The 55,337-nt window shown below is 70.8% G+C and carries 51 protein-coding genes, 1 tRNA gene and 1 riboswitch (2 of these 53 cut by a window edge); of the genes, 21 read left to right on the top strand and 31 right to left on the bottom strand.

Features of this window, described 5'->3' with window-relative positions; all coding sequences use genetic code 11:
* Nucleotides 1-308, bottom strand: the 5' portion of a protein-coding gene (locus ACWCO8_RS25600; protein WP_362014888.1) for a MurR/RpiR family transcriptional regulator. 535 nt of this gene lie to the left of the window's left edge; only the first 308 of its 843 coding nucleotides appear in the window; its start codon is at nucleotides 306-308; its stop codon lies off the left edge, out of view.
* A gap of 133 nt (nucleotides 309-441) precedes the next feature.
* On the opposite strand from ACWCO8_RS25600, the gene ACWCO8_RS25595 reads away from it, so the two are divergent.
* On the top strand, nucleotides 442-843 hold the full coding sequence (locus tag ACWCO8_RS25595; RefSeq protein WP_362014885.1) for a hypothetical protein: 402 nt from the start codon (nucleotides 442-444) through the stop codon (nucleotides 841-843).
* Between the two features lie 339 nt (nucleotides 844-1,182).
* Here the strand turns inward: ACWCO8_RS25595 and ACWCO8_RS25590 are convergent, their stop codons facing one another.
* On the bottom strand, nucleotides 1,183-2,583 hold the full coding sequence (locus ACWCO8_RS25590) for a cystathionine beta-synthase (protein ID WP_451034214.1): 1,401 nt from the start codon (nucleotides 2,581-2,583) through the stop codon (nucleotides 1,183-1,185).
* Nucleotides 2,584-2,702: 119 nt separating this feature from the next.
* Here ACWCO8_RS25590 and ACWCO8_RS25585 point away from each other — a divergent pair, with 119 nt between their 5' ends.
* From ACWCO8_RS25585 to ACWCO8_RS25575, 3 genes are all read left to right on the top strand, one after another.
* Complete coding sequence (locus ACWCO8_RS25585) at nucleotides 2,703-3,704, top strand: SGNH/GDSL hydrolase family protein (RefSeq protein ID WP_362015053.1); 1,002 nt, start codon at nucleotides 2,703-2,705, stop codon at nucleotides 3,702-3,704.
* A gap of 170 nt (nucleotides 3,705-3,874) precedes the next feature.
* Complete coding sequence (locus ACWCO8_RS25580) at nucleotides 3,875-5,095, top strand: acetyl-CoA C-acetyltransferase (RefSeq protein ID WP_451034213.1); 1,221 nt, start codon at nucleotides 3,875-3,877, stop codon at nucleotides 5,093-5,095.
* A gap of 258 nt (nucleotides 5,096-5,353) precedes the next feature.
* Nucleotides 5,354-6,205 (top strand): hypothetical protein, encoded by an 852-nt coding sequence (locus ACWCO8_RS25575; RefSeq protein WP_362015050.1) that lies wholly within the window; start codon nucleotides 5,354-5,356, stop codon nucleotides 6,203-6,205.
* Between the two features lie 13 nt (nucleotides 6,206-6,218).
* On the opposite strand, the gene ACWCO8_RS25570 is transcribed toward ACWCO8_RS25575, so the two are convergent.
* A complete protein-coding gene (locus ACWCO8_RS25570) occupies nucleotides 6,219-6,548 on the bottom strand; it encodes a hypothetical protein (RefSeq protein WP_451034212.1) in 330 nt (109 codons plus the stop codon).
* A 100-nt stretch (nucleotides 6,549-6,648) separates the two neighbouring features.
* On the opposite strand from ACWCO8_RS25570, the gene ACWCO8_RS25565 reads away from it, so the two are divergent.
* Nucleotides 6,649-6,879 carry a DUF4287 domain-containing protein gene (locus ACWCO8_RS25565; protein WP_355114563.1) on the top strand — a complete coding sequence of 77 codons (231 nt, stop codon included), beginning with the start codon at nucleotides 6,649-6,651 and terminating at the stop codon, nucleotides 6,877-6,879.
* Between the two features lie 62 nt (nucleotides 6,880-6,941).
* Entirely contained in the window at nucleotides 6,942-7,517 is a 576-nt protein-coding gene (locus ACWCO8_RS25560) for a TetR/AcrR family transcriptional regulator (RefSeq protein ID WP_362014874.1), read from the top strand.
* Between the two features lie 78 nt (nucleotides 7,518-7,595).
* On the opposite strand, the gene ACWCO8_RS25555 is transcribed toward ACWCO8_RS25560, so the two are convergent.
* Both ACWCO8_RS25555 and ACWCO8_RS25550 read right to left on the bottom strand, forming a co-directional pair.
* Nucleotides 7,596-8,459 (bottom strand): Bax inhibitor-1/YccA family protein, encoded by an 864-nt coding sequence (locus ACWCO8_RS25555; protein WP_362014871.1) that lies wholly within the window; start codon nucleotides 8,457-8,459, stop codon nucleotides 7,596-7,598.
* Nucleotides 8,460-8,794: 335 nt separating this feature from the next.
* Nucleotides 8,795-8,879 (bottom strand) — tRNA-Leu (locus ACWCO8_RS25550).
* Nucleotides 8,880-9,291: 412 nt separating this feature from the next.
* Between ACWCO8_RS25550 and ACWCO8_RS25545 the strand changes: the two genes are divergently transcribed.
* A complete protein-coding gene (locus ACWCO8_RS25545; protein WP_362014868.1) occupies nucleotides 9,292-10,062 on the top strand; it encodes an ABC transporter ATP-binding protein in 771 nt (256 codons plus the stop codon).
* A gap of 96 nt (nucleotides 10,063-10,158) precedes the next feature.
* Nucleotides 10,159-12,690 carry an ABC transporter permease gene (locus ACWCO8_RS25540; RefSeq protein ID WP_451034211.1) on the top strand — a complete coding sequence of 844 codons (2,532 nt, stop codon included), beginning with the start codon at nucleotides 10,159-10,161 and terminating at the stop codon, nucleotides 12,688-12,690.
* Between the two features lie 87 nt (nucleotides 12,691-12,777).
* Here the strand turns inward: ACWCO8_RS25540 and ACWCO8_RS25535 are convergent, their stop codons facing one another.
* The 9 genes from ACWCO8_RS25535 to ACWCO8_RS25495 form a co-directional block, all read right to left on the bottom strand.
* A complete protein-coding gene (locus ACWCO8_RS25535) occupies nucleotides 12,778-14,076 on the bottom strand; it encodes a class I SAM-dependent methyltransferase (RefSeq protein ID WP_451034210.1) in 1,299 nt (432 codons plus the stop codon).
* Between the two features lie 206 nt (nucleotides 14,077-14,282).
* Nucleotides 14,283-15,671 carry an NAD(P)/FAD-dependent oxidoreductase gene (locus ACWCO8_RS25530; RefSeq protein WP_362014861.1) on the bottom strand — a complete coding sequence of 463 codons (1,389 nt, stop codon included), beginning with the start codon at nucleotides 15,669-15,671 and terminating at the stop codon, nucleotides 14,283-14,285.
* Between the two features lie 369 nt (nucleotides 15,672-16,040).
* The gene (locus tag ACWCO8_RS25525; RefSeq protein WP_451034209.1) at nucleotides 16,041-16,955 is read right to left on the bottom strand and encodes a Ppx/GppA phosphatase family protein; all 915 of its coding nucleotides are present in this window, start codon (nucleotides 16,953-16,955) and stop codon (nucleotides 16,041-16,043) included.
* Nucleotides 16,952-17,491 carry a DUF501 domain-containing protein gene (locus tag ACWCO8_RS25520; RefSeq protein WP_362014857.1) on the bottom strand — a complete coding sequence of 180 codons (540 nt, stop codon included), beginning with the start codon at nucleotides 17,489-17,491 and terminating at the stop codon, nucleotides 16,952-16,954. The genes ACWCO8_RS25525 and ACWCO8_RS25520 overlap by 4 nt, the downstream gene beginning before the upstream one ends.
* A gap of 107 nt (nucleotides 17,492-17,598) precedes the next feature.
* Nucleotides 17,599-18,063 (bottom strand): FtsB family cell division protein, encoded by a 465-nt coding sequence (locus tag ACWCO8_RS25515; RefSeq protein WP_362014855.1) that lies wholly within the window; start codon nucleotides 18,061-18,063, stop codon nucleotides 17,599-17,601.
* Nucleotides 18,064-18,161: 98 nt separating this feature from the next.
* A complete protein-coding gene (gene eno / locus ACWCO8_RS25510) occupies nucleotides 18,162-19,448 on the bottom strand; it encodes a phosphopyruvate hydratase (RefSeq protein ID WP_362014853.1) in 1,287 nt (428 codons plus the stop codon).
* A gap of 324 nt (nucleotides 19,449-19,772) precedes the next feature.
* On the bottom strand, nucleotides 19,773-20,462 hold the full coding sequence (locus ACWCO8_RS25505; RefSeq protein ID WP_362014851.1) for a transglycosylase family protein: 690 nt from the start codon (nucleotides 20,460-20,462) through the stop codon (nucleotides 19,773-19,775).
* A gap of 3 nt (nucleotides 20,463-20,465) precedes the next feature.
* Nucleotides 20,466-20,642, bottom strand: a riboswitch (cyclic di-AMP (ydaO/yuaA leader).
* A 265-nt stretch (nucleotides 20,643-20,907) separates the two neighbouring features.
* Nucleotides 20,908-21,924 carry a LysM peptidoglycan-binding domain-containing protein gene (locus ACWCO8_RS25500; RefSeq protein ID WP_451034208.1) on the bottom strand — a complete coding sequence of 339 codons (1,017 nt, stop codon included), beginning with the start codon at nucleotides 21,922-21,924 and terminating at the stop codon, nucleotides 20,908-20,910.
* 114 nt (nucleotides 21,925-22,038) lie between these two features.
* Nucleotides 22,039-23,328, bottom strand: a complete 1,290-nt coding sequence (locus ACWCO8_RS25495; protein WP_451034207.1) for a cytochrome P450 family protein — start codon at nucleotides 23,326-23,328, stop codon at nucleotides 22,039-22,041.
* A gap of 98 nt (nucleotides 23,329-23,426) precedes the next feature.
* On the opposite strand from ACWCO8_RS25495, the gene ACWCO8_RS25490 reads away from it, so the two are divergent.
* Nucleotides 23,427-24,626, top strand: coding sequence for a globin domain-containing protein (locus ACWCO8_RS25490; protein WP_451034206.1), 1,200 nt, complete (start codon nucleotides 23,427-23,429; stop codon nucleotides 24,624-24,626).
* A gap of 162 nt (nucleotides 24,627-24,788) precedes the next feature.
* Here the strand turns inward: ACWCO8_RS25490 and ACWCO8_RS25485 are convergent, their stop codons facing one another.
* From ACWCO8_RS25485 to ACWCO8_RS25475, 3 genes are all read right to left on the bottom strand, one after another.
* On the bottom strand, nucleotides 24,789-25,772 hold the full coding sequence (locus tag ACWCO8_RS25485; RefSeq protein WP_451034205.1) for a nucleoside triphosphate pyrophosphohydrolase: 984 nt from the start codon (nucleotides 25,770-25,772) through the stop codon (nucleotides 24,789-24,791).
* A gap of 20 nt (nucleotides 25,773-25,792) precedes the next feature.
* Nucleotides 25,793-26,437 carry a SurA N-terminal domain-containing protein gene (locus tag ACWCO8_RS25480; protein ID WP_362015047.1) on the bottom strand — a complete coding sequence of 215 codons (645 nt, stop codon included), beginning with the start codon at nucleotides 26,435-26,437 and terminating at the stop codon, nucleotides 25,793-25,795.
* A 104-nt stretch (nucleotides 26,438-26,541) separates the two neighbouring features.
* Nucleotides 26,542-27,552 (bottom strand): glycosyltransferase family 2 protein, encoded by a 1,011-nt coding sequence (locus ACWCO8_RS25475; RefSeq protein WP_451034204.1) that lies wholly within the window; start codon nucleotides 27,550-27,552, stop codon nucleotides 26,542-26,544.
* A 125-nt stretch (nucleotides 27,553-27,677) separates the two neighbouring features.
* On the opposite strand from ACWCO8_RS25475, the gene ACWCO8_RS25470 reads away from it, so the two are divergent.
* Complete coding sequence (locus ACWCO8_RS25470; RefSeq protein ID WP_451034203.1) at nucleotides 27,678-30,161, top strand: YfhO family protein; 2,484 nt, start codon at nucleotides 27,678-27,680, stop codon at nucleotides 30,159-30,161.
* An 85-nt stretch (nucleotides 30,162-30,246) separates the two neighbouring features.
* On the opposite strand, the gene ACWCO8_RS25465 is transcribed toward ACWCO8_RS25470, so the two are convergent.
* From ACWCO8_RS25465 to ACWCO8_RS25445, 5 genes are all read right to left on the bottom strand, one after another.
* Nucleotides 30,247-31,239 (bottom strand): DMT family transporter, encoded by a 993-nt coding sequence (locus ACWCO8_RS25465; protein WP_362014837.1) that lies wholly within the window; start codon nucleotides 31,237-31,239, stop codon nucleotides 30,247-30,249.
* Nucleotides 31,217-32,242 carry a TauD/TfdA family dioxygenase gene (locus tag ACWCO8_RS25460; RefSeq protein WP_451034202.1) on the bottom strand — a complete coding sequence of 342 codons (1,026 nt, stop codon included), beginning with the start codon at nucleotides 32,240-32,242 and terminating at the stop codon, nucleotides 31,217-31,219. Before ACWCO8_RS25460 ends, ACWCO8_RS25465 begins: the two co-directional genes overlap by 23 nt.
* A complete protein-coding gene (locus ACWCO8_RS25455) occupies nucleotides 32,239-32,979 on the bottom strand; it encodes an SDR family NAD(P)-dependent oxidoreductase (RefSeq protein ID WP_451034201.1) in 741 nt (246 codons plus the stop codon). Before ACWCO8_RS25455 ends, ACWCO8_RS25460 begins: the two co-directional genes overlap by 4 nt.
* Before the next feature lie 23 nt (nucleotides 32,980-33,002).
* Complete coding sequence (locus ACWCO8_RS25450) at nucleotides 33,003-34,004, bottom strand: isopenicillin N synthase family dioxygenase (protein ID WP_451034200.1); 1,002 nt, start codon at nucleotides 34,002-34,004, stop codon at nucleotides 33,003-33,005.
* Between the two features lie 249 nt (nucleotides 34,005-34,253).
* On the bottom strand, nucleotides 34,254-34,760 hold the full coding sequence (locus ACWCO8_RS25445) for a GNAT family N-acetyltransferase (protein WP_451034272.1): 507 nt from the start codon (nucleotides 34,758-34,760) through the stop codon (nucleotides 34,254-34,256).
* Between the two features lie 118 nt (nucleotides 34,761-34,878).
* On the opposite strand from ACWCO8_RS25445, the gene ACWCO8_RS25440 reads away from it, so the two are divergent.
* The gene (locus ACWCO8_RS25440; RefSeq protein WP_451034199.1) at nucleotides 34,879-36,078 is read left to right on the top strand and encodes an acyltransferase family protein; all 1,200 of its coding nucleotides are present in this window, start codon (nucleotides 34,879-34,881) and stop codon (nucleotides 36,076-36,078) included.
* 20 nt (nucleotides 36,079-36,098) lie between these two features.
* On the opposite strand, the gene ACWCO8_RS25435 is transcribed toward ACWCO8_RS25440, so the two are convergent.
* On the bottom strand, nucleotides 36,099-36,470 hold the full coding sequence (locus ACWCO8_RS25435; protein ID WP_451034198.1) for a hypothetical protein: 372 nt from the start codon (nucleotides 36,468-36,470) through the stop codon (nucleotides 36,099-36,101).
* 143 nt (nucleotides 36,471-36,613) lie between these two features.
* Between ACWCO8_RS25435 and ACWCO8_RS25430 the strand changes: the two genes are divergently transcribed.
* The 4 genes from ACWCO8_RS25430 to ACWCO8_RS25415 all read left to right on the top strand — a co-directional run bounded on the left by ACWCO8_RS25430 (nucleotide 36,614) and on the right by ACWCO8_RS25415 (nucleotide 39,343).
* Nucleotides 36,614-37,456 carry a helix-turn-helix domain-containing protein gene (locus tag ACWCO8_RS25430; RefSeq protein ID WP_451034197.1) on the top strand — a complete coding sequence of 281 codons (843 nt, stop codon included), beginning with the start codon at nucleotides 36,614-36,616 and terminating at the stop codon, nucleotides 37,454-37,456.
* Entirely contained in the window at nucleotides 37,438-37,638 is a 201-nt protein-coding gene (locus ACWCO8_RS25425; RefSeq protein WP_451034196.1) for a DUF397 domain-containing protein, read from the top strand. Before ACWCO8_RS25430 ends, ACWCO8_RS25425 begins: the two co-directional genes overlap by 19 nt.
* Nucleotides 37,639-37,731: 93 nt before the next feature.
* A complete protein-coding gene (locus tag ACWCO8_RS25420) occupies nucleotides 37,732-38,382 on the top strand; it encodes a hypothetical protein (RefSeq protein ID WP_451034195.1) in 651 nt (216 codons plus the stop codon).
* Between the two features lie 82 nt (nucleotides 38,383-38,464).
* Nucleotides 38,465-39,343 carry an NAD(P)-dependent oxidoreductase gene (locus ACWCO8_RS25415; RefSeq protein WP_451034194.1) on the top strand — a complete coding sequence of 293 codons (879 nt, stop codon included), beginning with the start codon at nucleotides 38,465-38,467 and terminating at the stop codon, nucleotides 39,341-39,343.
* Between the two features lie 54 nt (nucleotides 39,344-39,397).
* Here the strand turns inward: ACWCO8_RS25415 and ACWCO8_RS25410 are convergent, their stop codons facing one another.
* From ACWCO8_RS25410 to ACWCO8_RS25395, 4 genes are all read right to left on the bottom strand, one after another.
* Nucleotides 39,398-39,805: an LppU/SCO3897 family protein gene (locus ACWCO8_RS25410; RefSeq protein WP_362014814.1), complete on the bottom strand. Its 408-nt coding sequence runs from the start codon at nucleotides 39,803-39,805 to the stop codon at nucleotides 39,398-39,400.
* Nucleotides 39,806-39,944: 139 nt separating this feature from the next.
* Nucleotides 39,945-41,468 carry a protein kinase domain-containing protein gene (locus ACWCO8_RS25405; protein WP_451034193.1) on the bottom strand — a complete coding sequence of 508 codons (1,524 nt, stop codon included), beginning with the start codon at nucleotides 41,466-41,468 and terminating at the stop codon, nucleotides 39,945-39,947.
* On the bottom strand, nucleotides 41,469-41,984 hold the full coding sequence (locus ACWCO8_RS25400) for a hypothetical protein (RefSeq protein WP_451034192.1): 516 nt from the start codon (nucleotides 41,982-41,984) through the stop codon (nucleotides 41,469-41,471).
* Between the two features lie 201 nt (nucleotides 41,985-42,185).
* Nucleotides 42,186-44,273 carry an N-6 DNA methylase gene (locus tag ACWCO8_RS25395; RefSeq protein ID WP_451034191.1) on the bottom strand — a complete coding sequence of 696 codons (2,088 nt, stop codon included), beginning with the start codon at nucleotides 44,271-44,273 and terminating at the stop codon, nucleotides 42,186-42,188.
* Between the two features lie 247 nt (nucleotides 44,274-44,520).
* Between ACWCO8_RS25395 and ACWCO8_RS25390 the strand changes: the two genes are divergently transcribed.
* Both ACWCO8_RS25390 and ACWCO8_RS25385 read left to right on the top strand, forming a co-directional pair.
* Nucleotides 44,521-45,291 (top strand): DUF4190 domain-containing protein, encoded by a 771-nt coding sequence (locus tag ACWCO8_RS25390; protein WP_451034190.1) that lies wholly within the window; start codon nucleotides 44,521-44,523, stop codon nucleotides 45,289-45,291.
* Nucleotides 45,292-45,418: 127 nt separating this feature from the next.
* Nucleotides 45,419-46,183: a hypothetical protein gene (locus ACWCO8_RS25385; RefSeq protein ID WP_451034189.1), complete on the top strand. Its 765-nt coding sequence runs from the start codon at nucleotides 45,419-45,421 to the stop codon at nucleotides 46,181-46,183.
* Between the two features lie 100 nt (nucleotides 46,184-46,283).
* On the opposite strand, the gene ACWCO8_RS25380 is transcribed toward ACWCO8_RS25385, so the two are convergent.
* Together ACWCO8_RS25380 and ACWCO8_RS25375 are read right to left on the bottom strand one after the other, a co-directional pair.
* Nucleotides 46,284-47,030, bottom strand: a complete 747-nt coding sequence (locus ACWCO8_RS25380; protein ID WP_451034188.1) for an N-acetyltransferase — start codon at nucleotides 47,028-47,030, stop codon at nucleotides 46,284-46,286.
* Nucleotides 47,031-47,159: 129 nt separating this feature from the next.
* On the bottom strand, nucleotides 47,160-47,846 hold the full coding sequence (locus ACWCO8_RS25375) for an HNH endonuclease family protein (protein ID WP_451034187.1): 687 nt from the start codon (nucleotides 47,844-47,846) through the stop codon (nucleotides 47,160-47,162).
* A gap of 120 nt (nucleotides 47,847-47,966) precedes the next feature.
* On the opposite strand from ACWCO8_RS25375, the gene ACWCO8_RS25370 reads away from it, so the two are divergent.
* Nucleotides 47,967-48,170, top strand: a complete 204-nt coding sequence (locus tag ACWCO8_RS25370) for an antitoxin (protein ID WP_362013304.1) — start codon at nucleotides 47,967-47,969, stop codon at nucleotides 48,168-48,170.
* Nucleotides 48,171-48,297: 127 nt separating this feature from the next.
* Nucleotides 48,298-49,593, top strand: a complete 1,296-nt coding sequence (locus ACWCO8_RS25365) for an SGNH/GDSL hydrolase family protein (RefSeq protein WP_451034186.1) — start codon at nucleotides 48,298-48,300, stop codon at nucleotides 49,591-49,593.
* Between the two features lie 42 nt (nucleotides 49,594-49,635).
* Here ACWCO8_RS25365 and mfd read toward each other — a convergent pair whose 3' ends face one another.
* Nucleotides 49,636-53,166, bottom strand: coding sequence for a transcription-repair coupling factor (mfd, locus tag ACWCO8_RS25360; RefSeq protein WP_451034185.1), 3,531 nt, complete (start codon nucleotides 53,164-53,166; stop codon nucleotides 49,636-49,638).
* A 181-nt stretch (nucleotides 53,167-53,347) separates the two neighbouring features.
* Here mfd and ACWCO8_RS25355 point away from each other — a divergent pair, with 181 nt between their 5' ends.
* Nucleotides 53,348-53,623 (top strand): type II toxin-antitoxin system Phd/YefM family antitoxin, encoded by a 276-nt coding sequence (locus tag ACWCO8_RS25355; RefSeq protein WP_451034184.1) that lies wholly within the window; start codon nucleotides 53,348-53,350, stop codon nucleotides 53,621-53,623.
* Nucleotides 53,620-53,871: a type II toxin-antitoxin system RelE family toxin gene (locus tag ACWCO8_RS25350; RefSeq protein ID WP_362428924.1), complete on the top strand. Its 252-nt coding sequence runs from the start codon at nucleotides 53,620-53,622 to the stop codon at nucleotides 53,869-53,871. Before ACWCO8_RS25355 ends, ACWCO8_RS25350 begins: the two co-directional genes overlap by 4 nt.
* A 260-nt stretch (nucleotides 53,872-54,131) precedes the next feature.
* Here the strand turns inward: ACWCO8_RS25350 and ACWCO8_RS25345 are convergent, their stop codons facing one another.
* Nucleotides 54,132-55,337 carry the 3' end of an ABC transporter permease gene (locus ACWCO8_RS25345; RefSeq protein ID WP_451034183.1) on the bottom strand. The gene runs 1,368 nt beyond the window's last position, so only the last 1,206 of its 2,574 coding nucleotides appear in the window; its start codon lies beyond the right edge, outside the window — the gene reads right to left on this strand; it ends in the stop codon at nucleotides 54,132-54,134.

Here is a 55,337-nt window from a genome sequence, read left to right as displayed (position 1 = left end):
TCGATCTCGGCGAGCACGGCCTGCTGGTACTCGTTGTGCTCGCCGGCCTCGCTCGCCGCGGCCTCCCCGGCGGGGGCGACCTCGCGGAGGTGGCGGCGCAGGGCGGGATAGCCGTCGAAGCCGAGGGCCACGGCGAAGCGGGTGACCGAGGGCTGGCTGACGCCGGCGAGGTCGGCCAGCTCCACGCTGGACAGGAACGCCACGTCACCGGCGCGGCGCACCATGCAGTGCGCGATCCGCCGCTGTGTCGGTGTCAGCCGATGCCCTTCGAAGAGCGCCTGCAGCCGTCCGGCCGGGCTGTCGCTCACACCGTCCCCCTTCCGCTCGTCCCCGCCCACTTATTCATCCACCTCGCACTCTGCATGAAGATATGCAGCAGGGCAAGAAAAGCGGGGGCTACCCCTACCGACGCGGGCCTCGCCCGTCTCTACCGTGGTCATCATGGACGAGCTCAAGAACGAACTGGACGCCACCCTGCATGCCCGCCGGGAGCTGGGCACGGAGTACGAGGCGGCCCTCGTCGATTCCTTCCTCGGCAAGGTGGAGAAGGGCCTGGACGCGACGATCGACCGGCAGGTCAGGCGCCGGCTGGGCGAGCAGCAGGTGGCGACCGCCCGCGGCGAACGCCCCCGCACACCGGGGGCCGAGGGCTTCGGGGAGCGGTTCGGCTTCGGGATCATCTCGCTGGTCCTGGCGATCCCGCTCTCCGCGATCGCCGTCACGCAGGCCAATCTGGAGGGCCTGATCGTGGCCTGGCTCGGCATCGTGGGCGTCAACGCGGTGCACGCGTTCCGCGACCGGCTGCCGCTGCGCCGGGAGGAGCGCTCGTACGAGCGGGAGTGACGCGGCATCGAGGGAGTGGCGCGGGGTGCGCGCGGGATTAGGCCCAGGTACGCGCAGGAGTAGCGCGCGTACGAGAGGGAGTGGCGCGGGGACCGCCGCACCCCCGGCCAGGGCCGGGGGGCGGGACGACGGCGGTCCCCGCGGGGGACACGGGCCCGGGTCAGGGCCGGTCTCCGCGTCCGCGGCGTCGCGAGGAGTTCCGGGAGCCGCTCCGTAGTCCTTGACGCCGACAACGACCACTGTGCAGCACGCGTGTTAAGCGGGTGCTGCGCGTACGTGTCGCGCTCGTACCGATTTCGCGAACGCCCGCTCGAACACGCGGCACCCCCTCCGTAGCGACTACTTCGCGGAGCCCTTCACCCCGCCGTTCGCGAGGAAGGCGAGCAGGTCCTGGCGGCTGACGACACCCGTCGGCTTGCCCTCGACCAGCACGATCGCCGCGTCCGCGGACTCACCGAGTACGGACATCAGGTCGGCGACCGGCTCACCGGAGCCGACCTGCGGCAGCGGCGCGCTCATGTGGCGCTCCAGCGGGTCCTCCAGGGAGGCGCGCTGGGTGAACAGGGCGTCGAGGAGCTCGCGCTCGACGACCGAGCCGACGATCTCCGCCGCCATGACGTCCGGGTGACCGGCGCCCGGCTTGACGATCGGCATCTGGGAGACGCCGTACTCGCGCAGCACCTCGATCGCCTGCCCGACCGTCTCGTCGGGGTGCATGTGGACGAGGGAGGGCAGCACGCCCTCCTTGTGCCGCAGGACGTCGGCGACGGTGGCGGAGGTGGTGTCCTCCAGGAAGCCGTAGTCGGCCATCCACTCGTCGTTGAAGATCTTCGACAGGTAGCCGCGGCCGGAGTCCGGCAGGAGCACGACCACGACGTCGTCCGGGCCCAGCTCCTTGGCGACCTCCAGCGCGGCGACGACCGCCATGCCGCAGGAGCCGCCCACCAGGAGGCCCTCCTCCTTGGCGAGGCGGCGGGTCATCTGGAAGGAGTCCTTGTCGGAGACGGCGACGATCCGGTCCGTCACGTTCCGGTCGTACGCGGTCGGCCAGAAGTCCTCGCCGACACCCTCGACCAGGTACGGCCGGCCGGAGCCGCCGGAGTAGACCGAGCCCTCCGGGTCGGCGCCCACGACGGTGACCTTGCCGCCGCCGACCTCCTTCAGGTACTTGCCCGTGCCGGAGATCGTGCCGCCCGTGCCGACGCCCGCGACGAAGTGGGTGATCTTCCCGTCCGTCTGCTCCCAGAGCTCGGGACCGGTGGTCTCGTAGTGGGAACGCGGGTTGTTCGGGTTGGAGTACTGGTCCGGCTTCCAGGCGCCCGGGGTCTCACGGACGAGCCGGTCGGAGACGTTGTAGTACGAGTCCGGGTGCTCGGGGTCGACCGCGGTGGGGCAGACCACGACCTCCGCGCCGTACGCCCGCAGCACGTTGATCTTGTCCGTGGACACCTTGTCCGGGCAGACGAAGATGCACTTGTAGCCCTTCTGCTGGGCCACGATGGCGAGGCCGACGCCGGTGTTGCCCGACGTGGGCTCGACGATCGTGCCGCCGGGCTTGAGCGCGCCGCTCTCCTCCGCGGCCTCGATCATGCGCAGGGCGATGCGGTCCTTCACCGAGCCGCCGGGGTTGAAGTACTCGACCTTGGCCAGGACGGTGGCCTGGATACCTGCCGTCACATTGTTGAGCTTCACCAGCGGGGTGTTGCCGACGAGGCTGATCATCGAGTCGTGGAATTGCACCGTAATCTCCGGGGTCTCCGTAATGGTGCGTCCAGCGTATGCGTAGTCGGAGCGGGTTACGGGGCAGTTAGATCCTGAACGGCTTGAAGGAGGTGACTGCCCCCATGTCGAGGGCGAGGGTGGCACGGCGGATCGCGGCGGGCGCGGCCTACGGCGGCGGGAGCATCGGGCTGCTCGGTGTGGCGGCGGTGGGTGTGGTCCTGGCCGAGGTGCAGCTGGCGAAGCGGAACGTGGGCGGCGGGGTCGCACCCCTGCCGCCGGGGGCGGACGGGCTGTACGGACGCTCCTTCGCGGCCTCGGAACCGGGACCGGGCCCGCTGCGGCTGGCCCTTCTGGGTGATTCCACGGCGGCGGGCCAGGGGGTGCGCCGGGCGGGGCAGACCCCGGGGGCGCTGCTCGCCTCGGGGCTCGCGGCGGTCGCGGAGCGGCCGGTGGTGCTGCGGAACGTGGCGCTGCCGGGGGCGCGCTCGGACGACCTGGAGCGCCAGGTGACGCTGCTGCTCACGGCCCCCACCGGGCCGCCGGACGTCTGCGTGATCATGATCGGCGCCAATGACGTGACGCACCGGATGCCGGCCACGGAGTCGGTGCGGCTGCTCGCGGCCGCGGTGCGGCGGCTGCGGACCGCCGGGTCGGAGGTGGTCGTGGGGACCTGCCCGGACCTGGGGACGATCGAGCCGGTGTACCAGCCGCTGCGGTGGATGGCCCGGCGGGTGTCGCGACAGCTGGCGGCGGCGCAGACGATCGTGGTGGTCGAGCAGGGCGGGCGGACGGTGTCGCTGGGCGACCTGCTCGGCCCCGAGTTCGCGGCGAACCCCCGGGAGATGTTCGGCGCGGACAACTACCACCCGTCGGCCGAGGGGTACGCGACGGCGGCCATGGCGGTCCTGCCGACGGTGTGCGCGGTGCTCGGCGTGTGGCCGGAGACGGACCGGCTGGAGCCGGACCGCCACGAGGACATGCTGCCGGTCGCCAAGGCGGCCGCGGAGGCGGCACGGGAGGCCGGCACGGAGGTGACGGGCGCACGGGCCCCGTGGGCCCTCCTGAAGCACCGGCGGCGGAGGCGGCTGACGGCCGCGGAGGCACCGACGCCCTCGCCGGAGGACGCGCACCGCCCGTGAGGGGCGAGTGACAGGGTCCGGGAATGTCCGGAGAGGGCGCGGGGAATATGGACGAATGAGCGCTCGCTTAGAAAAGAGGTCCGCATCACACCGTCAAGGCGGTGACCCGTCGCGTACGTACAGGTAACTTCCCGTTCTGTCCGCCCTCTCCGCATCCTCCTGGAGCCGTGATGCCCGAAGCCGTCATCGTCTCGACCGCCCGCTCCCCGATCGGCCGGGCCTTCAAGGGCTCCCTGAAGGACCTGCGGCCCGACGACCTCACCGCGACCATCATCCAGGCGGCGCTCGCCAAGGTCCCCGAGCTGGACCCGCGCGACATCGACGACCTGATGCTGGGCTGTGGCCTCCCGGGCGGCGAGCAGGGCAACAACCTGGGCCGTATCGTCGCCGTCCAGATGGGGATGGACCACCTCCCCGGCTGTACGGTCACCCGCTACTGCTCCTCGTCGCTGCAGACCTCCCGCATGGCGCTGCACGCCATCAAGGCGGGCGAGGGCGACGTCTTCATCTCGGCCGGTGTCGAGATGGTCTCCAGCTTCGCGAAGGGCAACTCCGACTCCTGGCCCGACACGCACAACCCGCTCTTCGCCGACGCCGAGGCCCGCACGGCCGCCGTCGCCGCGTCCGAGGGCTCGAACTGGCACGACCCGCGCGAGGACGGCCTCGTCCCCGACGCGTACATCGCCATGGGCCAGACCGCCGAGAACCTGGCCCGCTGGAAGGGCATCAGCCGCCAGGAGATGGACGAGTTCGGCGTACGGTCCCAGAACCTCGCCGAGCAGGCCATCAAGAACGGCTTCTGGGAGCGCGAGATCACCCCGGTCACCACCCCCGACGGCACCGTCGTCAGCACGGACGACGGTCCGCGCGCCGGGGTCACCCTGGAGGGCGTGCAGGGCCTCAAGCCGGTCTTCCGCCCCGACGGCCTGGTCACCGCCGGCAACTGCTGCCCGCTCAACGACGGCGCCGCCGCGCTCGTGATCATGTCCGACACCAAGGCCGCCGAGCTGGGCCTCACCCCGCTCGCCCGCATCGTCTCCACCGGCGTCTCGGGCCTCAGCCCCGAGATCATGGGCCTCGGCCCGGTCGAGGCCTCCAAGCAGGCCCTCCAGCGCGCCGGCCTGACCATCGGCGACATCGACCTGGCCGAGATCAACGAGGCCTTCGCCGCCCAGGTGATCCCCTCGTACCAGGACCTCGGCCTGGACCTGGACAAGGTGAACGTCAACGGTGGCGCGATCGCCGTCGGCCACCCCTTCGGCATGACCGGCGCCCGCATCACCGGCACGCTCATCAACTCCCTCCAGTTCCACGACAAGCAGTTCGGCCTGGAGACCATGTGCGTGGGCGGCGGACAGGGCATGGCGATGGTGATCGAGCGCCTCTCCTGACGGTGATCGAGCGCCTCTCCTGAGGACCCGCTCCTAACCCCGTCGCGTCCCAGCCGTGACCGAATCTCCCCCAGGATGTGACCTACGTCCTGGGGGAGAGCCATAACCGCAGGTCACAGCAGTTACGGGACTAAACACCTGGCCCAAATACCTGTCCATTTCGTGACGTAATGCACTGACAGGGGGCGCACTCCCACGGCAGGCTGATGTAGGAAGTCGGGGGATCGACTCGGAATCGGGAGTACGTCAGTGAGCGCCATGTCTCTTGCCCTGCTGGTGACCACGGCCGCCGCAACGGTTGTGGGCGCTGCCGCCCTGCGCGCTGCCCACGGTCTCCGTAAGCAGGTCGTCGCCCTGCGTGGCGAACTCGCCGCCGCGCACGGGGTGTCCGTCCCGCACGCCCGCCAGACGCCCGCCGCGGAGATACGCGCCGCGGTCGCCGAGGCGCTGGCCGAGGAGCGCGAGCGCGAGCTCGCCGAGGCGCGCGCCTTCTGGGCGGCCCAGGAGGCCCGCGACGCGGCTGACGCGCCCTCGCTGCTCGGCGGCCTGGGCGGCCCCGCGGAGGACGGCGGCCCGTTCTACGTCCCGCGCCAGGCCGACTTCGTGGGCCTGGAGGCCATGGCCCTGGAGGCGATGGAGGCCGAGGCCGCCGCGCTCGACGGCGCCGGCGCCGGTGTCGACAGCGTCCTGGAGGAGTTCCCGGAGCTCACCGAGTACGCCGAGGACTCCCCCGAGCTGGCCGCGGCCCGCCGCCGCCACCCCTCGCACCCGGACTTCGTGCCGGTCCAGACACCCGTGGTCACCGACCACGAGCGCACGGTCTCCCGCCTCGAGGAGCTCGCCGACACGCGCACCGCGCTGACCGACGTACGCCCCGGCCCGCTCGGCACGCTCGACGTGTACGTCTTCGCCGACGGCACCACGCTCTGCATGACCCCCGGCCACCGCGAGACCGCGGAGCGCCTCGCGGACGCCCTGCGCGCGGGCCGCACGCCGGTCCTGCTCGGCGGCTCGGGCGTCTCGGGCGCGTACGCCCTGACGTTCTCGTTCGGCGAGGCGGACGAGGAGAACGTGTACATCCTCGCGGACCGCGTGATCGCGTCGCACTGACGCGGGGGCGGGGCTAGACCCCCGCCCGCGCCGCGGCCTCCCGCACCAGCCTCACGGCCTCGCCCAGTTCCCCCTCCCGGGGAACGGCCGGGGCCGCTCGTAGTGCCTCGGCCAGATCGGTTCCGGCGACCAGGAGTTGGTCGGCGACGACGAACACGCCGGCGTCCGGCATGGCCGGCCCCTCCGACTCCCCGCTCTCGATCCGGTGCGCCCGGAGCGCCAACTCCCTGGCCAGCGCGAGCCCTTCGGCGGCGGCGCCGCGCTGGAGGCGGCTCTGCGGGGCCGCCCGCAACCGGTCGGCGAACCGCTCGACGGCGGCGGTCAGTTCACTCGTATCAAGCACTCCGCGACCCTACGCGCCCGTCCGGCACTGTTGCCAACGCGCCGTCGCTCAGGCACGGTGACGGGAAGGAGCACACGGCAACACGCGTCCGGAGGCGCCGATGTCCCACGCATTCTCCGAAGAGACCCACCGCAACCTGCTCGCACGTATCCCGCACTGCACCGGTCGTGAAGTCTCCGACTGGCTTCGCACCGTCGAGGAAGGCCCCTCCCTCGTCCGCTTCGAGGAGAAGGTCAGCTGGCTCCGGGGCGAGCACGACCTCGCGTACGGCCACGCGAAGGCGATCATCCACGAGTACGACCTCCGCAGGGCGGCCCGCAGACTGCTCTGACGCACCCGCACCCGGCTAAACTGGGAGAACGCTGGTTCTCCCACGCCGGAGGTGAGCGGACGATGGACACGCGGACGGACACCGAGACCGCCGAGCTACGGCTCCTGGAAGCCGCGGAGGCCCTGTTCGACGAGCGCGGTGTCCAGGCGGTCGGCATGGACGCCATCCGCACCGCGTCCGGCGTCTCGCTCAAGCGCCTGTACCAGCTCTACCCGTCCAAGGACCACCTGGTCTGGGCGGTCCTGAACCGCCGCGACGGCGCCGTACGGGAGGCCATCGCGGCCCACGGGGCCGCCCACGCCACGACGCCGTACGAGCGGGCGCTGGCGGTCTTCGACTACCTGGGCGAGTGGTTCGCGGACCCGGGCTTCCGGGGCTGTGCGTTCATCAACACGTTCGGGGAGATGGGCGGCATCTCCCCGGACATCACCACGATCGCGCGCGGCCACAAGCAGGCGTTGCGGGGTTACTTCGCGGAGCAGACGAGCGCGCTCGGGGCTCCGTCGGAGCTTGCCGACCAGCTGGCGCTGCTGGCCAACGGAGCGATGGCGGTGGCGGGCATCGAAGGCTCCGCGGAACCGGCGGCAAGGGCGAAGGACGCGGCGCGGGTACTGCTGGACGCGGCACTGAAAACCTGAGAACACGAAAGGACCCGCCCGGCAGAAGCCGAACGGGCCCTCGAGTGACTCACGCCACTCGCGTCACTCAGCGGTGCGTCAGTCTGAGTCGCCCTGCAGGATCGACAGCAGACGCAGCATCTCCAGGTAGATCCACACCAGGGTCAGGGTGAGGCCGAAGGCCGCCAGCCAGGACTCCTCGCGCGGGGCGCCGTAGGTCACGCCGTCCTCGACCTGCTTGAAGTCCAGGGCGAGGAAGCAGGCACCGAGGATGATGCCGATGACACCGAAGAGGATGCCGAGGCCGCCGCTGCGGAAGCCCAGGCCGTCACCGGCGCCGTCGAAGAGCGAGAACAGGGCGTTGACCGCCATCAGCAGGACGAAGCCGATCGCGGCCGCGATCACGAAGCCGTAGAAGCGACGGGTCACACGGATCCAGCGCATCTTGTACGCGATCAGCACGCCGGCGAAGACCGCCATCGTGCCGAGGACCGCCTGCGCGACCACACCGGGCGAGATGTAGGTCGAGACCGTGGCCGAGATGACGCCGAGGAAGACACCCTCGAACGCCGCGTAGGCCAGGATCAGCGCGGGCGAGGCCTTGCGCTTGAAGGACTGCACCATGGCCAGGACGAAGGCCACCAGGGCGGCGCCGATGGCGATGCCATAGGACTTGCCGAGGTTCGCCTCGTCGACCGGCAGCAGGAACCACGCGAGGGCGGCGGTGACCACGACCGTACCGAGCGTCATGGCCGTACGGCTCACGACGTCGTCGATCGTCATCACGTCGCCGCGCGTCTGCTGCGGGGCGCCGAGCTGGGTGTCCTGCGCGTACGGGTTCGTCGCGTAGGGGTTGGTTCCGACGGCGGGGCCCCCGGCCTGCGGCTGCTGCGCGTTGAAACCGGCGTAGCCGTTGTCGCGGCTGAACCCCCGTCGCGAGAAGACCGGGTTGCTGCTCCTCATCTCACTCCTCCATGGCCGCACTGCGCGGCCTTGCGTCAAGAGTAATGCGGACGCAAAGGAATCTCTCTAGTGCTCTGGGAGGATCTTTCCGAGATCGTTAGCCGAGGTCGAGGCCGAGGCCGGGACGCCGGCGCCGGGTCCCCGTCGTGGAGCCGCCACTGACGCCACCCTCGCCACTGTGGCCGCCGCGGACCGTCGGCGGCCCACCCGCGGGTTCGTCGTCACGGGCTAGCCGTTCGCAGATCGCCCCGGTCGACCGCCCCGGTCGGTCGGGGCTGTCTCACGTCGGAGCCGGGAAAGCCGCCGTCCTTCGAGGAAAATCGCCTGGGAGGATGTGGTGCCCGGAACCGGACTCGAACCGGCACGGCCCGAAGGCCAGCGAGGTTTAAGCTCGCCGTGTCTGCATTCCACCATCCGGGCATGGGGCGCGGCTCCGCGTTGGCACATGAGCCTATCGGGACGCTTCGCTCGTTCAGCGGAACGATGGCCCGATGTTGTCTTATTTTATTGACGTCTGAGGGTGCGTCAGTGCAGGTGGGGCCTGTTCCGGCGAACTGTGGAGCGGGTCGCGGGCGCACAGGCCCGTACATGGGAATGACGGAAAGTCATCGCATCCGCGCCACCCGACCGGGCAATCCCCCCGGGGGTACCCCCGCCTCGACCCCTCTCAGGGGTGCCGTCATACCTCAGGAGGATGGGGCGGGGTCCCGGTCCGACTCCAGTCGCCCCCGGGAACGGGCATGTGGGCGGACGACCCGGGCCTCAACGCTCGACAGGATGGAGTCGTTCCCGAACAAGCACCGAACATCCCGCAGTGACAGGAGTCCGCCTCGTGACCACCACCCCCACCGTGTCCCGCGCCACCGCGGTGGCCGCCCGCGCCACGGATCTCTCGAAGGTCTACGGACAGGGCGAGACCCAGGTGGTCGCCCTGGACCGCGTCACCGTGGACTTCCGGCAGGGCGAGTTCACCGCGATCATGGGCCCCTCCGGCTCCGGCAAGTCGACCCTGATGCACTGCGTCGCCGGCCTCGACTCCTTCAGCTCCGGCTCGGTGCGCCTCGGCGACACCGAGCTCGGCACCCTGAAGGACAAGCAGCTGACCCAGCTCCGCCGGGACAAGATCGGCTTCATCTTCCAGGCCTTCAACCTGCTGCCCACGCTGACCGCCCTGGAGAACATCACGCTCCCCATGGACATCGCGGGCCGCAAGCCCGACAAGCAGTGGGTGGAGAAGGTCATCGACATGATCGGCCTCTCCGGCCGACTGAGCCACCGCCCCACCCAGCTCTCCGGCGGCCAGCAGCAGCGCGTCGCCGTGGCCCGCGCCCTCGCCTCCCGCCCCGAGATCATCTTCGGTGACGAGCCGACCGGAAACCTGGACTCGCGCTCCGGCGCCGAGGTCCTCGGCTTCCTCCGCAACTCGGTGCGCGAGCTCGGCCAGACCGTCGTCATGGTCACCCACGACCCGGTCGCCGCCTCCTACGCGGACCGCGTCATCTTCCTCGCGGACGGCCGGATCGTCGACGAGATGCTGAACCCGACGGCGGACGGCGTCCTCGACCGGATGAAGGCCTTCGACGCCAAGGGCCGCACCAGCTGACGCACCGGGGCCCGCCACGAGGCCCCGCACGTACCGCAGCCCTTAGACGTTTCCGTCCCCGGTCACCCGGGGGCGCCCACTCCAGGACACACACCCATGTTCCGTACCGCCTTGCGCAACGTGCTCGCGCACAAGGCCCGGCTGCTGATGACCGTGCTCGCCGTCATGCTCGGCGTCGCCTTCGTCTCCGGCACCCTGGTCTTCACCGACACCCTCTCCCAGGCCTTCCGCAACCAGTCCGCGAAGAGCTACGACGACGTCGCCGTCGCCGTCAACATGTACCCGCCGCCCGAAGAGGCCGCGAAGACGCCCGGTCTCTCGCAGGCCGTGCTCGACAAGGTCGGCAAGCTCGACGGCGTCGCCTCCGTCACCGGGCGCGTCGACGGCTTCGCCGGCGTGCCGGACAAGAACGGCAAGCTGATCGGCGTCGGCTGGTCCAACAAGGGCACCAACTTCGCCCCCGGCGCCGACGGCAAGGACCGGGCGTACGACTTCACCCAGGGCGCGGGCCCGCTCCAGGACAACCAGATCGCCCTGGACAAGGACACCGCGGACAAGGGCGGCTACAAGGTCGGCGACACCGTCCGCGTCGCCACCAACGGCCCGGTGAAGGAGTACACCCTCTCCGGCATCTTCACGACCGAGGACGGCGCGGTCCAGGCCGGCGGCAGCCTCGTCGTCTTCGACAACTCCGTCGCGCAGAACCTGTACGTGAAGCAGGGCTTCTACCGCGACGCCATCGTCGTCGCCAAGCCCGGCACCGACGCCGACAAGCTCCTCGACGAGGTCCTGAAGGTCGTCCCGAAGGCCGCCACCGCCCAGACCGGCCAGGCCCTCGCCGACCAGCAGGCCAAGGACATCGAGTCGGGGCTCGGCGCGCTCAAGCAGGTGCTGCTCGGCTTCGCCGGCATCGCCCTCTTCGTCGGCGTCTTCCTGATCGCCAACACCTTCACCATGCTCGTCGCCCAGCGCACCAGGGAACTCGCGCTGATGCGCGCCGTCGGTGCCTCGCGCAAGCAGATCACCCGCTCCGTCCTCGCCGAGGCCGGTCTCGTCGGTCTGGTCGCCTCCGCCGTCGGCTACGGCCTCGGCATCGCGATGGCCATCGGGCTCCGCGCCGGCATGAACGCCTTCGACCTGAAGGTGCCCGGCGGTCCGCTGGTCCTCACCGCCACCCCGCTCATCGCCGCGCTCTCCGTCGGCGTCCTGATCACCATGTTCGCCGCCTGGCTGCCCGGCCGCCGCGCCGCGAAGATCCCGCCGGTCGCCGCCATGAGCAGCGTCCACGCCGCCGCGACGACCAAGTCCCTGGTGGTCCGCAACTCCATCGGCGCCGCCATCACCGCCCTCGGCGCGGTCCTCATCGTGCTCGGCGCCGGCAAGGGCGGCGAGGACGGCCGGATGTTCATCGCGGGCGGTGCCTTCACCACCCTCATCGGCGTCATCGTCCTCATCCCGCTGCTGTCCCGCCCGGTCATTGCCCTGATCCGCCCGCTCTTCGTCGGTCTCTTCGGGGTCTCCGGCAAGCTCGCCGGTCTCAACGCGGTCCGCAACCCGCGCCGTACCGGCGCCACCGCCTCCGCCCTCGCCATCGGTCTGACCCTGGTCACCGGCCTCACCGTGCTCGGCACGACGGTCGGCGCGGCCCTGGACAAGATGACGACGGAGCAGATCCGCGCCGACTACATGATCTCCATGGCCAGCGGCCAGGGCATGAACAAGGACGCGCTCACCGCGATCGAGAAGACCCCGGGCGCCACCGCCGTCTCGCCGCAGCTGTCCGGCTGGTTCACGCTCAAGGGCAAGGACGTCTCGGCCTCCGGTGTCACCCCGGGCGACATCGAGAAGCTCATCAAGCTCAACACCGTGAAGGGCTCGCTCGGCTCCCTCCGCGAGGGCAAGATCGCGGTCGCCGACAAGACGGCGACCAAGCAGGGCTGGAAGGTCGGCGACACGCTGCCGGTCGAGTACGGCGACAAGCAGAAGGGCAAGCTGACCGTCGGCGCGATCTTCGAGGACAGCGAGTTCGTCTCGCCGATCGTCATCGACGCGAAGATCGTCACCGCCCACGAGCAGGAGTCGTACATCCCGCAGATCTTCGTCTCGATGGACGGCGGCGCCTCCGCGGCCAACGAGAAGGCGCTCGCGAAGGCGATGGGCGACAACCCGGCCATCACCGTCATGGACCAGAAGGACATCCGTGACCTGTTCGGCGGCCAGATCAACCTGCTCCTGAACATCATGTACGGCCTGCTGGCGATGGCCCTGATCATCGCGATCCTGGGCGTCGTCAACACCCTGGCCATGTCCGTCTTCGAGCGTCAGCAGGAGATCGGCATGCTGCGGGCGATCGGTCTCGACCGACGCCGCGTGAAGCGGATGGTCCGTCTGGAGGCCGTGGTCATCTCGCTCTTCGGCGCGGTGGTCGGCATCGGCCTCGGCTCGTTCCTCGGCTGGGCGATCGGCGAGACGTTCAAGAACAGCCTGCCGGGCTACGCCCTGGTCCTGCCCTGGGACCGGATCGGGATCTTCCTGGTCCTCGCCGGACTGGTCGGCGTCCTCGCCTCCCTGTGGCCGGCCCGCAGCGCGGCCAGGCTGAACATGCTGACCGCGATCAAGACCGAGTAGCTCACGACCGAGCAACTCCGGTACGTACGACAGTGAAGGGCCGGGCTCCCCCCGCGGGAGCCCGGCCCTTCGGCGTACCTACAGCTCCTACGCCTTCTCCGTCCAGGTCCGCGGCCTCAGCGCCACGCCCGAGGTCCCGGATTCCGGCGTCTTCACCGCCAGGAACTGGTTCACGCCGATCCTGTTGCGCTCGAAGGAGACCGCCGACGCGGCCATGTACAGCCGCCAGATCCGCGCCCGGCCCGGTGACGTGAGCCGTACGGCGCGGTCCCAGTCGGACTCCAGGTTGGCCACCCAGCGGCGCAGCGTCAGGGCGTAGTGCTCGCGGATCGCCTCCACGTCGCGCACCTCGAAGCCGGCGTCCTCAAGGGTCGTCAGCGTGCGGCCCATCGGGGCGAGTTCGCCGTCGGGGAAGACGTACGCGTCGATGAACGGGTCCACCTCGTAGGCGGCCTCGTCCGGCTCGGGGCGGCGGGAGATCTGGTGGTTGAGCAGCCGACCGCCGGGCTTGAGCAGGGAGTGCAGTATGTCGGCGTACTCGCGGTAGCGGACCTCGCCCACGTGCTCGGCCATGCCGATGGACGAAATCGCGTCGTACGGGCCGTCCTTGACGTCCCGGTAGTCCTGGACCCGGATCTCGATCCGGTCCGTCAGGCCCTCCTCGGCGATCCGCTTGCGGGCGAAGGCGGCCTGCTCGCGGGAGAGGGTGACGCCGACGACCTGGGCGCCGTACTCGCGGGCCGCGTGCATGGCCATGGAGCCCCAGCCGCAGCCGACGTCCAGGAGCCGGTCCCCCTCCTTCAGGCGCAGCTTGCGGGCGATCAGGTCCAGCTTGTCGCGCTGGGCGTCCTCCAGGTTCCCCCCGTCCGTCCAGTACGCGCACGAGTAGACCATCGAAGGACCGAGGACGAGCTCGTAGAAGTCGTTGCCCACGTCGTAGTGGTGACTGATCGCCTGTTTGTCGCGGCGCTTGCTGTGCCGGGAGCCGGTGCGCCGGCGCACCTCCTCGGCGGGCGGCGCGGGCGGCGGGTAGGGCCCGGCCAGCTTGACCAGCGCGGCGGCCGCGGCGCGCAGCTTCGGGTCGCGTACGGACTCCAGGGCGCTCCTGGTCTCCTCGCCGCGGTCCCAGAAGACGCCCGCGAGCCGGTCGAGAACGGTGTAGAGGTCGCCCTCGACGTCGATCTCACCGGCCACCCACGCCCGGGCCAGGCCGAGTTCGCCGGGCTTCCACAGCAGCCGGCGCAGGGCCCGGCGGTGCCGGACGATCAGGACGGGGCCGTCCGCGGGCCCGGCTTCGGTGCCGTCCCAGGCTCGCAGCCGCACCGGGAGCGGGGCCCCCAGCAGGTCCTCCGCGAGAGTGGTCAGCCGCAAAGCGGCGTCGGCCATGGTGCACACCTCCGTGATGTCGTGCCCCAGAAATGCTCGTCACCACGTAAACACCCTCCGTAGGCGTTTTTCGTCCCGTAGGCGCGCAACGACTCGGCAAAACACCCGGGCGGAAGACTCGGACGGCGCCTCGGACATGCCGAAGGGCCGTCCGCACCACGGATGGCGGACGGCCCTTACGGGACAAGCGGGTGGAACAGGTGGAACTAGGAGGCCTTGGCCTTCTCCTGGCTCGCGGCGGCGGCCGGGGCCGGGGCGGGCTTGGCGGCCTCGTAGAACTCCTCGCGCGGGGTCTCCATCGCACCGAGGGAGACGACCTCACGCTTCAGGAACATCGCGAGGGTCCAGTCGGCGAAGACGCGGATCTTGCGGTTCCAGGTCGGGACGGCCATGCCGTGGTAGCCACGGTGCATGTACCAGGCGAGCCGGCCCTTGAGCTTGATCTTCATCTTGCCCATGACGATCATCGCGACGCCCTTGTGGAGGCCGAGACCCGCCACAGCACCCTTGTTGGCGTGCGAGTAGTCCTTCTGCGGGAAGCCCCGCATGCCGGACACCACGTTGTCGCCGAGGACCTTCGCCTGACGCAGCGCGTGCTGGGCGTTCGGCGGGCACCAGGCGCGCTCGGCCGGGACGCCGGCCTTGATCGCGGCCAGGTCCGGGACCTGGGCGTTGTCGCCGGCGGCCCAGATGTAGTCGGTGCCGGTGACCTGGAGGGTCGGCTGGGCGTCCACGTGGCCGCGGGGGCCGAGCGGGAGGCCGAAGCGGGCGAGCGCCGGGTTGGGCTTGACGCCCGCGGTCCACACGATCGTGTTGGAGTCGACCTCGAGGCCGTTCTTCAGCACGACGTGACCGTCGACGCAGGAGTCCATGGAGGTCGAGAGGTAGATCTCGATGCCACGGCCCTCGAGGTGCTCCTTGCCCCAGCGGCCCAGCTCCGGGCCGACCTCGGGAAGGATCTTGTCGGCGGCGTCGACCAGGATGAAGCGCATGTCCTCGCGCTTCACGTTGGTGTAGTACTTCGCCGCGTCGCGGGCCATGTCCTCGACCTCGCCGATGGTCTCCGCGCCGGCGAAGCCGCCGCCCACGAAGACGAAGGTCAGCGCCTTGCGGCGGACCTCCTCGTTGGTCGTCGAGTCCGCCTTGTCCAGCTGCTCCAGGACGTGGTTGCGGAGGCCGATGGCCTCCTCCACGCCCTTCATGCCGATGCCCTGCTCGGCGAGGCCGGGGATCGGGAAGGTGCGGGAGACCGCGCCCATCGCGACGACCAGGTAGTCGAACGGCAGGTCGTACGCCTCGCCGACGAGCGGCGCGATCGTGGCGACCTTGCGGTCCTGGTCGATGGTGGTGACGCGACCGGTGAGCACCTCGGCTCCGCGCACGACGCGTCGCAGCGGGACGACGACGTGGCGCGGGGAGATGCTGCCTGCGGCGGCTTCGGGGAGGAAGGGCTGGTACGTCATGTACGAGCGCGGGTCGACGACCGTGACGGTCGCTTCCGCATAACGCATCTTCTTGAGGATGCGTCGTGCTGCGTACAGGCCTACGTACCCACCGCCTACTACGAGGATCCTGGGACGCTCCGTGGTGCTCATGCATCCGAGTATCCACCCCTCCCAGGGGGGTCGCTCGTGCGCCCCTTCACAAGGTTGTGGACCACCTCTGCTACACTCCGCCGCCCACGTGACCCAGGTCATGGTCGTGCAAAGGAACCACAGTGCGGGGGTGAACGTTGTTCACCCCTACTGAACTGGCCCGGAGAGGGTCCGGTAACCCCGAACCACGGGGTGCGTTCACACGATGGAAACAACGAGCGAACACGGCCCTCGACCTACGAAAGAGCCCCGACAGGGGTGTTGGAGGCCCAGTTGGCCCTCCTCGACCCCCGTCAGGGCCCTTTTCCTTGTGAAGAACTTCACGAACTTTCCCGACGCCCTGTCGCGGACGGCGTCGGGGCGTGTCCGTTATGCCACCGAGAGTGCGATTCCGTCGAGGATGTCGTGCTCGCTGACGACGACCTCGCGGGCCCCGGTCCGCTCCATGATCTCCCGCAGGACGAGCGCCCCGGCGACGATGACGTCGACGCGTCCGGGGTGCATCACGGGGATCGCGGCGCGCTCGTCGTGGGTGGACGCGAGCAGCGTGTCGACGATCTCGGCGACCTTCTCGTACGGGATGCGGGAGTGGTGGATCTTCTCGGAGTCGTACTCCTGGAGCCCGAGCGCGATCGCGGCGACCGTGGTGACCGAGCCCGCGAGCCCGACCAGCGTCCCGGCCTCGCGGATCGGCACGGTCTCCTCGGCGAGGTCCAGGGCGGCCCGGATGTCGGCGCGGATCGCGGCGACCTCGTCGGCGGCCGGCGGGTCGCTGCGGACATGGCGCTCGGTGAGGCGGACGCAGCCGATGTCGACGGAGCGGGCGGCCTCGACGTGGCTGTTGCCGACGACGAACTCGGTGGAGCCGCCGCCGATGTCCACGACGAGGTACTTCTCCGTGCCGTGCAGCTCGCCGGTGGCGCCGGTGAAGGAGAACTCGGCCTCCTGGTCGCCGGTGATCACCTCGGGCTCGACGCCCAGGATGTCCAGGACGCCGCTCACGAACTCGGCGCGGTTCTCGGCGTCGCGGGAGGCGGAGGTGGCCACGAACCGCAGCCGCTCGGCGCCCAGTTCCTTGATGACGGCCGCGTAGTCGCGGCAGGCCGCGAAGGTCCGCTCCAGGGCCTCGGGGGCGAGCCGGCCGGTCTTGTCGACGCCCTGGCCGAGGCGGACGATGGTCATCCGCCGGTCCAGCTCGATCAGCTCACCGGTCTCGGGGTCGAGGTCGGCGACGAGCAGGCGGATGGAGTTCGTACCGCAGTCGATGCCCGCGACCCGGGTCATTCGGCGGACTCCTTCTCGTCGGCGCACGGGGTGACGCACGGGCCCTTGGCCCACCACTCCGGCAGCATCGCGAGCGCCTCGTCGCCGAACGGGTTCACACCGGGCCCCGCGACCAGCGAGTGGCCGACGAGGACGTGCAGGCACTTGACCCGGTCCGGCATGCCGCCGGCGCTCGGGAAGCCCTCCAGGACCTCGATGGCGTCACGGCGGGCGATGTAGTCCTCGTGCGCGGCCCGGTAGGCGGCGGCGAGCTCCGGGTCGGTGCCGAGCCGGGCCTGCATCTCCTTCATGACCCCGTTGGCCTCGAGGGTGCCGATCGCGGAGGCCGCGCGGGGGCAGGTCAGGTAGTACGTGGTGGGGAACGGGGTGCCGTCCGGGAGCCGCGGCGCGGTCTCGACGACGTCCGGGTTGCCGCAGGGGCAGCGGTGCGCGATGGCGCGCAGCCCCCGGGGCGGGCGACCGAGCTGGGCCTCGAACGCGGCGACGTCCGCCTCGGTCGGCTCGGTGCGGGCGGTCTGCGGAGGGGGCGTTTCCATGCTGCGTCTTGTCTTCTCGTCGTCGGGGGCGGTCGGGTGCGGTCGGTGGTCCATCATCTCGCGTCGCGGGAGATCGCGCCGCCGGGTCTCGCGACGCCGGAGCTCGGTCAGCGGCCCGCGTCGGCGCGGTCGACGCCGTCCCAGAGGTCGGAGTACCAGGGGCGCTCGGCCTCGCCCTGCTCGGTGCGGCGGGCGCGCTCGGCCTCGGGGTCGTTCACGGTGAAGCCGGTCTCGCCGGGCATCACGTAGTGCAGGTGCTCGCGGGCGAGCCGGCGCACGTACGCGGGGTCCTGGAGCCGGGCCTTCTCGTCCCGCAGCTCCTCCACGCGCGCGGCGGCCTCGGCGGCCTGGCGCTCCTGCTCGGCGATCTCGCCGCGCTGGGAGACGTACTGCCGCATCGGGTACGCGAGCGCGACGACCAGCGAGCAGACGACCAGGGCGAGGAAGGCCGCCCGGCCGGTGAGCCGGGAGCGGCGGGCCTGGCGGCGGGTCTGGGAGCGGTACACGCGGGCGGCGGTCTGCTCGCCGAGCAGCCGGATCCTGGTCGCGGTCGAGAACCGGTCCCGGGCCATGTGCGCGCCTCCCCTATTACGAACGGACGTCCCCGCACACGGTACGGGACCGGGTGCGGGGACGTACGTAACCGAGAGGCCCTCCGGGGCCTTCGGGATCAGCCCTTGAAGCGCGGGAACGCGCTGCGGCCGGCGTAGACGGCCGCGTCGTCGAGGATCTCCTCGATGCGCAGGAGCTGGTTGTACTTGGCGACGCGCTCGGAGCGGGCCGGGGCGCCGGTCTTGATCTGGCCGCAGTTGGTGGCGACGGCGAGGTCGGCGATGGTGACGTCCTCGGTCTCGCCGGAGCGGTGGGACATCATGCACTTGAAGCCGTTGCGCTGGGCCAGCTCGACGGCGTCCAGGGTCTCGGTCAGCGAACCGATCTGGTTGACCTTGACGAGCAGCGCGTTGGCGGCGCCGTCCTCGATGCCGCGGGCCAGGCGCTCCGGGTTGGTGACGAACAGGTCGTCGCCGACGATCTGGACCTTGGCGCCCAGCTTGTCGGTGAGGACCTTCCAGCCGGCCCAGTCGTCCTCGAACAGCGGGTCCTCGATGGAGACCAGCGGGTACGCGGCGACGAGCTCCTCGTAGTACTCGGTCATCTCGGCGGCCGAGCGGGTCTTGCCCTCGAACGCGTACGAGCCGTCCTTGTAGAACTCGGACGCGGCGACGTCGAGCGCGAGCGCGATGTCCTTGCCCGGGACGTAGCCGGCCTGCTTGATGGCCTCCAGGATGAGGTCGAGCGCCTCACGGTTGGAGTCCAGGTTCGGGGCGAAGCCGCCCTCGTCGCCGAGGCCGGTGGAGAGGCCCTTGGTCTTCAGGACGGACTTGAGGGTGTGGTAGACCTCCGTGCCCCAGCGCAGGGCCTCGGAGAAGGACTCCGCGCCGATCGGCGCGATCATGAACTCCTGGATGTCCACGTTGGAGTCGGCGTGCGAGCCGCCGTTCAGGATGTTCATCATCGGAACGGGCAGCAGGTGCGCGTTCGGGCCGCCGAGGTAGCGGAAGAGCGGGAGGTCGGAGGCCTCGGACGCGGCGTGCGCGACGGCGAGGGAGACGCCGAGGATGGCGTTGGCGCCGAGGGAGGCCTTGTTGTCCGTGGCGTCCAGGTCGAACATGGCCTGGTCGATGAGGCGCTGCTCGGTGGCGTCGTAGCCGACGAGCTCCGGGCCGATCTGCTCGATCACGGCGAGGACGGCCTTCTCGACGCCCTTGCCCTGGTAGCGGTTCTTGTCTCCGTCACGGAGCTCAATGGCCTCGAACGCACCGGTGGAGGCACCGGACGGAACGGCAGCACGGCCGGTGCTGCCGTCGTCGAGGCCGACCTCGACCTCGACCGTGGGGTTGCCTCGGGAGTCCAGGATTTCCCGGGCTACGACGACGTCGATGGACGGCACGAGCATCTCCTTCTGGGATGTGACGCTAGATGTGACGCTTGCGGTGCAGGGTCGCTTTGGCCTTGCGACAAGAGCCTAACCGGCTCCAGGGCTCCAGCCAGCCGGGCGCCCGCCCCCTGGGACGAAAAAGGACCCAAGGGCATGCATCTCGGGCCAAAGGGCCCCAGAACTACTCGGCGGTAACCGCGATGGGGCCGTTACGACAGTCCCCGGACAGCGCGGAACCCCGGCCCGGAGCGCACGGGGGAAGAAACGCTCCGGACCGGGGTGGTCACCGCGGGAGGGTCGTAGGACCCGCGTGAGCCGCCGGACTCACACGAGCCGTCGGGCTCACTTCAGGTGAAGCTGCTGGCCCGGGTAGATCAGGTCGGCGTCCTCGACGACGTCCTTGTTGAGCTCGAAGAGCTTCGCCCAGCCGCCCTTGACGTCGTGGGCGGCGGCGATGGTGCTCAGGGTGTCGCCGGAGACGACCTTGTACTCGCCGTCGCCCTTCTTGACCTTCTTGCCGGTCGGGGTGGTGACGGTCTTCTTCGACTCGGCCTTGGGCGCGGCCTTCGGGGCGGTCCGCTGCTCGCTGCGGGTCGTCGGCTGCTCGGCCTTGCGCTCCGGCTTCGGCGCGCTCTCCTCGACGGGAGCGGCACCGGGGGAGGCGGCCGAGAGGCCCACGCCACAGCTCGGCCAGGCGCCCTTGCCCTGACCGGCGAGGACCTTCTCGGCGATGGCGATCTGCTGCGACTTGGAGGCCTGGTCGGCGCTCGCGGCGTACGCGGTGCCACCGAAGGCGGCCCAGGTGGAGCTGGAGAACTGCAGGCCGCCGTAGTAGCCGTTGCCGGTGTTGATCGACCAGTTGCCGCCGGACTCGCACTGGGCGACCTTGTCCCACTCGGAGACGGTGGCGGCCGAGGCGGTGCCGGCGCCCATCAGAGGGGCGGCGACGGCGACGCCGGCGACACCGGCGAGAGCGACGGCACGGGTGGCCTTGGAGGGACGACGGTGTTTGCCCTTGGCGGAAAACAGCATGGAGATTCTCCTCACCGACGCCTACGAGGTGAGCTGTCGGGTTCGGGCCGATGTGAGTTGCCCGGCCGCGCGACCTAGCGCGCGGCTTCACCCCAAGCCGTTCCTTCGGCCGTCTGTCTCAACGGCCGGGGACGGCACTTACCTTGGGTCCCCCGCTCCTGCCTACGGCGCTTGACGCGACGACTGTTCCCATCGGCCGACGGCAGGATTCGGCGTTTCGGTCGACGGGGCCCGCGGTGGCGAGCGGTCACGACCGTAGACACAGACCCGGGGGAAGTTCAAAGACGTCCATGAGGGACAAAACGCCCCTACTTGCCTCGGGATGAAAGGTGTTTACGCAGGTGAGAGGTGACGGAAGGGGAGTTCGCGGACGAGACACGCCAGTTGAGGCGAAGAGACCCATGTCTCACTTGCGCAGAACCGGACATTCAGTCCCGAACCGCCCCTACTTCGCGTCCGTTTCCGCCGTCTTGTCCGCGGTCTTGTCCGCAGGGGTCCCGAGCGTCAGATCGAGGCTCTGGCCAGGGAGGATGAGGTCCGGGTCGGCGCCCACGGTCGAGCGGTTGGCGTCGTAGAGGGCGCCCCAGCCGCCGGGGAGTTCGTTGCGCTGGGCGATCTCGGTGAGGTTGTCGCCGGGCTTGACGGTGTATGCGCCGATAGTGTCGGTGATGCCCTGGGAGGGCGTTTTGCCCGTGTCGCCCTCGCTGCCCTTACTGCCCCGGTTCGCACGCTCCTCGGTGGAGCCGTCCGCTGTCGGCGTGTCAGACGGCGAGGCGTGACGCCCCGTTTCGCGACCCTTGTCCGTATTGCCCGTCTCCTCCGGTGCCGCGTCGCCCCGGTGCTTGCCGGTGCCCGGCGCGGACGGGGAGGTCGACGACTCGGGCGTCGTCGGCGTGGTGGAGGTCTCAGGCGTGGTGGAGGTCTCAGGGGTGGCCGTGGACGGCGTGGAGCCCTCGGTGGAGGGGGTGGAGGGGCCCTGGCCCTTCGAGGAGCCGTCCGGGAGGCCGGAGGTGCGGTTGGACTCGGGGCGCGGGCCGGTCGGCTCGGACGGCTTGACGGACGGGCCGGGGTCGACGTCGGGCTTGGCCCCGTCGTTGGTGAGGCCGGCGATCGGCGCGCAGGTGGCCCACTGGGTGTCACCCGCGGCAAGGGCCTTTTCGGCCACCGCGATCTGCTGGGCTCGGCTGGCGAGGTCCGCGCTCGTCGCGTACGCCAGTCCGCCGTGGCGCTCCCAGCTCTCCTGGGTGAACTGCAGTCCGCCGTAGAGCCCGTTGCCGAAGTGGGCGCTCCACTGGCCGCCCGAGGAGCACTCGGCGACCCGGTCCCAGGTGGCGGAGTCCGCGGCGGAGGCGGAGCCTGCCGCCAAGAGAGGCAACGCGAGGGCCGATCCCGTCACGCCTGCGGCGACAACGATGGCGGGGGCCTGGCGGGGTCTGCGGTGTCGTCCGTTCCCGGAGCGCATGCGGAGCTGCCTTTCGCGTGACTGCTGAGGTGACGGTGAACGTAGCGGCATTCGAACGCTAGTCACAAGTCGATGCAGCGGAGATCACGTAAAAGTCACAGTCTTGACGGACCGTCAGCTCCTAACCGGGGCAAACTCCACCGGAAGGGTGCGCAAGCCGCGCATGATGAGCCCGCCGCGCCACCGCAATTCGTCGGGATCGACGCCAAGTCGCAGGTCTGGAAGGCGAGTCAGGAGTGTCGCGAGGGCGATCTGCCCTTCGAGCCGGGCGAGTGGCGCGCCGATGCAGTAGTGGATGCCGTGCCCGTAGCCGAGGTGCTGGTTGTCGCGCCGGGACAGATCGAGCGTGTCGGGCGTGTCGAAGCGCGCCGGGTCGCGGTCGGCGGCGGCGAGCACGACGAGGACCGGGTCGCCCGCCGGGATCTCCTGGCCGCCGATCGTCAGCGGCTCCATGGCGTACCGCCAGGTCGCGAGCTCCACCGGACCGTCGTAGCGCAGCAGCTCCTCGACACCGGTTTCCAGGAGCTCCCGCTCCCCCGCGGCGAGCGAGGCCTGGAGCAGCTCACGCTGCCCAGGGTTACGAAGCAGGGCATACACCCCATTGCCGACCAGATTCACGGTCGTCTCGAAGCCGGCGAAGAGAAGGATGAAGGCCATGGCGGCGGCCTCGTTCTCGGTGAGGTGCTCGCCGTGGTCGGAGGCCTTGATGAGCCCCGAGATCAGGTCGTCGCCGGGGTCGAGCCGCTTGCGGTGGATCAGCTCCGCGAGATAGCCGCGCATCTTCTTGACCGAGCGCGCCACCCCGCCGCGCGGCCCTCCGCCGTGCCGGATCATCATCCCGGCCCAGTCCCGGAAGTCGTCCTGGTCCTCCTCGGGCACGCCGAGCAGGTCGCAGATCGCGTAGATGGGCAGCGGGAAGGCGAACTCGTGGATGAGGTCGGCCGAGCCCCGCGCCGCGAAGTTGTCGATGAGCCGGTCCGTCAGCTCCTGCACCCGGGGCGCGAACTCGGCGACCCGGCGCGGGGTGAACGCCTTGGAGACGAGCCGGCGCAGCCGGGTGTGGTCGGGCGGGTCGATGTTGAGCAGATGTGTCATCAGCTCGGCCTTGCGCTCGCCGGGGATCCCCGTCTTCCCCTTGGCGTGCGCGGGCTCGTCGTGGTGCGCCGGGTTCTTCGAGAGCCGCTGGTCGGCAAGCGCTTGCCGGGCGTCCGCGTACCGCGTCACCAGCCAGGCCTCGACCCCGCTGGGCAGCTTGGCCCGGTGCACGGGCGCGTGCTCGCGCAGCCAGGCGTAGGCGGGGTACGGGTCGGTCGCGAACTCCCAGGTGAAGAGCTCGGGGGCGGGGTTCTGGGCGGGGTTCTCGGCGGGGTTCTCGGCGGGGTTCTCGGCGGGGGGCGTGCTCACCCTGAGACGGTACCCGGGCCTTGACCGTACGGGCTGTCGGGCGCCCGGTCACCGAGATGTGATCGTCCTGTGAAGGGAGGTGGCCTAGATTCTCCCGCGTGGATGCCCAGTTGCTCAGAAGCACGTTCGCCGTCGTCGAGAGACGGGCCGAGCACGCCGTCGCGTTCTTCTACTCCCATCTGTTCTGGCACAACCCGGGCGTCCGTGAGCTCTTCCCCGAGGACCTGCGGGCCCAGCGCGACCGGCTCTTCGCCGCGCTCACCCATGTCGTGACCCACCTGGAGGACCCCGGACTGCCGGAGTACCTCGCCCATCTGGGCCGCGACCACCGCAAGTTCCTGGCCTCCCCCGCGCTCTACGCCGCCGTCGGCTCCAGCCTGACCGCCGCGTTCGCGCACGCCGCCGGGGCGGCCTGGAGTATCGAGGCGGAGAAGGCGTGGACGGAGGCGTACGGGCACGTGGCCGAGCTCATGATGCGGGGCGCCGAGCAGGCCGAGGCGGAGGGCGAGCCGGCCTGGTGGGACGCCGTGGTCGTCCGGCACGAGCGGCTCGACGAGGACCTGGCGGTGCTGACGCTGAAGCCGCGCAGGCCGTTCGCGTACCGGCCGGGGCAGTACGTCGGGGTCAGCTCGCTGCGGGTCCCCCGGGTGTGGCGGACGTACTCCCTGGCGAACGCGGCGCGGGCGGACGGGACGGTGGATCTGCACGTGAGCCGGATCCCGGGCGGGGCGATGAGCACGGCGCTCGTGGAGGCGGTACGGGAGGGGGAGCCGCTCCGGCTGAGCGCGCCGGGCGGCGCGCTGACGGCCCGGACGGCGCCGGACGTCCCGCGCACGTACATCGCGGCCGGGACGGGGTGGGCGCCGGTGAAGGCGCTCCTGGAGGAGGTGGCAGCGGGCCCGGAGGGGGTCGAGGGCCGGCTCTTCCTGGTGGCGCGGGCGAAGGGCTACCTGTACGGGAAGGGGGACGCGGAGCGCCTGCGGGAACGGATACCCGGCCTGAAGGTCACGTACATAGCCCCGGCGCCGGAACGTCCCCGGGAGCAGGCGACGGAGCGGCTGCTGCGGGCGCTGTACGCGTGCGGCAACTGGGGGGCGCACGACGTGTACGTGGCGGGCCCACCGGAGTTACTGGAGGAGACCCTCCCCGCCCTGACCGACCTGGGCGCCCCTCGAGTCCACCACGACCGCCTCCCGCCCCCGGGCGAGTCCCGCCCCCTGGGCACAGCGGAATGGTTCCTCTCCCGCCCGGAGCCTCAATGGCACAACCCAGCGGCCAGGTCGCCACGGTCACCGTGACCGCGGGGCGCGGGTCCGGGCTCATGAGCGGAACGCGCCCGCAGGGGCGCCGTCCCGTGTGCCCACCCTCCCCCAAGCTCTCGGCTTCGCTCGAGCAGGGGGGACCCCCATCGCCCCTGCGGGACGATTGCCCACACGGGGCGTGGGTGAGGCGGCGGCCGGCTACTGCCCCTCCGCCGCCAGGATCGTGTCCCTGTACGTGCGGGCCGCTGCGCGGAGGGCGGCCTCCGGGTCGACGCCCGTGGACTCCGCTTCCGCTGCCAGGGCCAGGAGTTCGTAGCCGATGCCCTCGCCCTTCGGGAGGGGGACGTCGAGGCCCGCCGTGCGGACGCGGCCCGCCAGCTTCGCGGCGAGGGCCAGGCCGGGCTGGCCGAGGGGGATGCCTTCGGTGACCGAGTCGCGCTGCTTCTCGATCGCCTTCGTCCGCAGCCAGTGCGCCTTGACCTCCTCCGGCGTCTCGGCCTTCGCGTCGCCGAAGACGTGCGGGTGCCGGTGGATCAGCTTCTCCACGATCCCGCCCGCGACGTCGTCCACGGAGAACGGCGCCTCCTCGTCCTCCTCCGCGATCCGCGCGTGGAAGACGACCTGGAGCAGCACGTCGCCGAGCTCCTCGCGCAGCTCGTCCCGGTCGCCGTCCTCGATCGCCTCGACGAGTTCGTACGCCTCCTCGATGCCGTACTTCGCGAGCCCCTTGTGCGACTGGCGCGAGGACCACGGGCACTCGCGCCTGATCCGGTCCATGACCTGCACCAGGTCCAGGAGGCGGGCGCCGGGCAGGTCGTACGAGCCGGGCAGCAGCTCCAGGTCGGGCATCGTGACGCGGCCCGAGCCGGCGAGGCGGGCGAGGCCGTCCGTCAGCGCCTGGTCGCCCTCGCCGCCGGGCAGGACCACCACGGTCCGGCCCCCGGCGCACGCGTCGACCAACTCCCGTGCCTCCGGGCGGGCGTGCTCGACGGCGACACCGGCCTCGCGGAGGTACGGCAGCTGCGGGTGGTGCTCGTCGGCGCACAGCACCCGGTCGGCGCCGTGCAGCGCCTGCCAGGCGGGCCAGGACAGCAGTCCGGGGGCCACGCGGTGGCTCGCGGTGAGAAGGATGACCCGGCCGGGGTCGGACGAGGCGGGTGTCGAGGGCGATTCGGCGTTCACCCTTCCGACCCTACGTCGCGCTACGCGCCCGTCTCCACGGCCGCCGGGTCCTGGCTGATCTGCCGCAGCCACGGCGCCGTGAACGTGCCCAGCTGGATCTTCGTGTCGTCCCACGCCCCGAAGCGCGGGTTCACGTCGATGTCGAGCTCCTTGGACGCGGCCGTGAAGATCCCGAGGAGCTTCTTCTGGCCCTCAGGCGTGTTCGCGATGCCCAGCTTCTCCGCGATCTTGTTCATCAGGACCGTGCGGCGCACGACCGAGTCGATCTGGTCGGGGGCGACGCCCTGCTGCTGGAGCAGCGTCGCGGCGAGCTGCTCCTCGCCGCCGCTCTGCTTCGCGAAGTCGTTCCGCGTCTGCTGGATCTCGCCGCGGGTCGCCGTGATCCCGTTGTCCTCGGCGACCTTGTCCACCACCCGGTCGAAGATCATCACGTTGAGCTTCTCGCGGCTGAGGTCGCCGGTGGCCTGGATCAGCTGCGCGGCCTGCGGGGACGCCTCCTGCGCGGTCCGTACGTCCCGTACCTCCGCCTGGAGGCTGGACACCTCGATCCGCTCACCACCGACGACGGCCGCCGCCCCTGGGTGGGGCTCACCGCCGCAGGCGGCGAGCAGCGGGGCCGCGGCGAGGAGCGCGGCGGAGACGGAGAGCGCGGTGCGGCGGTGCAAAGGAGCCTCCCGGCGTGGGTCGTGCGTCACGTGAACGACCTTGCGGTGATCGATGGTAGGCAGTCGCCGTGGCCGGGGCCACTACTTCGACGCGACTGTCTCGATCAACGACTCAACGGCTCAGGCGTTCGGGTGGCGGCGAGCCCTCCCGTGGCCCCGGCGCCCCCGGCGCTCCCCGCGGCCCTCGGGTGCGGCACGTCCGCGTTGGTCGCCTTCACCAGGAAGTGCGGCCGCCGCTTCACCTCGTAGTAGATGCGCCCGACGTACTCGCCCACGAGCCCCAGCATCACCATCTGAACGCCGGCGAGCGCCGTGACGATCACGAGGAGGGTGACGTAGCCGGGCGTGTCGACGCCGTTGAGGAGCGCGTCACCGACGATCCAGGCCGCGTACGCGAGCGCCACCGAGACCAGGACCAGGCCCAGATAGACGGCGGCCCGCAGCGGCTTGTTGTTGAAGGAGAGGAGACCGTCGAGCCCGTAGTTGAGGAGCTTTCCGAAGGTCCATTTCGAACGGCCCTCCTCGCGCACCGCATTCTCGTACTCGAATGTGGTGGTGCGGAATCCGACCCAGGCGAAAAGGCCCTTGGAGAAGCGGTTGTACTCGGTGAGTTCGAGGATCGCGTCGACGGTACGGCGCGAGAGCAGCCGGAAATCGCCGACACCGTCCACCAGCTCGACGTCGACGAGCCGGTTGATCGCCCAGTAGTAGGCGCGGGCGGTCAGTGTGCGGGTCACCCGGTCGCCCTTGCGGGTGCGCTTCGCGATGACCTGGTCGTACCCCTCGGCGTGGAGGGCCAGCATGCGGTGCACGAGCTCCGGCGGGTGCTGGAGGTCGGCGTCCATGATGACGACGGCGTCGCCCTCGGCGTGCTGGAGACCGGCCAGCATGGCGGCCTCCTTGCCGAAGTTGCGGCTGAAGGAGACGTAGCGGGCGCGCGGGTCGGACTGGGCGATCTCCTCCAGGAGGGGGAGGGTCCTGTCATGACTTCCGTCGTCGACGTAGACCAGCTCGAATTCCCCGTCGATGCGGGAGAGTTCCGAGGTCACATGGTCGTGAAAACGACCGATGATGTCCTCTTCGTTGAAACACGGGACCACGATCGAGAGCAGCACGAAGAACACCACAGCCCATGCGGATGACTCGTGCCGATTCGAAACATGACGGACAGGCGACCATTGAGTGAACTGGCCCCGCTGGATCGGTTTTTCGTGATCCGTACTGGCATATTCGCACCATCATGCCTGATCAGACGACACCGGCCACGATAAGCCGCACGACGGGCCTCGCCACCACACTCGCCACCGGCCGCGGCACCGGCCTCGCCGCCTCGCTCGCCGCCCTCCTCACCGCACTCGCGGTCTGCGTCGGGGACGCGGTCGCCCGCACCTTCCCCTTCGGGCCGGAGCGCAGGAGCGTCAACGACCTGGGCAACCAGTTCGTCCCGTACCACGCCCACCTCTGGGACCTGGTGCACGGGCGCGCGGACGGCGGGCTGCTGCTCAACTGGCAGTCCGGCTGGGGCAGCAGCTTCCTGCCCGACCTCGGCACATACCTGGGCAGCCCCTTCGCGCTGCTCGTCGCGCTCTTCCCGCGCGACGACATCGAGTACGCGGTCTATGCCGTCACGCTCCTGAAGATGGCCGCCGCCGCGGCCGCCATGACGCTGGCGCTGCTGCGGATGCGGAGCGGCGTGTGGTGGGCGGCGGGGGTGCTCGGCGCGTCGTACGCACTGTGCGGCTGGTCGGTCATCGAGGCGACGTACAACCCGATGTGGCTCGACGGTCTGATCGCCTTCCCGCTGCTGTGCCTGGTCGGCGAGTGGGTACGGCAGGGCCGCAGGCCGCTGCTCGGCCCGCTCGTCGTCGCGCTGTGCTGGGTCGGCAACTTCTACACCGCGTACATGGCGACGATCGGCGCCGCTCTCGTGCTCCTGGTCCGGCTCGCGGTCGTCCACGAGCTGCGGATCCGGGTGGTCCTGCGGGCGGTCGCGACGGTGCTGCTCGGCATCGGGCTCGCCGCGCCGATCCTCGTACCGGTGTTCCTCGGCTCCACGCGCGCGTACCCGGGCTGGACGAACCAGTTCCAGCCCGCCGGCTGGACGGACTTCCTCGCCCGGCTGCTGCCCGCGACGTACAGCTTCACCACCCCCGCGGCCTTCGTCGGCACGGGGACGCTGCTGCTCGCCGGCGGTCTGCTCTTCCACCGGAAGGTGCCGCGCCGAGAGCGCTTGCTGTGGGCCGGGTTCGCGGTCGCGGTCGCGCTGTCGATGCAGTGGGGGCCCACACACCTGGTGTGGCACGTCTTCTCCACGCCCAACGGAAGCCCGTACCGGCAGACGTTCGTCCTCTCCGGCGTCGTCGTCATCGCCGCGTGGACGGTCCTCTCCTACGGCTGGCCCGGGCGGCGCGCGCTGCTCGGCGGCGTCGGCGTGGTGGCGGTCGCCGGCGCGGCCGCGGTCCCCAGCGACCTGATCACGGGCTGGTCGTACCCGCTGTTCGCGCTCGGTGTCGCGGGCGCCTGCGGCGGTCTGTGGCTGGCCCGGCGCGGGAAGCTCCCGGTCGTGGCCGCCGCGCTGCTCGCGGGCGCGCTCGTCGGGCAGGCGGCCGCCACGACGGCGTACGCGGACCGGGAGCGGCTCGGCAGGCTCGACGACTACCCGGCCTGGGGCGCCGAGCAGGACCGGCGCACGGCCGCGCTCGGCGAGGCCGACGGCTGGCCCGCGTACCGCACCGACTCCGGCCGGGAGCAGATCACCGGCAACGAGCCGATGCTCTTCGGCGGCCAGGGCTCCGCGTACTACAGCAGCCACACGCCGTCGGTGCTCACGACGACGCTCGCCTCGCTCGGCGGCGGCTGGACCTCGCGCGGGCGGAACCTGCAGAGCCTGGACAACCCGGTGACGGACGCGCTGTTCGGCGTCGGCGCGCGCTGGCGGGGCGACCGGGTCGTACGGACGGACGCGGACGCGCTGCTGCCGCTGGTGACGGTCCGCCCGGAGGGCGCGCCGAAGCCCCGGTACGGGGCCTCTCCGTTCCGCAACCAGGAGCAGCTGCTCGGCTCGTCGGTGTACACGCTCCCGGCGAAGGGGGCGGCCTGCCCGGTCGGCAGCGAGGTCTTCCTCTGGGCGCCCGACTTCCGGGGCAAGGCCCGGATCGGCGCGGACGGCAAGGTCGTGAAGATGACCGGCGAGCTGCCGAAGCGGCGGGCCGCGCTGACCTCCCTGGGCGTCCAGCAGGAGGCGGGCGCGCTCGTCTCCCTGAAGGGCCAGCGCGCCAAGAAGTACGAGGTCGGCTGCCTGGACCGGGACCGTCTCGCGGCGGCCGTCGCGGGCCTGAAGGCCTCGGCCCCGGAATCGGTCGAGGTCACCGACAGCGGCATCCGCGCGCGGCTGCGGCCGGGCACGAAGGGCACGGTCGTGATCGCCGCCCCGAGGATCGCCGGCTGGACCTGCGAGGGGCGGCCCGCGGAGGCGTACGGCGGCCTGGTGGCGGTCCGGGCGGACGGCTCGCGCGCCACGGTGAGCTGCGACTTCCGCACGCCGGGCCTGCGGGCCGGGCTCGGCGCGGGCGCGGTCGCGTTCGTCCTGCTGTGGGGCTGGCTGCTGTGGCTGGGCCGGCGGGGCCACCGCCGCCCGTCCCCTGAGTCCCCTGAGTCCCCGGAGTCCCCGGCGCCGCTCGCGGAGAGCGGGATCGGACGGGACGCGCTCGCGCGCACGTCCTGACGGGTACGGGCAAGGGGTACGGACATGGGTCGGGCCGGGCTGTGAAGACAGCCCGGCCCGACCCACGTAAAGGCCGCCGTACGCGCTACGGAACCTGGTCCGGCGCGGACTGGGCCGGAATGCGACCCCCGTCGCCGTCCTTCTTCGACCGCGCCTTCGTCCACATGTCCCGCAGGCTCTCCAGCATCGACGCGAGGAAGATGACCGCGCCGCCGAAGATCTGCGACAGGCTCAGCGACTCGCGGTTGACGAGCCCGAAGAGGCTCGCGAACACGAGGTCGAGGTTGAAGATGACCGACGTGCGCGCGCTGCCGACGCGCCGCTGGAAGCGGGTCTGGAGGTAGATCGCCAGGGCCGTCGACATGACGCCCATGAAGACGATCGCGATCCACACCTTGGTCTCGGTGAGCGGCGCGAGGTCCCGCTGGAACGGGAAGTACAGCAGGGCGAGCGTGCCGAACAGGACCTGGAAGAAGCCCAGGGCCAGCCGGTCGACCTGCCCGGACTCGGGCTCGGACGTCAGCTTCCCGATGATCGAGATGGTCATCGCGATGGCGAACGCGGCGAGCCCGCCCCACAGATACCCGACGGAGATGTCGTCGAGGTCGGGCCCGAGCACGATGAAGGCGCCCACGACACCGACGACGACCGAGGCGAGGTCCACCTTCGAGGGCCACCCCTGGCCGAGCGCGGCCGAGACGAAGGGGATGAAGACGATGCACATCGTCACGCAGAACGCCGTGCTGGCCGACGACAGATAGTGCAGCGCGTAGCTCTGGCTGACGATGTTGAGCGCGCTGAACAGGCCGAGCACGAGCCCGCCGAGCACCGCCTTGCGGCTGGCGCGCAGCGCGACCGGGAGGGCGAACGGCAGCAGCGCCAGCGTCGCGACGAGCGAGCGGGCGAACGCGTACAGACCGGGGTCGACCACCGCCACGGCGTTGTGCGTCAGCGGAAAGCCGATGCCCCAGATCAGCGGGATCGCGAAGATCGCCAGCAGTGCGACGCGGTCGCGCCCCTTCTCGGCCTTGCTGTCGTCCAGAGGAGCGGCACGCTCATCGGTAGTCGACGTATCCATAGAACTTCCCCGGCTCGTAGTTCCACGTCACGGTCCGCTGCGTGTCGCCGAGCAGCATCTCGGCACGGCGCAGGTCACGCGAGACCAACAGGCGCTGCAACCAGCGGTCGGTCCCGTCGTAGCGTGCCTTGAACGCCGTTCTGCCGTGGACGGTTTTGAGATTGTCGAGCAGCAGGGTCTCTCCGGGCCCGAGGTCGACCGCGTACATGTTCTCGTGCAGGATCACGCGCAGCCGGTCGAGGGCCGCCTGGGCGGTGGGGTTCGTACCGGCGATGTACTCGTCGTCGTACGCGATCATCGGCGAGGCCGGGTCGCCGAACAGGACACGGATCGCGGGGCCGTTGCCGCGCTCGGCGTCGCTGTTGCCGAAGTTGTAGTCGACGCTCGTACGGAACTGGAACTCGGAGAGCGTGGCGATGTCCTCCGCGCTGAGCAGCGGAAGGATCTCGTCCGCCCCGATCACGAGGGTCTTGGCGACCCCGGCCGGGTCGCGGCGGAGCCCGCTCAGCATCAGGTAGTCGGGCTGGACCGGGTGGTAGATGTTCTCGTTGTGCAGGTCGAGGATGACGGCCGAGCTGTCCGAGGAGATGTTGGACTCGTTGTGCTTGGCCGGGCGCACGTTGTGGATGATCGCGCCGTTGCGCTCCTGGCTGTAGCTGAAGGGCTCGCCGAGCAGCTTGCCGAGCATGATCAGCGTGAACTCGCTGTAGTACGTGCCCTTGCCGTTCTCGATGTCGTCCGTGGACTCCGTGGTGGGCATCAGGTCCGGGTCGATCGCGCCGTTGCGTATGAGCAGGCGTCCGCCGGGGCCGCCCTTGCGCTTGAAGTCGAGCAGCGCGCGGACGTCGTCGTGCTCCAGGGTGGCGAGCGCCTCCTCGGCGTGCGCGGCGGTGCGCTCGAACTCCCGGTAGGGGTTGGCGCGGGCGGCGTGGTGCCGGATCGCGTCCGACCAGGAGGAGATGTCGACGGTCGGCATGGGGATGTGGGTGGTGGTACGGGTCACAGGGCTGCCCTCGCAGTCTCGCCGCCGTCGACGATGTAGTGCTGACCGGTCATGAAACGTGCCTCGTCGGAGGCGAGGTAGACGAGGAAGCCGCCGATCTCGGAGGGGTCGGCGTGCCGGCCGAGCGGGATGTTGGCGTTGACCTCGTCGAGCATCGCGTCGGTGTACTCGGCCCGCTGCATGGGCGTGAGGACGGCTCCGGGCGCGAGCGCGAGGACCCGGATCTTCGGCGCGAGTTCGACGGCCATCGTGCGCGAAAGGGCGAGGATGCCGGCCTTGGAGGCGTTGTAGTCCGCGTAGTGCGGGAACGCGGCGAGGCCGTTGATCGAGGACATGTTGACGATCACGCCCTCGTCCATGCGCCGGACGGCCTCGCTCGCGACGTAGAAGACCCCGTTGAGGTTGGTGTCGACCACGGCGCGCCACTGCGCGGGCGTGATGGAGCGGAAGCTCTCGTGGCGGACGCTGACCCCGGCGTTGTTGATCAGCACGTCGAGGCGCGGGAAGGTCTTCTCCAGTTCCTGGAACGCCTCCGCCACGGCGACGTCGTCGGAGACGTCCACGGTGATCGCCACGGCGATCTCCGGAATGGCCGCCACCGTTTCGTCGATCGCGCGCTTGTCACGGTCGAAGATCGCGACGCGTGCGCCCTCTTCGACGAACCGCCTGACGGTGGCCTGGCCGATTCCGCTCGCCCCGCCGGTGACCAGCACTCTTTTTCCGCTGATGCCCTGCATGAAGAAACTCCCCTGAGTGCCGGTCACAGCTGCTCGAAGACGTTGCGGTCCGGAATCTCGAAATCCACGGGCCATTTTCCGGAGTCGACGCGCTCCTTGATGTACGGGAAGTCGCGGTAGAGCTGGCCGAGGAGGTGGTGGCCCACGACGATCCGCTCGTCGCTCTCCCCGAATTGCGGCAGAACGCTCAGTTCGGTCTCGAAGTCGAGATTCATGAAGAAGGGGAAGCTGTAGCGCTCTTCGCCGGTCGTGACGACCCGGTGCAGGAGCGACTTCACTTTCCCGCCGGTGATGAACTGGAGCATGTCGCCGCCCATGACGAGCAGCATGTTCTTGAAGACGGGCATGCTGCGCCAGGTGTCGGTGGCGCGGTCGTACGCCAGCAGGCCGGGCGAGGTCTGGTGGATGAGCGTGAAGAGCTCGTAGTCCGTGTGCGCGCCCATGGACGTGTCGCCGCTGTTCACGAGCACGTCGTTGGCGACGTAGTGGATCAGGCGCAGCTGGGAGGCGGGCCGGGTGATCCAGGGGTCGAAGTGGTCCTCGCCCTGCCCGACGCCCTGGGCGATGAGCCGCAGGATCTGGCGGGAGATGGCGAAGTTGGCCGCGTAGTACGCCTCGGCGGTCTCGGCCATGCCGGCGATGTGCGAGGGGTACCGGTTCGGTCCGACGAGTTCGAAGCCGAGGCTGCTGCTCGGCGGCAGCGGCTCGGCGTCGTAGCCGATGTCGAAGGCCTCGTAGGTCCGGATGGATTCATCGCCGTAGGTGCCCTGTTCGGTGACGGGGACATAGCCGCGGTGATGATCGGAATCGCCGATGTAGAACTCCAGCTTCGACTCCGTCGAGGAGTCGAAGAAGCTCTTCGAGACGTCTTGCAGCGACTTGAAGAGAAGCGGAGAGATGACCTGGTCGAGGTCGGAGAGATAGAAGTAGCCGGTGTCAGCGAGCGCTTCGAGGATGTGTGCGGGTGTCACATCCCCTGAAAGGATTTCGTCATAGCTGATGACCGGAATGGAGTGAATAGCCATGTATGGGCTCCCCCGAGCTCCATGCTTTCGGACAGATCTTGCCGACCGAGAGTTTGGTGAGCCCGGAATGGAACGTCAATCTTCCACTTGTGGACGTACACGACGCAATATTTGAGCGCCGAACAATGAGGCCCGCTTTGTTGGCCTTTTGACCGCTGTCGACCTCGCGGAATTGGCCAGTCTGGCCGTAACCCATCCCTTTGAATGTGACTGCGATCACATGCCGAAGTCCGTTTGGTTACCGCGGGGTTACTCCGACACGAGCCGCCAGCGGACCTCGCCATCGAGCCACACATCGGTGGGCGCGAGCCCGACGGCGGCCGCGACGGCGGCGGACGCGGTGTGGTCGGGGTGGATGTGGGCGAGGACCGCCCCCACACGCGCGTGCCCCGTCAGCCACGCCACAAGCCCCCGCACGGCCTCGCGCGCGATCCCCCGCCCCTGCCACGGCACCCCGACGACCCAGGCGACCTCGGCCTCCGCCTCCGCGTCCTGGACGGTGGCCTGCACGGTCCCGACGAGACTCCCGGAGGCCCGCTCCCTGACGACCCAGTTGCACCAGGAGACCCCGGGCTCGGGCGACCCGGCGGTCTGCCGCTCGTACCGCGCCCGGAGCGCCGGCAGGGTGGGCGGCTCGCCTCCGATGAAGGAGTACAGGTCAGGGTCGCCGAGCACCCCGGCCATCTCCTCGGCGTGCGCGACGGCGAGGGGGTGGAGGGTGAGGCGGGCCGTCTCGATGGCCTCGGTCCGAATCATGGTCACGGGGCCAAGCATGACCGGTCGCGTGACCAAGGACACCCGTTCTTTGCTTGTGGGAATCCTGTGGGGCGCCTGTACGGTCCCTGAGTCGCATCGTTCGAGGGAAGGCTCCGTCATGCCCGGCATCAGGCGAGCCAGCAGCAAAGAGCTGGGCGCACGCCTCTTCGCGCTGGACGGAATACGGATCACAGCGGCGCTGGTCGTCGTGCTCTACCACTACATAGGGCTCAGCTCGGCGTGGGAGACGAACACGTCCGAGCTGTTCCCCGCGCTCCGGCCCTTCGCGCTCTTCGGCTGGCTCGGCGTCGAGATCTTCTTCATCGTCAGCGGATTCGTCATCTGCATGAGCGTGTGGGGCCGTACGGTCGGCGACTTCGCCGTCTCCCGGGTGTCCCGGCTGTTCCCCGCGTACTGGGCCGGCATCGTGCTCACCGCGCTCGTCCTGTGGTTCCTGCCCGAGGTGGAGGAACTGCGACAGATGGAGCAGTGGAGCGACATCCTGGTCAATCTGACCATGATGCAGGGCGGCCTGGGCGTCGGGCACGTGGACCACTCGTACTGGACGCTGTTCGTGGAGCTCAAGTTCTACGCGCTCTTCGCGATCGTCGTGCTCTGCGGTGTCACATATCGCAATTGCATACTGTTCTGCGGAGTCTGGACGCTGGCCGCGGTCGCCGCGCCGACCACCGGCTTCCGGCTCCTCCAGTTCCTCGCGATGCCGCAGTACGCGCCCTACTTCATCGCCGGCATCGCCTTCTACCTGATGCACCGCTACCGGCCCACCATGCTCCTTTGGGCCATCGTCGGCGTCCAGTTCCTCCTCGCCCAGCACTACGTCCGCGGGCGCATGAACGTGAACCTCGGCCAGAATCTCTCCGAGCAGCTGCCCACCTGGCCCGCACGCCTGGTCATCACGGCCGGCTTCCTCGCGATCGCCGCCGTGGCACTCGGGTACCTGAACCGGATCCAGTGGCGCTGGCTGAAGACCGCCGGAGCGATCACGTACCCGCTCTACATCATCCACATGGCCATCGGCATCACCCTGATCCACCACTTCCGCGACCGCGTCCCGCCCGTTCCGCTCGTCGTGTCCGTGACGGCCGCGATGCTGGTCCTGGCCTGGCTGATCCACCTCTGCGTGGAACGCCCGCTGTCGAAGCGCCTGCGGGTGGGGATGCGGCGCGGCATCGAGGAGATCCGCCGCAACACACCGGCCCCGGCGTCCGACTCCGGTTCCGTCGCGGCCCCGGTCGCGGCCGGGCCCCTGGGCGAGCGTCACGTGCGCGAGCCGGTCCTGTCGTCCTTCAAGCCGTGACGTGACTCAAGCCGTGACCCTCAAGCCGTGGCGTGGTCCTGCCACAGGTGACGGCGGAGGAGGACGTTCGCGTCCGTCTCGGCGCTCCCGTCGAAGCGGGCGCGGGCCTGGCTCCGCTGGAGAGCCAGCGCGGCGCAGTCCTCGCAGTCGGGGACGGGCGTCGGCGGTCGGTCCGGGTCGACGGTACGGGTACGGGTGTACGTCCGGGCATTGACCGCCCGCACGCCCGCGCTCAGCCGCTCCTCCGGGGTGGCCGGCCGGAGGAGCGCCGGATCGGCCTGCCATTCCCGGCCACCACCGATGGGCCGGAGCATGGCGTACGGGCCCATGCTGCCGCGGAACTCCCCTACCACACAAGCCACTTTGTCGTACATGAAAGCGCCGCACTCCATGGATTCCCGCCCTCCTCGTGAATTACCCTCTGTGATCCGGGCACTACGAGAATGGACCCCGGACCGAGGAACGATGAGCGCTGCAGGGCCGTACTTCCCCACGTCGCGCGGGTAGTTCCACATCTTCCACAAGGGAGCGCGTGATGCCGGCGAGACGGGTGGTGACTGGCCGCAGCCAAGAACCGCGCAAGCGGTTCGCGGAGGAGCTGCGCAAGCTGAGGACCGAACGCGGCGAGAGCCTGCGGCGGCTGGGCGAGGTGGTGGGCTGGGACTGGTCCCTGTTCTCCAAGATGGAGAAGGGCGAGACGCTCGGCGGCCCGGAGGTGGTCCAGGCCCTGGACACGTATTACGGGACGTCGGGGATGTTGTTGGTGCTGTGGGAGCTGGCGCTCGGGGACACTACGGAGTTCCGGGAGAAGTACCGCGAGTACATGGCGCTGGAGGCCGAGGCGGTCAGCATCTGGCACTACGCGGTCTGCCTGCTGCCGGGGCTACTCCAGACCAAGGCCTATGCTCGCGCGCTGATGGAGACGGGTCTCCACGAGGGCGGCGAGCTGACCCGCCAGGTCGAGGCGCGTATGAGGCGCCAAGAGCTGATCACCGGGCCCAACGCCGTCAACTTCCGCTCGGTCATGCTGGAGACAGTGCTGCGCACGCCCCTGCCGGATCGCGCCGAATGGCAGGAGCAGTTGGAGCATCTCCTCACGATGGGCGACCGTCGGAATGTCACGATTCAGGTGGTACCGCACTCTGCCGGCCTGCACGCCATGAACAACACCCACACGAGCTTCCTGCGACTGCCCGACGGCCGTGTGGTCGCCTGGGTGGAGACAGGCTTCTCGGGTAGCCGGATCGACGCCACGGCCGATGTCGACCTCCTGCAGCATCGCTACGATCGAGTCCGCGATCTGGCCCTTTCCCCGGCGGATTCACGGAAGTTCATCATGCGGACGTTGGAGGAAGCACAGTGCGAGCCGTTGACCTGAGCACCGTCACGTGGCGCAAGAGTTCCTACAGCAACGCTGAAGGCGGCGAGTGCCTCGAAGTCGCCGATGCCCTCCCCCACGTCGTCCCCGTCCGGGACAGCAAGAACCCCGCCGGCCCCGCCCTCGTCTTCGAGGCCGGGGCCTGGGCCGCCTTCGTGGCCGCCCTCAGGGCAGCAGGGTGAGCACTTCCGTGTGCGGCGGCTGAATTCGATCACTCACGTGGATGAGTACGCGTACTCAAGCGGGGCGAGCGGTGATCGCCGGAGACTCTGCCCATGACCCAAACACCTGCCTCCATCAGCGCCTTCACCCCTCGCCGGCTCGTCCTCGCGGCTGTCGCTCTCGCCTCTCTGGCCCTCACCGGCTGCGGAAGTGAGGTGTCCGGCAGTGCCCCACAGAGAGAGCCGGCCAAGAACGTCGCCTCCACTGAGAGACCCGCCCAGCCCTCCCCCGAGCAGGCGGCGTTCGCGGCGATGCTGGCCACGTACGCGCAGATGTGTCCTCCGGCCGACGGGGTCCCGATGGCACCGCCCAACAAGCCGGAGCCGGTGCAGAGTCTCCCCCCTGGGGCAATGCCCCCGCCCGAGCCGATCGAGCCCGGCCCTGAGACGGCGTTGGACCGCCACGAATTCTGCACGAGCGTCCACCACGAACAGCGCGTCATCGAGGCGCTGCAGAAGGTCGCGGAGCCCACGCCCACCAAGGTCCGGAAGACCCTGAACGACCTCGGCTACATCGACGAACGCATTCACGGCCTCAAGCAGGAAGGCAAGACCACGCGCTTCCACCTCGACCTGCGCGAGAACGGCAGCCGGCTCGGCGAGGCGGGTCTGGCGGCGGGTCTGGAAACGGACGTCACGCCGTATGTGGTCCCCGCCACCGGACCGTTCACCGTCAACTCGGAAGTGAAGCCCGAGGGGCACTGACAAAAAAGTAAGGTCTTGTCCGCTTCTGGGCCGCCGCCCAGCATGGTTGGCGCAGCCACCCACCACGGACAGGAGCTCCCCCATGCCCACGCACTCCCGAACTCCCGTGACCGTCCTCGGACTCGGGTCCATGGGCCGCGCACTCGCCGAGGCGTTCCTGGACTCCGGGCACCCGACCACCGTCTGGAACCGGACGCCCGCCAAGGCGGCGCCCCTGGTCGCCCAAGGGGCCGTGTACGTGGCCGGGATCGCCGAGGCCGTTGCCGCAAGCCCGTTGGTCGTCGTCTGTCTGACGACGTACGAGGACACCCTCGCCGCTCTTGAGCCCGCCGGGCACGTGCTCGACGGGCGGGCGCTCGTGACGCTCAACAGCGGGTCGCCCGCAGGGGCGCGGCGGATGAACGCCTGGGCCGTGGAGCGCGGCGCGCTCCACCTCGACGGGGCCGTGAAGGACGTGCCGTCCGCCGTGGGCGGTGAGACCACGCTCCTGTACTACAGCGGCGACGGGGGCGTCTTCGACGAGTTCGAGGCGGCGCTGCGCGTGCTCGGTGGGGACACCGTCTTCCTCGGGGACGACCCCGACCTCGCCGCCCTTTACGAGATGGCGGTCGGCGGCACGCTGCTGCCCGCGCTCGTCGGGTTCTTCCAGGGCGCGGCGGCACTGCGGGCGCGCGGGCTCGACGCCGCGTCGATGGTGCGGTTCAGCGTCAAGTGGTTCGAAATGATCGGCTCCGTGCTGCCCGTCTTCGCCGAGGAGATCGACCGGGGCGAGTACGCCGAGCCCGGCTCGTCCGTGAACCTGTTCCTCGCGGGGGCCGCCGGCGACGAGGAGTTCGCCCGGGAGGCGGGTCTCGACGTGGCGTGGCACAAGCCGTACCAGGAGCTCCTGGCGCGCGCGGCGGAGGCCGGGCACGGTGAGCACAGCGTCTCTTCGCTGGTCGAGGTCCTCAGGAAGCAGTGAGGGCCGGACCCCTCCGGGTCCGGCCCTCACTGGCACCGCCTAAGAACGCGTCCGTCACTTGACGGGGTTCAGGCAGAGCACGAACTTGTACGACTCCAGCTGCTGCGCGAGCGCGACCTCGCTCACGTCGCCGCACTTGTTGACGTCGAAGGTGTCGTCGATGACCTTCACGACCTTGTAGAGGTCGGGGCCCTTCTCGCCGCAGGGCTTGGTCTCGACCTCGGGGTCGTTCTCCGCGCCGGTCACCTTCACGCACTCGCCGACCTTGGCGGCCACGGGCGCGTCACCCGTGAGGTACGGGAGGCCGAGCTTCCAGAACAGGATGGCCGCGATGGCCACGACGATGCTGAGGATCGTCTTGCCTATGCTGCGCTTCTTCTTCGCCGGCTCGGCGGGAACGGGCGCGGGCACGGACTCGGGCGCGGTGGGCTGCTCGGGGGAGGCGGGCGGCTGCGTCGTCATGAAGGATTCCTTGGGGACGTGTGCATGATCAGACGCGCAGGCTACATGGCACGGAACGGGCAAATCGGGCCCGGAAGATCCAATTCCCCAACCAGTTGTGGACTCGTGATTCTGGCGCCCCGTCAGCCGAGGTGAACGGTCAGCCGAAGCGGCCCATCTGCTGCTGGCGGGCCAGCGCGCGCCGCAGGTCCGTCGGGAGCGCGTGGTACGGGCCGTACGCCCGCTCGGTGTCGTACAGCAGCGCCTGGAGCTGCTGGTGGGCCGCCGTGTGGTCGCCCATCGACAGGAGCAGGTTGCCGATCCGGCGGCGGATGTCGAAGTACCTGGCCTGGTCCGCGCCGTGCTCCAGGAACGGGAGCAGGGCCCGGTACTCCGTGAGCGCGGAGGCCGTCTCCCCCAGCTGCTCCAGGCACTGCGCGGCCTCGTAGCGGAACTGGAGGGTCTGCGGGTCCGCCGGGCCCGCCTCCTTCGCGCGGTCCTCGGCGAGGCGGCGCAGCTCCGGCAGGGCGCGGCGGTACTGGCCGTCGTCCATCAGGGTCGTCGCGTACTGCTTGCGCAGGATGCGGACGACCGGCGAGTGCTCGCCGTGCTCGGCGGCGGCCGCGGGCAGGATCGAGCCGAGCAGGTCCACGGCGCGGGTCAGCGAGCCCTCCCCGAGGAGCCGCTTGACCTCGTCCACCGTGGCGGCCACGTCCGGGCGGGAGACCGGCGGCGGGACCGGCGGGGCCGCCGGCCGAGGCGGCGGGGCGGAGGCGCGGTCCGGCCAGGGGGCGTGCGGGCGCAGGAAGGGGCGGGTCGGGTCGAGCGGTCCTGCCGGGGCCCCGCGCGCGGGGAGCATCGGCAGCAGCGCCTCGTACACCTCGTGCGCCCCGGAGGGGCGGTGCTGCGGGTCCTTGGAGAGCAGCCGCAGTACGAGCGCCTCCAGCGCCTCCGGCACCTCGGGCCGCAGCTGGCGGACCGGCAGCGGCGGCTCGTACAGGTGCCGGTGCAGCACGCCGAGCGCGGTGGAGCCGGCGAACGGGACGTTCCCGCTGAGGAGTTCGTGCAGCAGGACCCCGAGCGCGTACAGGTCGGTGAACGGGCCGACCGCGCCGCCCATGGCCTGCTCGGGCGCCATGTACGCGGGGCTGCCGATCGGCGAACCGGTGTGCGTGAGGCGGGTGGTGTCGGTGTCCAGGACGGAGGCGACACCGAGGTCGAGCACGGTGAGGCTGCCATCCGAGCGGACCATCACGTTCCGCGGCTTCAGGTCGCGGTGGACGATCGGCACCGCGTGCACGGCGGCCAGCACCGCGCAGAGCTGCGCGGCGACGGAGACCGCCCACTCCCAGGGGTACGGGTCGTGCTCGGCGAGATGGTCGGCGAGGTCCGCGCCGTCGACGTACTGCATCACCAGGTACAGGTCGTCGCCGTCGCTGCCGGCGTCGTGGACGGTGACCAGGCCGGGGTGGTCGACCTGCGCCGTGACCCGGCACTCGCGCACGAAGCGGCGCCGCAGCTCCTCGGCGGCGGTCGCGGGTCCGGTCATGGTGGCGGGGCGGAGCAGCTTGACGGCGACCCGGCGGTCGAGCCGCCCGTCGTACGCCGTCCAGACCTGGCCCATGCCGCCCTGGCCGATGACGGTGGAGAGTTCGTACCGGCCGCCGATGACGCGTCCGTTCACTTACTTCCCCTCGTCCTTACGGAGGAGGTCGCTGAGCTCGTCCAGCTCGGCCCGGACCTGGTCGATCCGGGGGTTGGACGCCGTGGGCTGGGCCGTCGGCTGCGGCGGGATCCCGGGCTGGGGGTGCGGCTGGGGCTGAGGGTGCGGCTGCGGCTGGGGCTGCGCCGGGGGGACGTAACCGGCCTGGTGGCGCGGGACCGTCGCCGCGTACGGGTTGAACGGGGCGGCCTGGTGCGCCGACGGCACGAGACCGAGGCGGACCTTGTCGTGCCGGAGGTCGGCGACCAGGAAGTACACGGTGAACCCGAGCGCGTTGAGGAGGATCAGACCCATCGCGACGTCCGCCTGCGTCGTCTCCACGTCGTCCGGCAGGATGATCATGCCGGTGATCATCACGGCCGCGGAGACCCCGCACAGCACCCAGTCGAGCGCGCGCCGGGTCACGGCCGCGAGCCGGATCATGGTCGCCCAGGTCAGGAAGCCGATGCTGAGCAGCGGCAGGATCGCGAAGAGCACGCGGAGCACGATCACCGACGCCGGAATGGCACGCTGGGGTTGCGGAGGCGGTGGCGCGTAGCCGTGGCCGTACATTCCTGCTCCTGAGCACTCGGTTCGGTTGCGGAGTCGAGCGTATACACCGACGCGGACAACGTCCCCAGGGTTGCACCGAACCGTTGTCGTACTGATCCGTCACGCGGTCGGGTCACGGCGTCCGGGTCAGGGCGCCACCGTGCCGTCCGCGAGGCCGTCGAAGAGCCCCTGGACCAGTTGCTCGCCGATCCGGCCCGCAAGGCGCAGGGCGTCCTCGAACTCGGCGAGGGCGCGGAACCGTTCGCCGTACCGCTGCTGTTCGGTGAGCGGCAGGCGCGGGAGCTGGAGGCGGCGGACGTCGAGGCGGGTGGCGGTGGAGGCGTAGCTGCTGGCCTGGCGGGTGTTGGTGGTGCCGCGCAGGAAGCCGGCCAGGAACCACGGGTCGAGGGCGGCCGGGTCGGGGCGCAGGAGCTGGAGGTTGCGGCCGAGCGCGGCCCCGGCGGTCGCGGTGTCGACGACCCGGGCGAGGGAGCCGCCGCCGAGGACGGGGACGACGACGTCGCCGGGGGCGAGGAGGACGGGCTCCTCGGGGGCGCCGTCGGGGAGGGTCCCGGAGGGCGGCTGGGCGGCGAAGACGTCGTTCTCCGTGAGGACCCGGGTCGGGGCTCCCGTGAAGGAGGTCGTTCCGGCGCCGCCCGCGCGCAGTTCGAGCGCGCCCGTACGGGCCAGTTCGCCGACCGTGACACCGGTGGGCCGGGCGGCCGCCGCCGTCGGGTCGCCCGCGGCGCGGGTCGCGGCGTCGGCGGGCAGGGCGGGGGGCGGGGTGAGCGCGACCGTACGGCCGAGGGTCTCGGCCAACCGGTCCCGTACCGCGAGGAGTTCGGCCGCTCCGCCACCCGCCGCGGGGGGCGGCAGGTGGCGGGCGGGCGCCAGGTCGACGTCGTCGTCGAGGAGTTCGATGACGGGCACGGAGCGGCTCGCGCCCGGGGTCTCGGCGACCGTGCCGTGCTTGTCGAAGGGCAGCCAGGCGTCGAGGACGGCGGTGTGGACGGCCTGCCAGTCGAGCTTGTCGCGGCCCGCGCCGGCCAGGTGGTCGGCGGTGGTGTCGACGAGCAGCAGCTCGGGGGAGACGGTGACGCCGGCGGCGGGCTTGCGGAGGACCCAGAGGTGGAGCGGGATGCCGTAGGGCGGGGCGGCCCCGGCGGGCAGGGCGACGACGGCCCTGAGGGCGCCCCTGCGCAGGAGGTCGGCGCGGATGCGGCGGCCCGAGCGGCGGGAGGCGGCGGCGGGCGGCATGAGGAGGACGGCGGTGCCGCCGGGGCGGAGCCGGGCCAGGGCGTGCTGGACCCAGGCCAGTTCGGACTCCGTGCGGGCCGGGAAGCCGTACTCCCAGCGCGGGTCGTAGGCCAGTTCGTCGTGGCCCCAGTTGCGCTCGTTGAACGGCGGGTGGCAGAGCACGGTGTCCGCCGTGAGGTGCGGGAAGGCGTCGGCGCGGAGGCTGTCGCCGGTCCGTACGCGGATGTCGGCGTCGGAGGCGAGGGCGAGCCGCAGGGCGGTGAGCGCGGCCAGGTCGGGGTCGGTGTCCTGGCCGTGCAGGGCGCCGGGGTGCTCGACGGCGCGGAGCAGGGTGCCCGTGCCCGAGGCCGGGTCGAGAACGGTGGGGCGGGGGCCCTCGGTGGGGGCGGCGAGGGCGGCCATGAGGGCGGCGGGGCCCGGCGGGGTCAGCGTGTACTGGCGCGGGTTGGCGTCGAGGTGCCGGCCGAGCAGGAACTCGAAGGCCTGACGGGCGCCGATCTCGGCGGCGAGCTCGGCGGCCCCGCGCAACAGGGGTACGGAGGGGCCCAGTTCGGCCGGGCTCGGGGTGAGCACGGAGCGCTCGACGCCGAGGCGTTCGGTGAGGACCTCCTCCAGGGCGACCGGCAGGATCTCCGCGAGCCGCTCGTCCGAGACGGCGGCGAGCTTGGGCCAGGCGCTGGAACGGTCCCGTACGAGCAGCAGGACGCAGCCCGCGTGGGCGAGCGCGGTGACGGCGCCCGCCGGGTGGCCGGCCACCTGCTGCCAGACGCGCTCCCGCAGCGGGACCTCGGCGAGCTTGCCCTGGGCGCGCAGCCAGCCTTCGACGTCGGCGAGCGCGAAGGAGGGGCTGGTCTCCGTGCCGCCCACGGGGCGGGGGAAGTCGGCGTGCCGGCGCCGCCAGTTGCTCACGGCGGCCCGGCCGACCCCGGCGAGCCGGGCGATCCCGGCGGCGGTCACCTCTGCTGCGTGCTCCGGCACCTGGCGCCTCCTGTGCGTTTCCCGCTCGTGTCCCTGTGTACCCCTGCTGTGAGCCCCGATCTTACCGACGGACGCAAGACCCCTCCCTTCACAGTGTGAGTCGACGTGAATCCTGTAAACCGTGTTGACTCGGTTCACAGGCTCTGGTCTTATTGAGTCATCGCTCCACGGGAACTTGGTGGGGCTTCGCTCACCACTGACCACGTCATGTCACGTCACACGTCACGTCATGTCCTGGAGGACACCCATGTCGTACGACACCCAGATCCCGCAGGCGCCCCAGGTGGCCGTGCGCAACGGGCTCGGCACCGCGGCCCTGATCCTCGGCATCATCGGTACGGTCTCGGGCCTCATCCCGCTCCTCTTCTGGCTGGCGGGCATCCTCGGCGTCATCGCCCTGATCCTGGGCCTGGTGGGCAGAGGCCGGGTCAAGCGCGGCGAGGCGAACAACAAGGGCGTGACGACGACCGGCGCGGTCCTCGGCCTCGCGGCGCTGATCCTCTCGGTGGTCGGCGCGGTGATCACGTTCACGGCCGTCAGCGACGCCGTCGACGAGATCAACAAGGCCGTCGAGGAGTCCGCCCCGAAGGACCCGTCGAGCAAGCCGGGCAAGGGCGACGCGGGCAAGAAGGACATCGCCAAGGGCCTGGCCGCCGGTGACCGGGCGGAGTACGACGACCTGAAGGTCACGGTGTCCGAGGCGAAGCCGTACAAGACCGACCAGCTCGCCGAGGGCAACAAGGCGTACCAGGTGACCGTCGTCATCGAGAACAGCGGCAAGGACAAGTTCGACGCCACGCTGGCGGTGCTGTCCGCCCGCGCCGGCAAGGACGGCGTGACCGCCGAGCAGGTCTTCGACGGGAACGTCGGCACCGGTTTCAGCGGCACGATCCTGCCCGGCAAGAAGTCCACGGTCGTCTACGCCTTCGAGGCCCCGAAGGACGCGAAGACCCTCTCGGTCGAGGTCAGCCCCGGCCTGGACCACGAGGCCTCCCAGTGGGAGCTGAAGATCGGCTGACGCTCGTAAGTCCCCCCGTACGCCCCGCTCGTACGCCCTACTCGTCGGCCCCGCTCGTACGCCCTACTCGTAGGCCCCGCTCGTCCCCCGACCCCCGCCCCAGAACACCCCCGGAGAAGAACCCACCATGTCTGCCGCCCGTCACCCCCGCACCCGCCGCACGGCCGTCCTCGTCTCCGCGCTCTGCGCCGCCGTCGCGCTCGGGGCCACCGCCTGCGGGCCCCTCTCCGGCGACGCGAAGGCTTCCGGGCCGTTCGGGGACCTGACCGGACCCCAGATCGCCAACAAGGCGATCGCCGCGACGAAGAAGGCCGACTCCCTGACCCTCGACCTCGCCGCGAAGACGACCGACGGGCCGATGAAGGCCTACCTGTCGCTGGACACCACCGGAAAGTGCGTCGGCACCCTGACCGTCGGCGCCACGGGCACGGCCGAACTGGTCAAGGCCGACGACAAGGACGTCTACCTCCGCTTCGACGAGGCGTTCCTGCGGGCGCAGGCGGAGGGCGAGCCGGCCGAGGTCCAGGAGGCGGTCCTCAAGGAGCTCAAGGGCCGCTGGGTGAAGACCCCGGTGACCGACCCGGACGCCAAGGACAATCTCGAACTCTGCGATCTGAAGGCGCTCCTCGGCGACTTCGAGGAGGGGATCAACTTCGCGGTCAAGGGCAAGGAGACCACCGTCGGCGGCAAGAAGGCGCTGACGCTCACCGAGAAGCGCGGCGGCGAGACGACGACCGTCTACGTGGCGACGGAGGGCGAGCCGCTCATCCTGAAGGTCGTCGCGGCGGGTGGCGAGGAGCCGGGGACGATGACGTTCACCGACTACGGCAAGCCCGTCGTGGCGAAGGTGCCGGCCGCCAAGGACGTCATCGACGAGAAGAAGCTCGGCTGACGAGCGAGGCCACATAGAGGGAGAAAGGTGTGAGGGCCGCCTACGGGGGGGGCGGCCCTCACACCCTTCTCGTCTCTCGTATCTCGTACGACAGCCGTGTTCACACGCGGTGGCGGACCCATATGTTCGGCTCGACGTAGACCGCGTAGCCGCGCGAGACCTCGCAGTGCACCGGTACGAGCGCGCCCGCGACCTCCACCGGGCCGTCCGTGTCGAAGGGCAGCCCGGTCCAGGCGCGCCACTGCTCCACGGACGCCGCGACGGTCATCGAGGCCGGGCAGACCGCCTCCACCGTGCCGCCCGCCCGGACGTGGACGCGCAGCCACGGGTCCTCGGGCAGACCGTCGGACTCCCGGTTGCGGAAGGCGTACTCGTGGATGGAGGACGCGGCCTCCAGGTGCTTGCCGTTCGGGCGGACCGGGGCGACGAGCTCGGAGAAGCCGAGGCGGCGGGCGTTCTCCCGCATCGCGCCCAGCATCCGCGCCGAGAGCCCCTGCCCGAGCGCGCTCGTGTCGACCGTGACCTCGATCGCGCTCACGGTGTCGGGCACGCGCCCGTGCCGCAGGTCGGAGAACGCCCACATCAGGACCTGGTCCCAGCCGGTGGCCGGCAGCTCTCCGCGGCCCTGGGCCCGGAGTTGGAAGGGGACGCTGAGCGCGCGGGCGACGACCGTGCCCTCGGGGTCGGTGGCGACGAGGACGTACTCCGGGAGTTCGGCGACGATCCGGCCGTAGTGGGACCAGCCCACCGGATCGTTGACCGTGAACTCCGGCCAGAGGTCCTTCATCGCCCACATCGCGCCCTGGAGTTCGGGGCGCTCGGCGAGGGTGGTGATCGTCAGTTCCATGGAAGCGGAGGCTAACGGCCGTTCGCGCAGGTGAGGAAACGATTTACCGCGGCTGCGGGACCACGACGACCGCCGGACCACTGCGACCGCCGGACCACTGCGGCCACCGGGCCACCCGCGCCCACCCGACTACGGCAGCTTCTGGTCCGGGCAGCGGCCGAGGACCTTCTTCATCGCCTCCTGCTCGCCCCGGGTGACCCAGACCCCGTACTTCTTCTTCACCGCGACCTGCGCGGCGACGTACGTACAGCGGTACTCCTTGTTCGGCGGCAGCCAGGTCGCCGCGTCCCCGTCGGACTTGCGGCGGTTGGCGGACGCGTCGACGGCGAGCAGGTTGAGCGGGTCGTTGGCGAAGCGGCGCCGCTTCTCCGCGTCCCACTTCTGCGCGCCCTTCTGCCAGGCGTCGGAGAGCGCGACGACATGGTCGATGTCGACCTTGCTGCGGCCCCGGACGAAGTCGACCCGGTCCCCGGTGTACGGGTCGTGGGCGAGGACTCCGGAGGCGACCTTGCAGCGGTCGTCCTTGAAGCGGACGTCCGCGAGGTCGCGCTTGAGGATGTCGTCGCGGGTCCCGCAGCCGTTGCCGTCGACGTCGGCCCAGGCGCGGCCGAACTTCTCCCGGTCGTAGCCGGTCTTCGGCGCCCGGCCCTTCACCGTGAGCGCGTCCACGGCGACGAGCGCGGGGCCGCCCGCGCCGGGGGCTCCGGAGGCGCCGTCGGCCGGGGAGCCGTCGGGGCTCTCGGTGCAGCCGGAGGTTATGAGGACGGTGGCCGCGAGGGCGGCGGCGAGGGCGGAGGTCCTGCGAAAGCTGGGCACGCGGGGATCCTAGCCACAGCCCTACATGGTCCAGACCATTGCGCGGCTCGACGCGCGGAATCGGAGGGGGGCGCGTAGCGTCGAATGAGCCGTTCGTCCCCTTATGAAGGAGTTGCACCGATGGGGATCATGGACAAGCTCAAAGGCATGATGGGCCAGCACCCGGACAAGGCCTCGCAGGGCGTCGAGAAGGCCGGTGACGCCGTCGACCAGCGGACCGGCGGCAAGCACGCGGCCAAGGTCGACCAGGCCCAGCAGAAGGCGCAGGAGTACATCGACAAGCAGCGCGGGCAGGACCAGCCGCCGCCCCAGCCTCCGAGCTGACCCGACGGCTTCTCCGTCCCCCGACTTCCGGCCGCGAGGCGCGCGTGACGCGCGCCCCGCGGCCGATGCGCGTTCCTGACGGGCCGGCAGGGGAATAAGCGGGGTTCTGCTCCTCTTGATCACTTGCATGACGACGATCACGCCTGACACGACAACATCCATACGCCGCACCGCCGTTGCCACCCTGACCGCCGCCGCGCTGACCGCCGCCCTGACCGCACTCCCCCTCACCGGCACCGCCGTGGCCACGGGCCACGGGCACGGCGGGACCCAGTGGCGCGGCGCCTGGGCCACCTCGCCGCAGGCCCCGACCGCGCCCTTCGGCCCCAACTGGTCGCAGCAGGGCTTCTCGAACCAGACCGTCCGCCAGGTCGTCCGGGTCACCACCGGCGGCACCAAGGCGCGCATCGAGCTGTCCAACCGGTACGGCACGACCCCGCTGCGGATCACCGGCGCGACCGTCGCCCGCACGGACAAGGGCGCCTCCGTGAAGGCCGGTTCGGTGCGGCAGCTGTCCTTCGGCAAGGGCCGCTCGCTGACGATCCCGGCGGGCGGGACGGCGTACAGCGACGGCGTGCCGTTCACGGTGAAGGCGCTGGAGTCGGTGACCGTCACCCTCTACCTGGCCGCGCCCACCGGGCCCGCCACCTTCCACCACGTCGCCTCCGCCACCAGCTACCGCGCGGACGGCGACCACCGCTCCGACCGGACCGGTACGGCCTTCAAGGAGACCAACACCTCCTGGTACTACCTCTCCGGCGTCGAGGTGACCGGCGGGCAGGCCCCGCGCAGGGACGGCATCGTGACGTTCGGCGACTCGATCACCGACGGCGTCGGCGCAGGACTCGACGCGAACAACCGCTACCCCGACGAGCTGGCCGAGCGCTTCGCCGCCGCCGGGAAGCCGCGCTCCGTCCTCAACCACGGCATCGCCGGCAACCAGGTCACCAACGACACGACCTGGGCGGGCGAGAAGGGCATCGCGCGGTTCAAGGAGGACGTCCTGACCGAGCCGAACGTCCGGACGGTCATCCTCCTCGAAGGCATCAACGACTTCGGCGGCAGCCTCCCGAGCGACTTCGCCGCCCCCACCCCCGAGGTCTCCGTCGAGCGCCTGATCGCCGGCCACCGCGAGCTGATCCGGCAGGCCCACGCCCAGGGCATCAAGGTCGTCGGCGCGACCCTGACCCCGGTCGGCGGCTCCTTCTACGACACCCCGGCCGTCGAGGCCAAGCGGGACGCGTTCAACCACTGGGTCCGCACCTCGGGCGCGTACGACGCGGTGGTCGACTTCGACCGCGCCGTCGCCGACCCGGCCGACCCGGACCGCATCCTGCCCGCCTACGACTCGGGCGACCACCTGCACCCGGGCGACGCCGGGTACGCGGCGATGGCGCAGGCGCTGGACCTCGACGCGCTGTAGGAACCCGGGGCCGGCCCCGCGGCCGGCCCCGGACCCCCTCGGCTACGACCCGAGGATCGTCGTCAGGAACTCGCCCGTCCACGCGAGCAGTTCGCGTCCGACCACCGGCTTGCCGCCGATCTTCCCGCTGGTCGGGCGCGGCACCAGGATCTGGTGGACGGCCGGCTTGACGACCGTACGGGGGTAGAGGCGCTTGAGCCGCAGCTCCTGCGACTCCCGCAACTCCACCGGTGCGAAGCGGATGTTGGGGCCCTGCAGGACGATCTCGCCGACCCCGCACGCGCGGGACAGCATCCGCAGGCCCGCGACCAGGAGCAGGTTCTCGACCGGCTCGGGCAACTTGCCGTAGCGGTCGGTGAGTTCCTCCCGTACCGCCTTGATGTCCTCCTCCGTGTTGGCGGAGGCGATCGCGCGGTACGCCTGGAGCCGCAGCCGCTCGCCCGGCGCGTAGTCGTGCGGGACGTGCGCGTCGACCGGCAGCTCGATCTTGACCTCGAGCGGCGGCTCCTCCTCGACCCCGCCCTCCAGGGAGGCGCGGTAGTCGGCGACCGCCTCGCCCACCATCCGTACGTACAGGTCGAAGCCGACGCCCGCGATGTGGCCGGACTGCTCGCCGCCGAGCAGGTTGCCCGCGCCGCGGATCTCCAGGTCCTTCATGGCCACGTACATGCCCGCGCCCATCTCGGTGTGCTGGGCGATCGTCGCGAGCCGCTCGTGCGCGGTCTCGGTCAGCGGCTTCTCCGGCGGGTACAGGAAGTAGGCGTAGCCGCGCTCGCGGCCACGGCCGACGCGGCCGCGCAGCTGGTGCAGCTGGCTCAGGCCGAAGTTGTCGCCGCGCTCCACGATCAGCGTGTTGGCGTTGGAGATGTCGATGCCGGACTCGACGATCGTCGTCGACACGAGCACGTCGAACTTCTTCTCCCAGAAGTCGACCACCACCTGCTCCAGGGCGCTCTCGCTCATCTGCCCGTGCGCCGTGGCGATCCGCGCCTCCGGGACGATCTCGCGCAGCCGCGCGGCCGCCCGGTCGATGGACTCGACGCGGTTGTGGATGTAGAAGACCTGCCCCTCGCGCAGCAGTTCGCGGCGGACGGCCGCGCCGATCTGCTTCTCCTCGTACGGTCCGACGAAGGTGAGGACCGGGTGGCGCTCCTCCGGCGGGGTGGTGATCGTCGACATCTCGCGGATGCCGGTCACCGCCATTTCGAGCGTACGGGGGATGGGGGTGGCGGACATGGTGAGGACGTCGACGTTGGCGCGGAGCTTCTTCAGCTGCTCCTTGTGCTCGACGCCGAAGCGCTGCTCCTCGTCGACGATGACCAGGCCCAGGTCCTTGAACTTGGTCTCGGAGGAGAAGAGGCGGTGGGTGCCGATGACGATGTCGACCGAGCCGTCCCGCAGCCCCTCCATCGTCGCCTTCGACTCGGTCTCCGTCTGGAAGCGGGAGAGCGCGCGGGTGACGACGGGGAACTGCGAGTACCTCTCCGAGAACGTGCCGAAGTGCTGCTGCACGAGCAGGGTGGTGGGGACGAGGACGGCGACCTGCTTGCCGTCCTGGACGGCCTTGAAGGCGGCGCGGACCGCGATCTCGGTCTTGCCGTAGCCGACGTCGCCGCAGATGAGACGGTCCATCGGGACCGTCTTCTCCATGTCCTCCTTGACCTCGGCGATGGTCGACAGCTGGTCGGGCGTCTCCACGTACGGGAAGGCGTCCTCCAGCTCGCGCTGCCAGGGGGTGTCGGGGCCGAAGGCGTGGCCGGGGGCCGCCATCCGGGCCGAGTACAGCTTGATCAGGTCGGCGGCGATCTCCTTGACGGCCTTCTTGGCGCGCGCCTTGGTCTTCGTCCAGTCCGCGCCGCCGAGCCGGTGCAGGGTCGGTGCCTCGCCGCCGACGTACTTCGTGACCTGCTCCAGCTGGTCGGTGGGGATGTAGAGGCGGTCGCCGGGCTGGCCGCGCTTGGCGGGGGCGTACTCGACGAGGAGGTACTCGCGGGTGGCGCCCTGGACGGTCCGCTGGACCATCTCGACGTACCGGCCGACGCCGTGCTGCTCGTGCACGATGTAGTCGCCGACCTCCAGGGTCAGCGGGTCGATGGTCTTGCGGCGCTTGGCCGGCATCCGCTGGCCGTCCTTGCCGGCCGCCTTCTGGCCGGACAGGTCGGTCTCGGTGAGGACGGCGAGCTTGAGGGCGGGGTCGACGAAGCCGAAGTCGATGGAGCCGGTCGCCACGTGCACGACGGCCGGGGAGATGTCGGCGAGGTCGGCGTCGAGGCGGGCGGCGATGCCCTCGCCGCCGAGGACCTCGACGGTGCGGGCCGCGGGGCCGTGCGCCTCGGTGACGTAGACCGTGCGCCAGCCGTCGGCCAGCCAGCCCTTGGTGTCGGCGAGCGCGCGGGCGGTGTCGCCGCGGTACGTCTCCGGGGCGTGCATGCCGAGCTTGACGGTGTCGTTGTCCACCGTCTCGTCGGCGGCGAACGGGGAGACCGACCACCACATCATGTCGAGCTCGCGGGCCCGGTCCCGTACGTCCGCGATCCCCCACAGGGAGGCCGCGCCGACGTCGATGGGAGCCTCGCCGCCGCCGGCGGTGGCCGCCCAGGACGCCTGGAGGAACTCCTGGCTCGTGGCCACGAGGTCGGCGGCGCGCGTACGCACCCGTTCCGGGTCGCACACGACGGCCATCGAGCCCTTGGGCAGCACGTCGAGGAGCAGCTCCATGTCGTCGACGAGGACGGGCGCGAGGGACTCCATGCCCTCGACCGCGATCCCCTCGGCGATCTTGCCGAGCAGCTCGCCGAGCTCCGGGTGCTCCTCGGCGAGGGCGGCGGCGCGCCGCTTCACCTCGTCGGTGAGGAGCAGCTCCCGGCAGGGCGGGGCCCACAGGCCGTGCTCGGCGACCTCAAGGGAGCGCTGGTCGGCGACCTTGAAGTAACGGATCTCCTCGACGTCGTCGCCCCAGAACTCGATCCGGAGCGGGTGCTCCTCGGTGGGCGGGAAGACGTCCAGGATGCCGCCGCGCACGGCGAACTCGCCGCGCTTCTCGACGAGCTCGACGCGGGAGTACGCGGCGGCCGCGAGGCCCTCGACGATCTCGTTCAGGTCGGCGCTCTGCCCGGTGCGCAGGGCGACGGGCTCCAGGTCGCCGAGGCCCTTGACCTGCGGTTGGAGCACGGAACGCACGGGGGCGACGACGACGGAGACGGGGCCAGCGGCCGGGTCGTCGACGGAGGGGTGGGCAAGGCGGCGGAGCACGGCGAGGCGGCGGCCGACGGTGTCGGAGCGGGGCGAGAGCCGCTCGTGCGGGAGCGTCTCCCAGGACGGGTACTCGACGACCGTGTCGGGGTCGAGGAGGCTGCGCAGCGCGGCCGCCAGGTCCTCCGCCTCGCGCCCGGTCGCGGTGACGGCGAGCACGGTCCGCCCGGCGTCCCGCGCGAGCGCGGCCACGGCGAAGGGCCGGGCGGCGGGCGGGCCGACCAGGTCCACGTGCGTGCGGCGGCCGTCGGACGCGGCCTTGACCGCTTCGGCGAGGGCGCCGTCCTTGACGACGACATCGAGCAGACCGTGCAGGCTCATGGAGCTTTCCATCCCGGGTTCGACAACGGGGGCGGGCAACGCGAACGGCCCGACACGTGACACGGGCCGGGTGGTCCCGACACGCCGAGCGGCCGGGGGCTCCCCCAGCGTACGACGGCTCGGGGGCGGTCACCCGTTCGTGGAATCGACGCGCCGCGAGCCAAACCGTACAGTTCTGTACATGAGTGCCACGTTTCCCATCACCGAGGCCCGCGCTCAGTTCGGCTCCCTCGTCCGCCGGACCGCGCACGCCCGCGAGCGCATCACGATCACGGATCACGGCCAGGCCGCAGCGGTCTTCATCAACCCCACGGAGCTGGCCGAGCTGGAGCAGCGCCTGGCGGACCTTGAGGACGACCTGGCACTGGCCCGGTACCGGGCCCGCCAGGCCGCCGGTGCGGTCGTGGGCATCCCGCAGGACGAGGCCCGGGCACGCCTGGGCCTCGAGCAGTCTTGAGGTACACGGTCCTGTGGGACGAGCCGGCCCTGGACATCGCCGCCAAATTCCTGGCGGACGACCCCGACGGGCTGCGCCAGGTGTTCACGGCGACCGACCTCCTCGCCGACGACCCCCGCCCCGCAGGGACCGCGGAGTACGGCTCGCCCGACCTTCGGCGCATGCACGTCGGCAGATACCGGGTCATGTACGAGATCACGGAGGCGACCATCACGGTCATGGTCCTCCACCTCGGTCGCACGCCCTAGGGGGTGTCTCGTGGATCAGGCCGGATCAGGGAGCGGCGTCTGGTGCGTGCGATCGCAAGGCGGAGGAGGGAGTCGACGCGGAGCGTCGGCGAGTGACGACAACGCGGCGAGCGTGCGTGCCAGGCGTCGCGAGCCCGGCATGATCCACAAGACACCCCCTAGGGGGTGTCTCGCCGGTCAGGCCGGATCAGGGAGCGGGGCCGGGCCCGGCGGAATGATCCGCCGGGCCCGGCCCACCCCCGTTGTCCCTCCCGCGACCGCTACTCGCTCGCGATCGCGTTCAGGACGTTCATGCGGCCCGCGCGGAAGGCCGGGACCAGGGCGGCGAAGAGGCCCACGAAGGCCGAGGCGACGAAGACCGTCAGGATCGTCGGCCAGGGGATCTCCAGGACGCCCAGGCCCTCCAGGGCGAGGAGCTGCTGGGCCGAGGTGCCCCAGCCCATGCCGAGGGCCAGGCCGAGCAGGGCGCCGAAGAGCGCGATGACCACCGACTCCAGGCGGATCATGCGGCGCAGCTGGCGACGCGAGAGGCCGATCGCCCGCATCAGGCCGATCTCCCGGGTCCGCTCCACCACCGAGAGCGCCAGCGTGTTCACCACACCGAGCACCGCGACGATGATCGCGAGCGCCAGCAGGCCGTACACGATGTTGAGCAGCTGGCCGACCTGGTCCTTCAGGTCCTGCTTGTAGTCGGCCTGGTTCTGCACCTTGTACTGCGGATACGCCGCCAGCGTGTCCTTCAGCGCCGCGTACGCCTCCGTCTCCTTGCCGTCCTGCGCCGTCGCGAACAGGATCATGCTCTGCGGCACCCGCTCGGCCGGCAGGTACTTCTCGGCCGTCGTCAGGTTCGTGTACATCACGCCCTTGTCGACGTTGTTCTCGTCCGACGTGATCGCCGCGACCCGCAGCTTCGCGCGCTCGCCGCCCTTGAAGGCGACCGTCAGCTCGTCACCGACCTTCACGCCGTGCTCGGTCGCGTAGTCGCTGCCCACCGACATCGCGTTCGCGCCGTACGCGGCGGTCAGCTCACCGGCCGTCGTGTCGCGCCGCAGATCCTTCGCGTACGTCGGCTCGGCGGCGACCAGACCCTTCTCGACCGCCTTGCCCTTCGGGTCGGTGATCGTCGCCTCGACCCAGGTGTACTCCGTCACGTGCTCCAGGCCCGGCGTCTTCTCCAGGGCCGCCTGCGCCTGCGGCACGATCGGCTGCCCGTTCGCGGACTGCACGATGAAGTCCGCGCCCACGGAGCGGTCCAGCTCGTCCGTGGCCGAGGCCACCATCGACGAGCCCACCACCGACAGGCACGCCACCAGCGCGAGCCCGATCATCAGGGCCGCTCCGGTCGCTCCCGTACGGCGCGGGTTGCGCAGCGCGTTCCGCTCGGCCATCCGCCCCACCGGGCCGAAGACCCGCAGGACGACGGCGCCGAGCACCCGCACGACCCCGCCGGCGAGCAGCGGCCCGAC

Source organism: Streptomyces sp. NPDC001927 (assembly GCF_053594455.1).
Note: the sequence above shows the minus strand (reverse complement) of the source record. Positions and strands in the feature narration are given on the sequence as shown.

What these genes read in the sequence shown, in the direction of transcription:
- ACWCO8_RS25595 (WP_362014885.1), top strand. Translation starts at nt 442, where the DNA reads ATGGACGAGCTCAAGAACGAACTGGACGCCACCCTGCATGCCCGCCGG.
- ACWCO8_RS25580 (WP_451034213.1), top strand. Translation starts at nt 3,875, where the DNA reads ATGCCCGAAGCCGTCATCGTCTCGACCGCCCGCTCCCCGATCGGCCGG.
- ACWCO8_RS25575 (WP_362015050.1), top strand. Translation starts at nt 5,354, where the DNA reads ATGTCTCTTGCCCTGCTGGTGACCACGGCCGCCGCAACGGTTGTGGGC.
- ACWCO8_RS25565 (WP_355114563.1), top strand. Translation starts at nt 6,649, where the DNA reads ATGTCCCACGCATTCTCCGAAGAGACCCACCGCAACCTGCTCGCACGT.
- ACWCO8_RS25560 (WP_362014874.1), top strand. Translation starts at nt 6,942, where the DNA reads ATGGACACGCGGACGGACACCGAGACCGCCGAGCTACGGCTCCTGGAA.
- ACWCO8_RS25555 (WP_362014871.1), bottom strand. Translation starts at nt 8,459, where the DNA reads ATGAGGAGCAGCAACCCGGTCTTCTCGCGACGGGGGTTCAGCCGCGAC.
- ACWCO8_RS25540 (WP_451034211.1), top strand. Translation starts at nt 10,159, where the DNA reads ATGTTCCGTACCGCCTTGCGCAACGTGCTCGCGCACAAGGCCCGGCTG.
- ACWCO8_RS25535 (WP_451034210.1), bottom strand. Translation starts at nt 14,076, where the DNA reads ATGGCCGACGCCGCTTTGCGGCTGACCACTCTCGCGGAGGACCTGCTG.
- ACWCO8_RS25530 (WP_362014861.1), bottom strand. Translation starts at nt 15,671, where the DNA reads ATGAGCACCACGGAGCGTCCCAGGATCCTCGTAGTAGGCGGTGGGTAC.
- ACWCO8_RS25525 (WP_451034209.1), bottom strand. Translation starts at nt 16,955, where the DNA reads ATGACCCGGGTCGCGGGCATCGACTGCGGTACGAACTCCATCCGCCTG.
- ACWCO8_RS25520 (WP_362014857.1), bottom strand. Translation starts at nt 17,491, where the DNA reads ATGGAAACGCCCCCTCCGCAGACCGCCCGCACCGAGCCGACCGAGGCG.
- ACWCO8_RS25515 (WP_362014855.1), bottom strand. Translation starts at nt 18,063, where the DNA reads ATGGCCCGGGACCGGTTCTCGACCGCGACCAGGATCCGGCTGCTCGGC.
- eno (WP_362014853.1), bottom strand. Translation starts at nt 19,448, where the DNA reads ATGCTCGTGCCGTCCATCGACGTCGTCGTAGCCCGGGAAATCCTGGAC.
- ACWCO8_RS25505 (WP_362014851.1), bottom strand. Translation starts at nt 20,462, where the DNA reads ATGCTGTTTTCCGCCAAGGGCAAACACCGTCGTCCCTCCAAGGCCACC.
- ACWCO8_RS25500 (WP_451034208.1), bottom strand. Translation starts at nt 21,924, where the DNA reads ATGCGCTCCGGGAACGGACGACACCGCAGACCCCGCCAGGCCCCCGCC.
- ACWCO8_RS25470 (WP_451034203.1), top strand. Translation starts at nt 27,678, where the DNA reads ATGCCTGATCAGACGACACCGGCCACGATAAGCCGCACGACGGGCCTC.
- ACWCO8_RS25465 (WP_362014837.1), bottom strand. Translation starts at nt 31,239, where the DNA reads ATGGATACGTCGACTACCGATGAGCGTGCCGCTCCTCTGGACGACAGC.
- ACWCO8_RS25455 (WP_451034201.1), bottom strand. Translation starts at nt 32,979, where the DNA reads ATGCAGGGCATCAGCGGAAAAAGAGTGCTGGTCACCGGCGGGGCGAGC.
- ACWCO8_RS25450 (WP_451034200.1), bottom strand. Translation starts at nt 34,004, where the DNA reads ATGGCTATTCACTCCATTCCGGTCATCAGCTATGACGAAATCCTTTCA.
- ACWCO8_RS25445 (WP_451034272.1), bottom strand. Translation starts at nt 34,760, where the DNA reads ATGATTCGGACCGAGGCCATCGAGACGGCCCGCCTCACCCTCCACCCC.
- ACWCO8_RS25440 (WP_451034199.1), top strand. Translation starts at nt 34,879, where the DNA reads ATGCCCGGCATCAGGCGAGCCAGCAGCAAAGAGCTGGGCGCACGCCTC.
- ACWCO8_RS25435 (WP_451034198.1), bottom strand. Translation starts at nt 36,470, where the DNA reads ATGGAGTGCGGCGCTTTCATGTACGACAAAGTGGCTTGTGTGGTAGGG.
- ACWCO8_RS25430 (WP_451034197.1), top strand. Translation starts at nt 36,614, where the DNA reads ATGCCGGCGAGACGGGTGGTGACTGGCCGCAGCCAAGAACCGCGCAAG.
- ACWCO8_RS25420 (WP_451034195.1), top strand. Translation starts at nt 37,732, where the DNA reads ATGACCCAAACACCTGCCTCCATCAGCGCCTTCACCCCTCGCCGGCTC.
- ACWCO8_RS25415 (WP_451034194.1), top strand. Translation starts at nt 38,465, where the DNA reads ATGCCCACGCACTCCCGAACTCCCGTGACCGTCCTCGGACTCGGGTCC.
- ACWCO8_RS25410 (WP_362014814.1), bottom strand. Translation starts at nt 39,805, where the DNA reads ATGACGACGCAGCCGCCCGCCTCCCCCGAGCAGCCCACCGCGCCCGAG.
- ACWCO8_RS25390 (WP_451034190.1), top strand. Translation starts at nt 44,521, where the DNA reads ATGTCGTACGACACCCAGATCCCGCAGGCGCCCCAGGTGGCCGTGCGC.
- ACWCO8_RS25385 (WP_451034189.1), top strand. Translation starts at nt 45,419, where the DNA reads ATGTCTGCCGCCCGTCACCCCCGCACCCGCCGCACGGCCGTCCTCGTC.
- ACWCO8_RS25380 (WP_451034188.1), bottom strand. Translation starts at nt 47,030, where the DNA reads ATGGAACTGACGATCACCACCCTCGCCGAGCGCCCCGAACTCCAGGGC.
- ACWCO8_RS25370 (WP_362013304.1), top strand. Translation starts at nt 47,967, where the DNA reads ATGGGGATCATGGACAAGCTCAAAGGCATGATGGGCCAGCACCCGGAC.
- ACWCO8_RS25365 (WP_451034186.1), top strand. Translation starts at nt 48,298, where the DNA reads ATGACGACGATCACGCCTGACACGACAACATCCATACGCCGCACCGCC.
- mfd (WP_451034185.1), bottom strand. Translation starts at nt 53,166, where the DNA reads ATGAGCCTGCACGGTCTGCTCGATGTCGTCGTCAAGGACGGCGCCCTC.
- ACWCO8_RS25355 (WP_451034184.1), top strand. Translation starts at nt 53,348, where the DNA reads ATGAGTGCCACGTTTCCCATCACCGAGGCCCGCGCTCAGTTCGGCTCC.